This is a genomic window from Tepidimonas sp. (assembly GCF_046292505.1).
In the GTDB taxonomy this organism is placed as follows: Bacteria; Pseudomonadota; Gammaproteobacteria; order Burkholderiales; family Burkholderiaceae_C; genus Tepidimonas.
The window spans coordinates 1-45,709 of the sequence record NZ_JBKBQX010000017.1; the positions used below are offsets into that span (position 1 = coordinate 1).

42 protein-coding genes, 1 tRNA gene and 3 pseudogenes are annotated in these 45,709 nt (G+C 67.8%); 21 read left to right on the forward strand and 25 right to left on the reverse strand.

Features of this window, described 5'->3' with window-relative positions; translation table 11 throughout:
• The 7 genes and pseudogenes from ACK4TH_RS08280 to ACK4TH_RS08310 form a co-directional block, all read right to left on the reverse strand.
• A pseudogene (locus ACK4TH_RS08280) lies at window positions 1-77 on the reverse strand (NADPH-dependent FMN reductase); the annotation flags it as partial.
• Between the two features lie 55 nt (window positions 78-132).
• A pseudogene (locus tag ACK4TH_RS08285) lies at window positions 133-513 on the reverse strand (DUF3306 domain-containing protein); the annotation flags it as partial.
• Entirely contained in the window at window positions 510-1,070 is a 561-nt protein-coding gene (locus tag ACK4TH_RS08290; RefSeq protein WP_409625058.1) for a DUF3305 domain-containing protein, read from the reverse strand. The pseudogene ACK4TH_RS08285 and the gene ACK4TH_RS08290, both read right to left, overlap by 4 nt.
• A gap of 118 nt (window positions 1,071-1,188) precedes the next feature.
• Window positions 1,189-2,490 carry a benzoyl-CoA 2,3-epoxidase subunit BoxA gene (gene boxA / locus ACK4TH_RS08295; protein ID WP_409624947.1) on the reverse strand — a complete coding sequence of 434 codons (1,302 nt, stop codon included), beginning with the start codon at window positions 2,488-2,490 and terminating at the stop codon, window positions 1,189-1,191.
• The gene (boxB, locus tag ACK4TH_RS08300; protein WP_409624950.1) at window positions 2,490-3,917 is read right to left on the reverse strand and encodes a benzoyl-CoA 2,3-epoxidase subunit BoxB; all 1,428 of its coding nucleotides are present in this window, start codon (window positions 3,915-3,917) and stop codon (window positions 2,490-2,492) included. Before boxB ends, boxA begins: the two co-directional genes overlap by 1 nt.
• 107 nt (window positions 3,918-4,024) lie before the next feature.
• Complete coding sequence (gene boxC, locus ACK4TH_RS08305; RefSeq protein ID WP_409624953.1) at window positions 4,025-5,695, reverse strand: 2,3-epoxybenzoyl-CoA dihydrolase; 1,671 nt, start codon at window positions 5,693-5,695, stop codon at window positions 4,025-4,027.
• A 134-nt stretch (window positions 5,696-5,829) separates the two neighbouring features.
• Window positions 5,830-6,822: a helix-turn-helix transcriptional regulator gene (locus ACK4TH_RS08310; protein WP_409624956.1), complete on the reverse strand. Its 993-nt coding sequence runs from the start codon at window positions 6,820-6,822 to the stop codon at window positions 5,830-5,832.
• Between the two features lie 215 nt (window positions 6,823-7,037).
• Here ACK4TH_RS08310 and ACK4TH_RS08315 point away from each other — a divergent pair, with 215 nt between their 5' ends.
• Window positions 7,038-8,657, forward strand: a complete 1,620-nt coding sequence (locus tag ACK4TH_RS08315; protein ID WP_409624959.1) for a benzoate-CoA ligase family protein — start codon at window positions 7,038-7,040, stop codon at window positions 8,655-8,657.
• A gap of 447 nt (window positions 8,658-9,104) precedes the next feature.
• On the forward strand, window positions 9,105-9,551 hold the full coding sequence (locus ACK4TH_RS08320; protein ID WP_409624962.1) for a pilin: 447 nt from the start codon (window positions 9,105-9,107) through the stop codon (window positions 9,549-9,551).
• Window positions 9,552-9,617: 66 nt separating this feature from the next.
• Here ACK4TH_RS08320 and apbC read toward each other — a convergent pair whose 3' ends face one another.
• A complete protein-coding gene (apbC, locus tag ACK4TH_RS08325; protein ID WP_409624965.1) occupies window positions 9,618-10,709 on the reverse strand; it encodes an iron-sulfur cluster carrier protein ApbC in 1,092 nt (363 codons plus the stop codon).
• Window positions 10,710-10,875: 166 nt separating this feature from the next.
• Between apbC and metG the strand changes: the two genes are divergently transcribed.
• Genes metG through ACK4TH_RS08360 form a run of 7 tightly spaced genes read left to right on the forward strand, consistent with a single transcriptional unit; the run spans window position 10,876 to window position 19,112 of the window.
• Window positions 10,876-12,990 carry a methionine--tRNA ligase gene (gene metG, locus ACK4TH_RS08330; RefSeq protein WP_409624968.1) on the forward strand — a complete coding sequence of 705 codons (2,115 nt, stop codon included), beginning with the start codon at window positions 10,876-10,878 and terminating at the stop codon, window positions 12,988-12,990.
• Between the two features lie 16 nt (window positions 12,991-13,006).
• Window positions 13,007-13,753 carry a YoaK family protein gene (locus ACK4TH_RS08335; RefSeq protein WP_409624972.1) on the forward strand — a complete coding sequence of 249 codons (747 nt, stop codon included), beginning with the start codon at window positions 13,007-13,009 and terminating at the stop codon, window positions 13,751-13,753.
• 3 nt (window positions 13,754-13,756) lie between these two features.
• Window positions 13,757-15,415, forward strand: a complete 1,659-nt coding sequence (locus ACK4TH_RS08340) for a SulP family inorganic anion transporter (protein ID WP_409624974.1) — start codon at window positions 13,757-13,759, stop codon at window positions 15,413-15,415.
• A 35-nt stretch (window positions 15,416-15,450) separates the two neighbouring features.
• Entirely contained in the window at window positions 15,451-15,663 is a 213-nt protein-coding gene (locus ACK4TH_RS08345; RefSeq protein WP_068608639.1) for a DUF3460 family protein, read from the forward strand.
• On the forward strand, window positions 15,660-16,508 hold the full coding sequence (locus ACK4TH_RS08350; protein WP_409624979.1) for a segregation and condensation protein A: 849 nt from the start codon (window positions 15,660-15,662) through the stop codon (window positions 16,506-16,508). Before ACK4TH_RS08345 ends, ACK4TH_RS08350 begins: the two co-directional genes overlap by 4 nt.
• 28 nt (window positions 16,509-16,536) lie before the next feature.
• Window positions 16,537-18,159 (forward strand): L-aspartate oxidase, encoded by a 1,623-nt coding sequence (gene nadB / locus ACK4TH_RS08355; RefSeq protein ID WP_409624982.1) that lies wholly within the window; start codon window positions 16,537-16,539, stop codon window positions 18,157-18,159.
• Window positions 18,156-19,112, forward strand: coding sequence for a DMT family transporter (locus ACK4TH_RS08360; RefSeq protein WP_409624985.1), 957 nt, complete (start codon window positions 18,156-18,158; stop codon window positions 19,110-19,112). The genes nadB and ACK4TH_RS08360 overlap by 4 nt, the downstream gene beginning before the upstream one ends.
• Here the strand turns inward: ACK4TH_RS08360 and ACK4TH_RS08365 are convergent.
• Window positions 19,081-19,752, reverse strand: coding sequence for a sulfite exporter TauE/SafE family protein (locus tag ACK4TH_RS08365; RefSeq protein ID WP_068608631.1), 672 nt, complete (start codon window positions 19,750-19,752; stop codon window positions 19,081-19,083). The genes ACK4TH_RS08360 and ACK4TH_RS08365 overlap by 32 nt on opposite strands.
• A 40-nt stretch (window positions 19,753-19,792) precedes the next feature.
• Window positions 19,793-21,187, reverse strand: a complete 1,395-nt coding sequence (gene hemN / locus ACK4TH_RS08370; RefSeq protein ID WP_409624988.1) for an oxygen-independent coproporphyrinogen III oxidase — start codon at window positions 21,185-21,187, stop codon at window positions 19,793-19,795.
• Window positions 21,188-21,381: 194 nt separating this feature from the next.
• Between hemN and fnr the strand changes: the two genes are divergently transcribed.
• Window positions 21,382-22,107 (forward strand): fumarate/nitrate reduction transcriptional regulator Fnr, encoded by a 726-nt coding sequence (fnr, locus tag ACK4TH_RS08375; RefSeq protein ID WP_409624991.1) that lies wholly within the window; start codon window positions 21,382-21,384, stop codon window positions 22,105-22,107.
• A gap of 48 nt (window positions 22,108-22,155) precedes the next feature.
• On the opposite strand, the gene ACK4TH_RS08380 is transcribed toward fnr, so the two are convergent.
• The 9 genes from ACK4TH_RS08380 to ACK4TH_RS08420 all read right to left on the reverse strand — a co-directional run bounded on the left by ACK4TH_RS08380 (window position 22,156) and on the right by ACK4TH_RS08420 (window position 30,198).
• Entirely contained in the window at window positions 22,156-22,497 is a 342-nt protein-coding gene (locus tag ACK4TH_RS08380; protein WP_409625061.1) for a hypothetical protein, read from the reverse strand.
• Between the two features lie 35 nt (window positions 22,498-22,532).
• Complete coding sequence (locus ACK4TH_RS08385; protein ID WP_409624994.1) at window positions 22,533-22,826, reverse strand: nitrogen fixation protein FixH; 294 nt, start codon at window positions 22,824-22,826, stop codon at window positions 22,533-22,535.
• 72 nt (window positions 22,827-22,898) lie between these two features.
• The gene (gene ccoG, locus ACK4TH_RS08390; RefSeq protein WP_409624997.1) at window positions 22,899-24,323 is read right to left on the reverse strand and encodes a cytochrome c oxidase accessory protein CcoG; all 1,425 of its coding nucleotides are present in this window, start codon (window positions 24,321-24,323) and stop codon (window positions 22,899-22,901) included.
• Window positions 24,324-24,390: 67 nt separating this feature from the next.
• The gene (ccoP, locus tag ACK4TH_RS08395; protein WP_409625000.1) at window positions 24,391-25,296 is read right to left on the reverse strand and encodes a cytochrome-c oxidase, cbb3-type subunit III; all 906 of its coding nucleotides are present in this window, start codon (window positions 25,294-25,296) and stop codon (window positions 24,391-24,393) included.
• Window positions 25,297-25,318: 22 nt separating this feature from the next.
• On the reverse strand, window positions 25,319-25,456 hold the full coding sequence (locus tag ACK4TH_RS08400; RefSeq protein WP_409625003.1) for a cbb3-type cytochrome oxidase subunit 3: 138 nt from the start codon (window positions 25,454-25,456) through the stop codon (window positions 25,319-25,321).
• A gap of 13 nt (window positions 25,457-25,469) precedes the next feature.
• Window positions 25,470-26,168 carry a cytochrome-c oxidase, cbb3-type subunit II gene (ccoO, locus tag ACK4TH_RS08405; protein ID WP_409625006.1) on the reverse strand — a complete coding sequence of 233 codons (699 nt, stop codon included), beginning with the start codon at window positions 26,166-26,168 and terminating at the stop codon, window positions 25,470-25,472.
• Between the two features lie 10 nt (window positions 26,169-26,178).
• Window positions 26,179-27,618, reverse strand: a complete 1,440-nt coding sequence (gene ccoN / locus ACK4TH_RS08410) for a cytochrome-c oxidase, cbb3-type subunit I (RefSeq protein WP_409625009.1) — start codon at window positions 27,616-27,618, stop codon at window positions 26,179-26,181.
• A 73-nt stretch (window positions 27,619-27,691) separates the two neighbouring features.
• Window positions 27,692-27,829, reverse strand: a complete 138-nt coding sequence (gene ccoS, locus ACK4TH_RS08415) for a cbb3-type cytochrome oxidase assembly protein CcoS (protein WP_068608615.1) — start codon at window positions 27,827-27,829, stop codon at window positions 27,692-27,694.
• Window positions 27,830-27,861: 32 nt separating this feature from the next.
• Entirely contained in the window at window positions 27,862-30,198 is a 2,337-nt protein-coding gene (locus ACK4TH_RS08420) for a heavy metal translocating P-type ATPase (protein WP_409625012.1), read from the reverse strand.
• Between the two features lie 215 nt (window positions 30,199-30,413).
• On the opposite strand from ACK4TH_RS08420, the gene ACK4TH_RS08425 reads away from it, so the two are divergent.
• The gene (locus ACK4TH_RS08425; RefSeq protein ID WP_068608611.1) at window positions 30,414-30,857 is read left to right on the forward strand and encodes a universal stress protein; all 444 of its coding nucleotides are present in this window, start codon (window positions 30,414-30,416) and stop codon (window positions 30,855-30,857) included.
• 19 nt (window positions 30,858-30,876) lie between these two features.
• Here ACK4TH_RS08425 and ACK4TH_RS08430 read toward each other — a convergent pair whose 3' ends face one another.
• Window positions 30,877-32,430 carry a malonate--CoA ligase gene (locus tag ACK4TH_RS08430; RefSeq protein WP_409625016.1) on the reverse strand — a complete coding sequence of 518 codons (1,554 nt, stop codon included), beginning with the start codon at window positions 32,428-32,430 and terminating at the stop codon, window positions 30,877-30,879.
• Window positions 32,431-32,441: 11 nt separating this feature from the next.
• Window positions 32,442-33,242, reverse strand: a complete 801-nt coding sequence (gene lgt / locus ACK4TH_RS08435; RefSeq protein WP_409625019.1) for a prolipoprotein diacylglyceryl transferase — start codon at window positions 33,240-33,242, stop codon at window positions 32,442-32,444.
• A 92-nt stretch (window positions 33,243-33,334) separates the two neighbouring features.
• Here lgt and ACK4TH_RS08440 point away from each other — a divergent pair, with 92 nt between their 5' ends.
• The gene (locus ACK4TH_RS08440; RefSeq protein ID WP_409625022.1) at window positions 33,335-33,571 is read left to right on the forward strand and encodes a hypothetical protein; all 237 of its coding nucleotides are present in this window, start codon (window positions 33,335-33,337) and stop codon (window positions 33,569-33,571) included.
• An 8-nt stretch (window positions 33,572-33,579) separates the two neighbouring features.
• Here ACK4TH_RS08440 and ilvD read toward each other — a convergent pair whose 3' ends face one another.
• Together ilvD and ACK4TH_RS08450 are read right to left on the reverse strand one after the other, a co-directional pair.
• Entirely contained in the window at window positions 33,580-35,442 is a 1,863-nt protein-coding gene (gene ilvD / locus ACK4TH_RS08445) for a dihydroxy-acid dehydratase (RefSeq protein ID WP_409625025.1), read from the reverse strand.
• A gap of 113 nt (window positions 35,443-35,555) precedes the next feature.
• On the reverse strand, window positions 35,556-35,795 hold the full coding sequence (locus tag ACK4TH_RS08450; protein WP_409625028.1) for a TIGR04438 family Trp-rich protein: 240 nt from the start codon (window positions 35,793-35,795) through the stop codon (window positions 35,556-35,558).
• A gap of 164 nt (window positions 35,796-35,959) precedes the next feature.
• Between ACK4TH_RS08450 and ACK4TH_RS08455 the strand changes: the two genes are divergently transcribed.
• Window positions 35,960-36,265, forward strand: coding sequence for a c-type cytochrome (locus tag ACK4TH_RS08455; protein ID WP_409625031.1), 306 nt, complete (start codon window positions 35,960-35,962; stop codon window positions 36,263-36,265).
• Between the two features lie 105 nt (window positions 36,266-36,370).
• Here the strand turns inward: ACK4TH_RS08455 and acs are convergent, their stop codons facing one another.
• Window positions 36,371-38,365 carry an acetate--CoA ligase gene (gene acs / locus ACK4TH_RS08460; RefSeq protein WP_409625034.1) on the reverse strand — a complete coding sequence of 665 codons (1,995 nt, stop codon included), beginning with the start codon at window positions 38,363-38,365 and terminating at the stop codon, window positions 36,371-36,373.
• 155 nt (window positions 38,366-38,520) lie between these two features.
• Here acs and ACK4TH_RS08465 point away from each other — a divergent pair, with 155 nt between their 5' ends.
• On the forward strand, window positions 38,521-39,111 hold the full coding sequence (locus ACK4TH_RS08465; RefSeq protein WP_409625037.1) for a TIGR00645 family protein: 591 nt from the start codon (window positions 38,521-38,523) through the stop codon (window positions 39,109-39,111).
• Between the two features lie 67 nt (window positions 39,112-39,178).
• A complete protein-coding gene (locus ACK4TH_RS08470; RefSeq protein ID WP_409625040.1) occupies window positions 39,179-40,729 on the forward strand; it encodes a fumarate hydratase in 1,551 nt (516 codons plus the stop codon).
• Window positions 40,730-40,733: 4 nt separating this feature from the next.
• On the opposite strand, the gene ACK4TH_RS08475 is transcribed toward ACK4TH_RS08470, so the two are convergent.
• Entirely contained in the window at window positions 40,734-41,357 is a 624-nt protein-coding gene (locus tag ACK4TH_RS08475; RefSeq protein ID WP_409625043.1) for a DUF6806 family protein, read from the reverse strand.
• 107 nt (window positions 41,358-41,464) lie between these two features.
• Between ACK4TH_RS08475 and ACK4TH_RS08480 the strand changes: the two genes are divergently transcribed.
• The 6 genes and pseudogenes from ACK4TH_RS08480 to ACK4TH_RS08505 form a co-directional block, all read left to right on the forward strand.
• Window positions 41,465-41,551 (forward strand) — tRNA-Leu (locus ACK4TH_RS08480).
• 186 nt (window positions 41,552-41,737) lie between these two features.
• A complete protein-coding gene (locus ACK4TH_RS08485) occupies window positions 41,738-42,745 on the forward strand; it encodes a tyrosine-type recombinase/integrase (RefSeq protein ID WP_409625046.1) in 1,008 nt (335 codons plus the stop codon).
• A gap of 821 nt (window positions 42,746-43,566) precedes the next feature.
• Window positions 43,567-43,899, forward strand: coding sequence for a hypothetical protein (locus ACK4TH_RS08490; RefSeq protein ID WP_409625050.1), 333 nt, complete (start codon window positions 43,567-43,569; stop codon window positions 43,897-43,899).
• A 1-nt stretch (window position 43,900) separates the two neighbouring features.
• Window positions 43,901-44,797, forward strand: coding sequence for a hypothetical protein (locus tag ACK4TH_RS08495; protein ID WP_409625052.1), 897 nt, complete (start codon window positions 43,901-43,903; stop codon window positions 44,795-44,797).
• Between the two features lie 50 nt (window positions 44,798-44,847).
• Entirely contained in the window at window positions 44,848-45,405 is a 558-nt protein-coding gene (locus ACK4TH_RS08500) for a DUF3782 domain-containing protein (protein ID WP_409625055.1), read from the forward strand.
• Between the two features lie 173 nt (window positions 45,406-45,578).
• Window positions 45,579-45,709, forward strand: a pseudogene (locus tag ACK4TH_RS08505) (IS481 family transposase); the annotation flags it as partial.

The following is a 45,709-nucleotide window of genomic DNA, read 5'->3' on the forward strand; positions in this document are numbered from 1 at the left end:
GAGAGCTTGTCGCCGTTCATGGTCGCGCTGTTGGTGAAGCCGGCAAAGACCTTGTCCTTCCACTTCTGCACGAACCACCACGAACTGCGCCGCCACCATGCGCCGCGCCAGCGCCGCCGGCAGCGGATCGGGCTTGGAGTAGTCGTCGATGTAGACGTCCAGCCCGTCCATCTGGTTGAAGTGCGGGTCGGAAAACAGCCGGCGCAGCGCCGCGTTGCGCACCTCGGGCGGCACCTGGGGGCGCACGAACGGGCGGAAATCGGCATCGGGGGTAAGGCGCTGCACATCCTCCAGCGTCGGCAGCGGCTCGGCGGGTGCAGGCGGGTCCGCGGGTGCCTCGGCGGCAGGCCGGGCATCAGACGGGGGGGCGTGTTCGGCGGCCGGTGCCGGCACCGGCTCCGCTGTCCGCGGGTCGAGCGTATCGAGGGGATCGGGCGGGACGACCCCGGCGCGCGCCTGCGCCTTGCGGCGCGACCAGCGCGACAGGAATCCCTCGCCGTCCGTCGTGCTCATGCCGGACCTCCGCGGCGCATGTCGCCGGTGCTGATACGCGCCGGCTGACCGAAGCGGTCGGTCAGCGGCTGAAAGCTCGCCGGCCGGGCGCGGCGCTTCGGCTCCGGCCGATGGTGGCGCTGGGCGTAGTCGGCCAGCCACGCCACCACGTCCGGCGGGGCCGGTACCTGGTCGACGCGCTCCTGCGCGTCCAGCCAGCGGCCGGCGTCGTGGTAGCTCAGCGTGACGATGAGCGGCTGCGGCAGGCCGTCGTCGGCCTCCGGCTCGCGCCACAGCACCCAGAAGCACGGCGCCGGCGCGGTGACGTTGAGCAGGTAGCCCTCGGCGTCCTCCGGGTGCAGCGTCACCGGCAGACCGGCAAAGCCCCAGTGCTGCACCCCGGCTGGAACAGCGTCACCCGCCGCCCGTTCCAGCGGCACCGGGCCGGCCTCGCCAGCCGTCACCGGCCACGTGGCGGTGGACACGCCTGCGGGCGCCTGCAGCACCTGCACATCGGCCAGCACCCAGCGCCACGGCTGCCAGCGCGCCATCGGGCCGCTGACCGGCTCGCGGCGCATCACCACGCCCGTGCGCAGGCTGGGGCGATCGGCCGCGCCGGGGGAATCGCTGACGGAGGTCGATGGGGTCTCCACGCCGCGCAATGTAGCGCAAATCCCGACCCCGCCGCCGTCACGGTCAATAGGTCTCCAGGTGCAGCCGACCGTGCTCACGCATCGAGGCGGCCAGCGTTTCCCAGTCCAGCCCGGCGCCGGTGGCGATGTCGCGCAGCGCCAGCAGCACGCCCTCCTCCATCGCGCGCAGGCCGCAGACGTAGAAATACGCGTCCGGATCCTGCAACAGCGGCGCCAGCTCCGCCGCCGCCTCGCGCATCGCGTCCTGCACGTAACGCCTGGGCTGCCCCGGCACGCGGCTGAAGGCGAAGTGGATGTCGATGAAGTCACGCGGCAGCTTCTGCAGCGGGCCGAAGTACGGCAGCTCCTGCGGCGTGCGCGCGCCGAAGAACAGCAGCAGCCGGCCGCCCTCGAACTTGCCGCTGGCACGCAGGCGGCGGCGCCACTCGGTCATCGCCCGCATCGGCGCGCTGCCGGTGCCGGTGCAGATCATCACGAGATGGCTCTTCGGGTGGTTGGGCATCAGGAAGCTGCTGCCGAACGGGCCGATCACCTCCACCGTGTCGCCCACCCGCAGGTCGCACAGGTGGTTGGACGCCACCCCGCGCACCGGGTTGCCCTGGGGGTCGGCCAGCACGCGCTTGACCGTCAGCGACACGTTGTTGCGCCCGGGACGTTCGCCGTTGCGGGGGCTGGCCACCGAGTACTGGCGCGGGTGGTGCGGCCGGCCCTGCGCGTCGGTGCCGGGCGGGATGATGCCGATCGACTGCCCCTCCAGCACCGGAAATGGCATCTCGCCAAAGTCCAGCACGATGTGGTGCGTGTCGTAGTCGGAGCCCACCTCGGTGACGCGCAAGTTGCCGACGCAGGTGGCGCGCACCGACTTGCGCGCCGCCCGCGGCCCGTACAGATTGGTATAGGGGTGGGCGGCCGACCAAGGCGGCAGCGTCGCGCCGAGCACCGCCCCCGTCAACGCCGCCGCCTGGGGCTCCACCGTGGCCGAAGCCGCGGACGCCTGCGCTGCGCGCTCCACCACCGCCTGTGCCTCGGCCGCGGCGGCTTGGGCGTCACCCCCCAGTGCCGCCAGGGCCTCCTCGCTCAGCGGGGCGGGCAGCTCGTCCCAGCCCAGCTGCTCGGCCAGCGTGTAGGTGCGCGCGCGCGGCACCACGCGCCAGTTGTCGATGGCCCCCGTCGGGCACGGCGGCACACACGCCATGCAGGCGTTGCACTTGTCCGCGTCGACCACGTAGTTGCGGCTGTCGTGCGTGATCGCCCCGATCGGACAGGTCGCTTCGCAGGTGTTGCAGCGGATGCAGATCTCGGGGTCGATCAGGTGCTGCTGCAAAACGGTGGCGGGGGCGTCCATCAGTTGAACCGCACATATTCGAAGTTGACCGGCTGGCGGTTGATGCCCATGACCGGCGGCGCGATCCAGTTGGCGAACTTGCCCGGCTCCACCACGCGGCCCATCAGGCTGGCCACGTACGCACGATCCTCGGCGGTCGGCAACCATTCGGCCACGCGCTCGTTCCACTCGGCGTCGCTGACCACGCGGCCGTCGGGACTGACCTTGACACCGGCCAGCGTGCCAATGTTGCGGTGGAAGGCCTTGTGCGGCACCTTCAGACGGAAGGGGATACCCGCTTTCTCGATGATGCGGTTCCAGCGATCGACGCCACCCATCGAGTCCTTGATGTAGTCGTCGCGCAACACCTCGTTGAGGGCGTTGAGCATCGGCACCTCCTTCTCGACGAGCTGGCCGTCCACCACGTCCAGGATGCGGTAGGTGTCGTGCTTGAGGCGGTGGTCGTCGGTGCGCTTGCCCTCCTCGAACCGGCCCTTGAGGCCCGCGCTGTAGAAGGTCGCCGCGTTGCTCGACTGATCGGCGCCAAACAGGTCGATGGTGACGCTGAAATGGAAGTTGAGGTAGCGCTGGATGGTGGACAGATCGATCACGCCCGCGGCGCGGATACGGCCAACGTCATCGGTCTTGAGCTGGTTCATCACCTCGCAGGTGCGCTGGATGACGCGGCCCACGCCCGACTCCCCCACGAACATGTGGTGGGCTTCCTCGGTCAGCATGAACTTGGTGGTGCGCGCCAGCGGGTCGAAGGCGGACTCGGACAGCGCGCAGAGCTGGAACTTGCCATCGCGGTCGGTGAAGTAGGTGAACATGAAGAAGCTCAGCCAGTCGGGCGTCTTCTCGTTGAAGGCCTGCAGAATGCGCGGGTTGTCCGCCTCGCCCGAGCGGCGCTCCAGCAGCGCCTCGGCCTCCTCGCGGCCGTCGCGGCCGAAGTATTTGTGCAGCAGATACACCATGGCCCACAGGTGGCGCCCTTCTTCCACATTGACCTGGAACAGGTTGCGCAGGTCGTATTGGCTGGGGCAAGTCAGGCCCAGGTGGCGCTGCTGCTCCACCGACGCCGGCTCCGTGTCGCCTTGGGTGACGATGATGCGGCGCAGATTGGCCCGGTGCTCACCGGGCACGTCCTGCCAGGCGTCCTCCCCCAGGTGGTCGCCGAAGTGGATCTTGCGCCCCTGCTCCGCCGGGTTCAGGAAGATGCCCCAGCGGTAGTCCGGCATCTTGACGTAGCCAAACTGTGCCCAGCCCTGCGGGTCCACGCTAACCGCCGTGCGCAGATAGACGTCAAAGTTTTGCGAACCGTCCGGTCCCATCTCCTGCCACCATTGCAGGTAGTTGGGCTGCCAGTGCTCCAGCGCGCGCTGCAAGGTGCGGTCTTCGGCCAGGTTGACGTTGTTGGGGATCTTCTCGCTGTAGTTGATGCTCGACATGGTGTGCTCCTGCTGCGGATTTCTGCGGTGGACTGACGTTCGGTTGCGGCTGGCTCCACCGGGAAACCCACCGCACAACGCGCTCGCGCCTCGTACCGATCAAAAGCTCAGACGCGATTCCAATCGAACTGGGCCTTGTCGCCTTTGCCGTACACCTTCAGCGCGCCCTTGTCGCCGACCGCATTGGGGCGCTGGAAAATCCAGTTTTGCCACGCCGACAGGCGGCCAAAAATGCGGGTGAGCATGGTCTCGCGGCCACCAAAGCGCAGGTTGGCCTCCAGGCCGGTCAGTGCATCGGGCGACATGGCCGAGCGCTCCTCCAGCACCAGGCGGATTTCGTCCGCCCAGTCGATGTCGTCCAGCGCGGCGGTCACCAGCCCCAGCGCTGCGGCCTCATCGCCATCCAGCCCGCGGCCCACTGCCGCCCGGGCCGCGGCCAGTGGCGCGGCCTCGTCGTAAAAGCGGCGCTGCAACCGGCTCTGGTCGTTGACCATGGGGTAGCGGCCAAAATTGGCGTCGTGCAGCGCCAGGCGCGGGGCGCGCTCGGGCGCATCGGGCAGCACCAGCATGTAGCTGCGGTCGGCGGCCAGGGCCAGTTCGGCCAGCGTGCCGGCAAAGCACGACCCGGGCTCCAACAGCGCGATCAGGCTGCGCGACGACACGTCCAACCGCGCCAACGCCCGGCGCAGCAGCCCGGTGGTGGCGCGCACGAACCAATGGCCCGCATGCGCCTGCAGCGCGTCGTCGCAGGCCAGCACCGCCGCCGCGTCACCCTCGGTGCGCAGCACCCAGGTGCCAATCGTCAGCTCGTTGGTGCGCAAGTGCAGGATGGCGTCGTCCAGCTCCCGGCCCATGGCCAGCGGCCACCAGTCGGCGCCGGCGGCCTCGATGCCCGCACTGTCCGTGGGCTGCGGCACGGCCGGCGCGCGCACGGTCAGCGTCGCCACGCGCCGGGCCCGGTCGATCGCCACCTCGACATGCCGGTACGTCACCCCGTCGGGGCCGAACGTGCGCTGCAGCGGCGGCAAGGCCACCCCGCGCGCGTCGGTCGGACGGTCGCTCTGGGCGGCCAGCCGCTCGGCGCGCTCGCGCACCGCCTGGGCAAACACCGCCGGCTTGGCCACCGCATCCACCAGCCGCCAGTCCACGGCACGCTGGCCGCGCACCCCTTCGACGCTGGTGCAAAAAATGTCGGCCAAGTCGTGGCGCACCTTGCGCTTGTCGGTCACGCGCGTCAGCCCGCCCGTGCCGGGCAGCACGCCCAGCAGCGGCACCTCGGGCAGGCTCACGGCGCTGGAGCGGTCGTCCACCAGCAGAATCTCGTCACAGGCCAGCGCCAGCTCGTAGCCGCCCCCCGCGCAGGCGCCGTTGAGCGCGGCCAAAAACTTCAGGCCGTCGTGGCGGCTGGAATCCTCCATACCGTTGCGCGTCTCGTTGGTGAATTTGCAGAAATTCACCTTCCACGCATGGCTGGACAGACCGAGCATGAAGATATTGGCGCCGGAGCAGAACACCCGATCCTTCAGGCTCGTCACGACCACGGTGCGCACCTGCGGGTGCTCGAAGCGGATGCGGTTGAGCGCATCGTGCAGCTCGATGTCCACACCCAGGTCGTAGCTGTTGAGCTTGAGCTTGTAACCCGGCCGCAGCCCGCCGTCTTCGTCGATGTCAAGCGCCAGGGTGGCGATCGCCCCCTCCACGCTCAGGCGCACATGGCGGTACTGGGTCGGGTGCGTCTGGTAATCGACGACCGGGTTGGTGTTGGGATTCTGGGTCATGGCGGGGTCCTGCGTTCGGGGGAATGCATCAACATGCATTTCGCTGCATGCTTGATGTGCATCATAGTGCATATCATCAGCCCGCACAAGCCCCGCCACGGCGTCCGTGGACTAGGACAAACCCGTAGAGCCGGTCAGCTTTCGCGGCGCAGCAGCGCGTACACACCGTCGCGCAGGCGCATGAAGGTCTCTTCCAGCGGCTGCGCGCTGGTGTCCACGGTCAAATCGGCCTTGGAATAGAAGGCCGAGCGCCCGGCCAAGATGCGCTTGAGGTCCTCCATCGCCTCGGCGCTCGCGGCCATGGGACGCAGGTCGCCCTGGGCCGCCACGCGACGCATGTGATCGACCGGGTCGGCCTTCAGCCACACCGTCGTGCAGTGCTGCAGCAGCAGATTGAAATTGGTGGAGTCCGACACCAGGCCGCCCGGCGTGGCGATCACCACCTCGGGATAGATTTGGATCGCCTCCTCCAGCGCCCGGCGTTCGTAGCGCCGGTAGGCGGTCGCGCCGTACAGGTTGTGGATTTCGCTGATGCTGCAACCGGCAAACTGCTCGATCTCGCGGCTCAGTTCGATGAAGGGATAGCCCAGCGCTTCGGCCAGCCGCCGGCCCAGCGTGGACTTGCCCGCGCCGCGCAAACCAATCAGCGCAATGCGCGATTGGCGACCCGTGGCATCGACCCCGGTGGAGCCAAACAGCTCGGCGAGCTTCAGGCGGGCGCGCCGCAGCTCGCCCTCGTCGCGGCCCTGCAACAGCTCGCGGATCAGCAACCACTCCGGCGACGAGGTGCTGACATCGCCCAGCAGCTCCGCCAGCGAGCACTGCAAGGCCCGCGCCACCTGCAACAACACCAGGATGGACGCATTGCCCGCCCCGTACTCCAGATTGGCCAAGTGCCGCTCCGACACGTCGGCCGCCAGGGCGACCGCCTTGCGCGTCATCCCGCGGCGCGAGCGCAGTGTGCGCACACGCTCGCCCAACGCCACCAGAAACGGCACCCGCGGCTCACCCCCGGCGGGGTCCGCCTCGGGCTCCGTGCCCACGGGCAAGGTGAGCTGCAACACCGCATCCGGCCGCGCCTCGGTCAGGGGTTCGGGCGAGCGCAAGGCGTCAGACGTGGGGGACATGTCGTTCTCGTGGGGGGTTGAATTGGCAGCTCGGCCCGTCCATCGACCGCATCGAATCGGGAAAACCCCAAGTCTATCGATCCACCACAACATGCAGTTTAGTGCATACTGCGGCACAGGCACGATCGTGCATTTATACCCGCATTCCCGGGGACTGAACAGCATACCGCTGCATGTACCCCGCACAACCACCCCACGACCGAGGAGACCCCGCCATGTCCGCCACCCTGCCCCCACCAGAACGGTTCAACTTCGCCGCGCACCTGTTGACCCTGAATGCCGGTTGGCCCGAACGCACGGCCCTCATCGACGACCACGAGACCGTCACCTACGGCGAACTCGCCGAGCGCGTGCGCCGTTGTGCGGCGGGCCTGCGCGCCCTGGATCTGCGGCGCGAAGAGCGCGTGCTGCTGCTGATGCACGACAGCGCCGACTGGATCGTGGGCTTTCTGGGTTGTCTGTATGCCGGCGTGGTGCCCGTCGCCGTCAACACGCTGCTGACCGCCGACGACTATGCCTATCAACTGCGGCACGCGCGGGCCCAGTCGGCGCTGGTGTCCGCCCCGCTGCTGCCCACGCTGGCGCAGGCGCTCGACTCCGGCGCGCATGAGGTGCGGCACATCGTCGTCTCGCACCCCGGCGACCACCTGCCCGCCGACGCGGCCGGTGTGCCCTGTCACCCGTGGTCCGTCTGGCTGGCGCTGCAGGCGCCGGACGGCGCCCCCGCCGACACCGCTGCGGACGAGCCGGCCTTCTGGCTGTACTCCTCTGGCTCCACCGGCCGCCCCAAGGGCACGGTGCACACCCACGCCAACCTCTACTGGACGGCCGAGCTGTACGGCCGCCCCGTGCTGGGCCTGACGGCCCGCGACCGGGTGTTTTCGGCGGCCAAACTGTTCTTCGCCTACGGGTTGGGCAACGCGCTGACGTTTCCGCTCAGCGTAGGGGCGTCGGTGGTGTTGATGGCCGAACGCCCCACCCCGCCGGCGGTGTTCGCCCGCCTGACCGGGCGCACGCCCACGCTGGCGGGTCAACGCCCCACCGTGTTCTACGGCGCGCCCACCGGCTACGGCGGCATGCTCGCCCACCCGGACCTGCCGCCGCGCGAGCAGGTGGCCCTGCGCCTGTGCTCCTCCGCCGGCGAGGCGCTGCCGCGCGACATCGGCGAGCGCTGGACCGCGCACTTCGGGGCCGAAATCATCGACGGCATCGGCTCCACCGAGATGCTGCACATCTACTGCTCCAACCGCCCCGGCGACGTCGTCTACGGCACCAGCGGCACCCCGGTGCCCGGCTACGAGCTGGAGATCCGCGGCGAAGACGGCCGCCCGCTGCCCGCCAACCCGGACGGCTCCATCGACATCGGCGACCTCTACGTGCGCGGCCCCAGCGCCGCGCTCATGTACTGGAACAACCGCGACAAATCGCGCGAGACCTTCCAGGGCGCCTGGACGCGCACCGGCGACAAATACACGCGCGACGCCAGCGGCCGCTACATCTACGCGGGGCGCAACGACGACATGCTCAAGGTCAGCGGCATCTACGTCTCGCCGTTCGAAGTGGAGGCGACACTGGTGCGCCACCCCGCGGTGCTGGAAGCCGCCGTGATCGGCAAAACCGACGCCGACGGCCTGACCAAGACCAAGGCCTTCATCGTGCTGCGCCCAGGCGCACAAGCCACCGCCGAAGACATCCAGGCCCACTGCAAAGCCCACCTGGCGCCCTACAAATACCCACGGTACGTGGAATTCGTGCCCGAGCTGCCCAAGACCGCCACCGGCAAGATCCAGCGCTTTCGGTTGCGGGAGAGGGAGGCAGCGCTTCCCGCCAGCTGACTGCCCCCCGATGGGTACCACACAACGGGGCGACCGCCGTTCGCCATCTACCAGGCCACGCAAAAGAAGGTCACACAAGCCATCGACGCCCTTCAGTAAATCCGCTGTTGCACTGGGTGCTTGACACCACCCAAAATGGAACGACCTGTCATCCGCGCCACCTGCGGATGGTCAACGGCGCCGCCGGCTCGCGGCTGCCCACCTGCGACCGCCTGCGTAAGGACGCGCACCGGCACTCGACCGTATCGGCTGCTGTCGGCGCTGAACATCAAGTTTTGACGTCAAATCTTGATGTGCCACCGCCCACGCGGCCCCGCCGCGTCGCGCCCGCGCCACGGCCGCCCGAGGCAACCCCGCCGCGCGGCTGCGGCTGGCACGGATGGTGCTACGATGAGCCTGACCCCGCCGACCGCGGGGCCATCGTGTCCAACACTGGAGGTTGAAACCATGAAACGTGTTCAACAGGGCTTCACGCTCATCGAGCTGATGATCGTCGTGGCGATCATCGGCATTCTGGCAGCGGTGGCGCTGCCAGCATATCAGGACTATGTCGCTCGATCGCAAGTTGCAACCGGTCTTGCAGAGATCTCCGGCGCAAGAACGAATTACGAAGTCGCTGTGAGTGAAGGGAAGCTAGCAGCTTATTATACTGTTTCCAACATGGGACTTGCAAGTACAACTAAGCGCTGCACGATGGCAGTTAATGCACCCGGCAATAACGGAGCTCAACCCGCCGCGCTGCAATGCACTCTACAAAATTCAAACGCTGCGGTCAATGCTGCAGTAATCAAGTTGGGGCGGAACTCCGACGGGACTTGGAGCTGCACTATCTCGAACAGACCCGCCGGCTGGAAGGATTCTTTTTATCCTAGCGGCTGTTCAGATGGCACTTGATTTTTGACATCTACATTCGTTTTCTCAATATAAAAAAGAACCTTCCGAAAAGAAGGTTCTTTTTTCTCACGTCCCCTGACTGATCTTAATCGTCGGGAACTTACTGGAATAATCCTTGGCCTTCGCGGCCACGGCGATGGCCACCTGCCGCGCCACGGCCTTGTATAGCGCCGCGATGTCGCCATCCGGGTCGGCCACCACCGTCGGGCGGCCGGCATCGGCTTGTTCGCGGATGCTGCGGTTCAGCGGTAGCGCGCCCAGGTAGGCCACCTCCAGCTCGGCCGCCATGCGCTTGCCGCCGTCGGCGCCAAAGATGTGTTCCGTATGGCCGCACTTGGGGCAAACGTGCACGGCCATGTTCTCCACGATGCCCAGGATGGGCACCCCCACCTTCTGGAACATGGTGATGCCCTTGCGCGCGTCCAGCAGCGCAATGTCCTGCGGCGTCGTCACGATCACCGCGCCGGTGATGGGCACCCGTTGCGACAGGGTCAATTGAATGTCGCCGGTCCCCGGGGGCATGTCCACCACCAAGTAGTCCAGGTCCTTCCAGTTGGTCTGGCGCAGCAGCTGTTCCAGCGCCTGCGTGGCCATGGGGCCGCGCCAGATCATGGCCTCGTCCTTGTCCACCAAAAAACCAATGGACATGACCTGCAAGCCGTAGTTTTCCAGCGGCTCCATGGTTTTGCCATCCAGGCTTTCGGGCCGGCCTTCGATGCCCATCATCATGGGTTGGCTGGGGCCGTAGATGTCGGCATCCAGCACGCCCACGCGCGCGCCCTCGGCTGCCAGGGCCAGCGCCAGGTTGACGGCGGTGGTGCTTTTGCCCACCCCGCCCTTGCCCGAGGCGACGGCGATGATGTTCTTCACCTGCGGCAGCAGTTGCACCCCGCGCTGCACGGCATGCGCCAGGATACGGGTGTTGATCTGCACGGACACGTTGTCCACCCCGGGCACGCTGCGGGCCGCGGTCACCAGCACACGGCGCAGATCGGCCAGCTGGCTTTTGGCGGGGTAGCCCAGCTCCACCTCAAAGGCCACGTCGCCCCCGGCGATTTGCAGGTTTTTCAGGGCACGGGTGGTGACGAAATCCTTGCCCGTGTTGGGATCGACGACGGCTTGCAGCGCTTGCAGCAGCGCTTGTTGGTTGACGCTCATGGGGGTGCAGTCTCCAAAGGTTGGGCCCCTCTGGGGCCGCGTTGGGGCCATGTCCGATGGCGCGAGTCTAGCGGCTCGCACACGGGGCGCTCGCCCCGGCGCGCGCAGTGTCCTCATTAGAATCCCGGACTTGTCCGCCCATACAGGACCGTTACAGGACCGCTCCATGCCCTCGCGCCGTTTCTTCGTCACCACCGCCCTGCCCTACGCCAACGGCCACTTCCACATCGGCCACATCATGGAGTACATCCAGGCCGACGTGTGGGTGCGCACGCAGCGGCTGCTGGGGCACGAGGTGCACTTCGTCGGCGCCGACGACGCGCACGGCGCGCCGATCATGATCGCGGCCGAGAAGGCCGGCAAGACGCCGCAGCAGTTCGTCGCCGACATCGCCGCCGGCCGCGCCGCCTATCTGGACGGCTTTCACATCCGCTTCGACAACTGGCACAGCACCGACGCGCCGGAAAACCACCAGCTGGCGCAGGCGATCTACCGGGCGCTCAAGGCCGCGGGTCTGATCGAGGTGCGCACGATCGAGCAGTTTTACGACCCGGTCAAGGGCATGTTCCTGCCCGACCGCTACATCAAGGGCCAGTGTCCGCGCTGCGGCGCGGCCGACCAGTACGGCGACGCGTGCGAGGCCTGCGGCGCCGTCTACACGCCCACCGAGCTGAGAAACCCCTGCTCGGCGCTGTCCGGGGCCACGCCCGAGCTGCGCCAGTCGGAGCACTTCTTCTTCAAGTTGTCCGACCCGCGCTGCGTGCAGTTCCTGGAGGAGTGGACCTCCGCGCCCGGCCGGCTGCAGCCGGAGGTGGTCAACAAGATCCGCGAGTGGTTCACCAAGGACGAGGACGGCCGCGGGGGGCTGGGCGACTGGGACATCAGCCGGGATGCGCCCTACTTCGGCATCGAGATCCCGGACGCGCCGGGCAAGTACTTCTACGTCTGGCTGGACGCGCCGATCGGCTATCTGGCCAGCCTCAAGAACCACTTCGACAAGGGCCAGGCGGCCAACCACTGGCACGCGCCGTCGCGCACGACGCAGACGTTCGAGGCGTTCGTCGCCGACCCGGCGGTGGAGCAGATCCACTTCATCGGCAAGGACATCACCTATTTCCACACGCTGTTCTGGCCGGCGATGCTGCATTTTTCCGGCCGCAAGACGCCGACGCATGTGTTCGTGCACGGCTTCATCACCGTCAGCGGCGAGAAGATGAGCAAGAGCCGCGGCACCGGCATCGACCCGCTGCGCTACCTGCGCCTGGGCCTGAACCCGGAGTGGCTGCGCTACTACCTCGCGGCCAAGCTCAACCCGCGCGTGGAGGACGTGGACTTCAACCCGGAGGACTTCGTCGCCCGCGTCAACAGCGACCTGATCGGCAAGTACGTCAACATCGCCTCGCGCGCGGCGGGCTTCATCACCAAGCGCTTCGACGGCCGCCTGGGCGCCGTCTCGCCCGACGGCGATGCGCTGCTGGATGCGCTGCAGACCGCGCTGCCGGCGGTGGCCGAGCTGTGGGCCGAGCGCGAGTACGGCAAGGCGGTGCGCGAGGTGATGGCGCTGGCCGACCGCGTCAACGCCTACGTGGACCAGAACAAGCCGTGGGAGCTGGCCAAGCAGCCGGCACTCGCCGCCCGGCTGCACGACGTCTGCACCACCTGCATCGAGGCGTTCCGGGTGCTGACGGCGATGCTCAAGCCCGTGCTGCCGGCCACTGCCGAGCGGGTGGAGGCCTTCCTGCGCTGCGCGCCGCTGGACTTCGCCAACGCCGCGCGGCCGCTCGGCCCCGGACACGCCATCGCCCCCTACGAGCACCTGATGCAGCGCGTCGATCCCAAGCTGTTGGAGGCGCTGTTCGAGCCGCCGCCGGCGCCGGCCCCCGACGCGCCCGCCCCGGCCGCCGAAGGCGCGCCGCAGCCGGGCGGCGAGGCCATCGCGCCGACGATCTCCATCGACGACTTCGCCAAGGTGGACCTGCGCATCGCACGCATCGTCGCCTGCGAGCGCGTCGAAGGCTCCAGCAAGCTGCTGCGGCTGACGCTGGACGTCGGCGAAGGCCGCACGCGCAACGTCTTCTCCGGCATCGCCTCGGCCTACGCGCCGGAGCAGCTCGTCGGCAAGCTGACGGTGCTGGTGGCCAACCTCGCCCCGCGCAAGATGAAGTTCGGCGTCAGCGAAGGCATGGTGCTGGCCGCCAGCCACGCCGACGGCCAGACGCACCCGGGCCTGTTCATCCTAGAGCCGCACGCCGGCGCCGAGCCGGGCATGCGGGTGCGGTGAAGCGAACTGGCCCGCCATGCACCCCAAACTGCGCGGCTGGGTGGACGTCCATCGGACGCGCAAAGCCAACGTGCGCTTGGGGTTGACCCTGGCTTTTGTGGCCGGCGCGACGAACGCCGGTGGTTTTTTGGCAGTGGGTCAGTACACCTCGCACATGACGGGGGTGGTCTCTGCCGTGGCCGACAACATCGTCTTGGGTGAATGGATTTTGGTGATCGCCGGCATCGGCTCCCTGCTGGCGTTTTTGGCGGGGGCCATGACGACCGCGTGGATCGTGAACTGGGGCCTGCGCCGATCCCTGCGCAGCGCGTTTGGCCTGCCCTTGCTGCTGGAGGCCATGGCGCTGCTGCTGTTTGGCGTCTTCGGAGCGGTACTGGACCTGTTTTACGGTCTGTTTTTGCCGTTGACGGTCATCCTCCTGTGCTTCATCATGGGGCTGCAAAACGCCGTCATCACCAAAATCTCCAAAGCCGAAATCCGGACCACCCACCTGACCGGCTTGATCACAGACTTGGGCATCGAACTGGGTAAGCTGCTCTACGTCAACCGCCACCCGGAGCAGGCGCCCGTGCTGGCCAACCGGGACAAGCTGCGGCTGCAAATCCGCATGATTGCCAGTTTTTTCGGGGGCGCCGTTCTCGGGGCCTTGGGCTTCAAGTACATTGGTTACGCGAGCACCTTGCCTTTGGCCGCCATGCTGTTGTTGCTGATCTGGCGGCCCATCCTCCAAGACTGGGCAGTTCGGCAAAAAACGGTAACATGAGGCATGGCCAACCTGCCCCCGCTCGCCCGGTTTCAGCCCCGCTTGCAACAGGACTTGCGTGAGTACAGCCGGGACCGCCTCCTCAAAGACATCGGCGCCGGGCTGACCGTCGGGATCGTCGCTCTGCCACTGGCGATGGCCTTTGCCATCGCCAGTGGCTTGCCCCCGCAAGCCGGGCTGTGGACGGCGATCATCGCGGGTTTCATCATCGCCGCCTTTGGCGGGACGTCGGTGCAGATCGGCGGGCCGGCGGGGGCCTTCATCGTCATCGTCTACGGCATCGTCGAACGCCACGGCGTTGGGGGACTGCTCGTCTCCACCTTGTGCGCGGGGGTGCTGCTGTTTGTGATGGGGCTGCTGCGCCTGGGGGTGCTGGTGCGCTTCGTGCCGGTCAGCGTCGTCATCGGTTTCACCAACGGCATTGCGGTGCTGATCGGGCTGTCGCAGTTGCGCGACGCGCTGGGGCTGCAGGTAACCAAGATGCCAGCGGACTTTTTCGGCATCCTGCACGCGGTGGGTGGGGCGCTGTCCACCGTCAACCCCTACGCGGTGGCGCTGGCGGGTCTGTGCGTGCTGGGGCTGTTCGTGTGGCCGCGGCTGTGGGCCACGGACTCGGCCTTTCGCCAGCGGCTGGACACGCTGGAGGGCGTCAGTGCGCTGCGCGCCACCTCGCGCCTGCCGGCGCCGGTGGTGGCGCTGGTCACCCTATCGCTGCTGGCCTGGGCGCTGGAGTGGCCGGTGGAGACGATCGGCAGCCGCTTTGGAGGCATTCCGCAGTCTTTGCCCGCGCTGGCGTGGCCCGATGTGTCCTGGCAAACGGTGCGCCAGCTCGTCACGCCGACATTGACCATCGCGCTGCTGGGGGCCATTGAGTCCCTGCTGTGCGCGCGGGTGGCCGATCAGTTGCATGGCGGCCGCAAGCACGACCCCAATCAAGAGCTGATGGCGCAGGGCATCGCCAACGCGGTGGTGCCGTTCATCGGCGGCATGCCGGCCACCGGCACCATCGCGCGCACGGTCACCAACATCCGCAGCGGCGCCACCAGCGGCGTTGCCGGCATGGTACACGCAGCGACGCTCGCGGCCATCGTGCTGCTGGCCGCGCCCCTGGCGCGCCACGTGCCGCTGGCGGTGCTGGCAGGGATCCTGCTGTTCGTGGCGTGGAACATGGGTGAGTGGCACGAGTTTGCTCGCCTCAAACACTTCAGCCACCACTACCGCCTGATGCTGCTGAGCACCTTTGCCGTGACGGTGGTGTTCGACCTGACGGTGGCGGTGGAACTGGGCTTGGTGCTGGCGGTGGTGCTGTTCGTGCGGCGGCAAAGCAGCCTGTTTCGCGTCACGCTGCATCAGACCGGGCCGCAGCGGATCGAGGCGCATCTGTACGGTTCGTTGTTCTTTGGTGCCGTCACCAAATTGGACCCCCTGATCCAGGCCGTGGAAGCGGCCGAGGCCGGCGTGCAGGTGCACCTGGATGCGCGTCACCTGATGCTGCTGGACACCACCGGGCTGGACGCACTGACCGGCTTGCACGACGCCATCGAGCGGCGCGGCGGCCGCTTGGTCATCGAGCATCTGCACGAACAGCCGTTGTCGCTGATGCGGCGCACCGGCTTTCTGTCGCGGCTGGGCGGCTGGTCCCCCCTGCCCCCGGCGGCCTAAAATCGCGGGCTGACGCGACGCCCACGAGAACGCCCATGAACCCGCTTGGTCTGCCCGACTACGTCTCCGACGCCACCCAGTTCATCGAATCGCTCAAGCGCAGCAAGCCCGCGCTGGAGGCCGAGCAGCGCGCCGGCCGCGCCCTGCTGTGGGACCGCCCGCAGGACCGCGACTTTTGGCGCGAGGCGCAGCGCGCGCGCGTCCCGCAAAAACCCTACGTCTACCAGACCGAGCCGTCGCTGAAGTGAGCGGCCCGCCGGCCGAACTGCCCCCGGGGCCCGACGCGGTGACCGCGCAGCCCGAGGTCATCGATCAGGTGGCCATTGCGCGCCTATACGGCGAGCCGCTGTTCGCGCTGCCGCAGGATCTGTACATCCCGCCGGATGCGCTGGAGGTTTTCCTCGAGGCCTTCGAGGGCCCGCTGGACCTGCTGCTGTATCTGATCCGTCGGCAGAACTTCAACATCCTGGACATCCCGATGGCCGAGGTGACGCGCCAGTACCTGGGCTATGTGGAGCAGGTGCGCGCGCGCAATCTGGAGCTGGCGGCCGAGTACCTGCTGATGGCGGCCATGCTGATCGAGATCAAGTCGCGCATGCTGTTGCCGCCCAAGCCCACGGCGGACGGCAGCGAGCCGGAGGACCCGCGCGCCGAGCTGGTGCGCCGGCTGCTGGAGTACGAACAGATCAAGCTCGCCTCGCGCAGCCTGGACGCGCTGCCCCAACTGGGGCGGGACTTCTGGCGCGCGCAGGTGCACATCGAGCAGTCGCTGGCGCCGCGCTGGCCGGAGGTGTCGGTGGACGATTTGCGCGCCGCCTGGCGCGACATCCTGCGCCGCGCCCGACTGGTGCAGCGCCACACCATCACGCGCGAGGCGCTGTCCGTGCGCGAGCACATGAGCCTGGTGCTGCGCGCCTTGCAAGGCCGCCGCTTCGTGGAGTTTGGCGAGCTGTTCGATCCGGCGCGCGGCGTGCCGGTCGCCATCGTCACCTTCATTGCCATGCTCGAACTGGCCAAGGAGCACCTGATCGAGTTGACCCAGGCCGAAGCCTACGCCCCCATCTACGTCCGGCTCGCCTACGTGCCGTCCTGAGCCGCCCCGCACCGGACCCGCCACCGCCATGAACCCTTCCCCACTCACAGCCGCCTCGGCCCACCACGTCTACGACGCGCTGATCATCGGCAGCGGCCTGGCCGGCCTGACGACCGCGCTGCTGCTGCCGCCGAGCTGGCGGGTCGCCATCGTCACCAAGCGCTCGATCACCGACGGCTCCAGCGGCTGGGCGCAAGGGGGCATCGCCGCGGTGCTGGCGGAGGGCGACAGCTTCCAGGACCACATCGACGACACCATGGTCGCCGGAGCCGGCCTGTGCGAGCCGGAGGCGACGCGCTTTACCGTCGAACACGCGCCCGAAGCCATCGCCTGGTTGCGCGAGCTGGGCACCCCCTTCACCGTCGAGGGCGACGGCCTGCACTTGACGCGCGAAGGCGGCCACAGCCACCGCCGCATCGTGCACGCGGCCGACGCCACCGGCGCGGCCGTGCAGCACACGCTGATCGAGCGGGTGCGCGCGGCGTCCAACATCGACGTGTTCGAAACCCACGCGCTGGTGGATCTGATTCTGAGCGACCGCCACGCCGAGCGCCGCGAGCTGCCCCGGCGCGTGCTGGGTGCCTATGTGCTGGACGTGGCCACCGACCGGGTGGAGGTGTTCGCGGCGCCGCACACCGTGCTGTGCACCGGCGGCGCGGGCAAGGTGTACCTCTACACCTCCAACCCCGACACCGCCACCGGCGACGGCATCGCCGCGGCGTGGCGCGCCGGCTGCCGGGTGGCCAACATGGAGTTCATCCAGTTCCACCCGACCTGCCTGTACCACCCCAAGGCCAAGAGCTTTTTGATCAGCGAGGCGGTGCGCGGCGAAGGCGGCCTGTTGAAGCTGCCGCCGCACCTCGGCAGCCGCCGCTTCATGCCGGACCACGACCCGCGCGCGGAACTGGCCCCGCGCGACATCGTGGCGCGCGCGATCGACTTCGAGATGAAAAAGCACGGCATCCCGTGCGTGTATCTAGACATCTCGCACCAGCCGCCGGCCTTTTTGCACGAGCACTTCCCCAACATCCTCAAGCGCTGTGCGGAACTGGGCATCGACATCACGCGCGAGCCGATCCCCGTGGTGCCGGCGGCGCACTACACCTGCGGCGGTGTCGTCACCGACCTGCGCGCCCGCACCGACCTGCCCGGCCTGTATTGCGTCGGCGAGGCCAGCTACACCGGCTTACACGGCGCCAACCGCTTGGCCAGCAACTCGCTGCTCGAGTGCATGGTGTTTGCGCGCGCGGCGGTACGCGACATGGTGGCCCACCCCCACCCCGCCCCCATCGCCGCGCGTCCCTGGGACGACAGCCGGGTGATCGATGCGGATGAGCAGGTCGTCATCAGCCACAACTGGGACGAGCTGCGCCGCTTCATGTGGGACTATGTCGGCATCGTGCGCACGGACAAGCGGCTGGAGCGCGCGGCCCACCGCATCGCGCTGCTGCAGGCCGAAATCCAGGAGTTCTACGCCCGCTTCCACGTCAGCAGCGACCTGCTGGAGCTGCGCAATCTGGTGCAGGTGGCGGACCTGATCGTGCGCTCGGCCCAGCAGCGCAAGGAGAGCCGCGGCCTGCACTACAGCCGCGACTACCCCTACACCCTGCCCGAAGCCCGTCCCACCATCCTGGTACCCGACCCCCGATGACGCCCTCGCGCACCCCCTGGACGGCCTACGGCGCGCTGGCCGCCAGCATGGCGCTGGTGGGCAGCTACGTGGCGCTGTCCAAGCCGCTGGTCGCGGCCATGCCGGTGTTTTTGCTGGCGTGGCTGCGTTACTTGATCGGTGCCGCGGCCATGGCGCACTGGGTGCGCCGCCCCGCGCACGAGGCGCCCCCCGGCCGCCGCACGCACGCGCTGCTGTTTCTGCAGGGGCTGCTTGGCAATTTTTTGTTTTCCATTTGCATGCTGTATGGCGTGAGCCTGACCACCGCCAGCGCGGCCGGGGTGATCATGGCGGCCATCCCGGCGGTGGTGGCGCTGCAGTCCGCGCTGTTTCTGCGCGAGCGGCTGGACGGGCGGGCGCTGGCCGCCATTGGGCTGGCGGCGGTGGGGATCGGGCTGTTCTCGCTGGACAAGGGGGCCGCCGCGCAGACGGCCACAGCTGCCGGCGCCACCTGGTTGGGACTGCCGCTCGCGGTGTGGGGCAACCTGCTGGTGCTGGCCGCCGTCTGCTGCGAAGCCGCTTATGTCGTCATCGGCAAGCGGCTGAGCGCCCAGGTGGGTCCCAAACGCATCGCGGCGCTCATCAATCTGTGGGGGCTGGCGTTGATGACACCACTGGGCCTGTGGGCCGCCCTGGACTACGACTGGGGGCGCATGGATGCGCCGCTGTGGGCGCTGCTGGTGTTTTACGGCCTCGCGGCCAGCGTGTGGACCGTGTGGCTGTGGATGACGGGGCTGCGCCACGTCTCCGCCGCGCGGGCCGGCGGGTTCACGGTGATGCTGCCCATCAGCGCCGCGACCATCGGCGTGCTGTTCATGGGCGAGCGGCTGACGCCGCTGCAGTGGCTGGCTTTTGGCCTCGCGCTGCTCGGCCTGATCGTGGCGACCTGGCCCACCCGGTCCATCACGCGCACCACAGACCCGTCGGCTGGGTGATACCCATCCACAGCGCCCAGCCGGATGTGGCTGCCAGCGCCAGCCCGGCCAAGCGTATGCCCCAACCGCCGGAGCGGGCATCGCCCAGCCGCAGCAGCAGCCACGGCCCGGCAACCAGCGACACCATGGTCCCGACGGCAAAGGCCGCCATGATCGCCGCGCCCTCCAACGCCGAGGCGGACAGCGACGCCACCAACAGCGCCGAGTACAGCAGCCCGCACGGCATCAGCGCCCAGCCCACGCCCAGCACCGCCGGGGCGCGGGCGCCCAGCCGGCTCATCACGGGTCGGGCACGGCGCCAGACGGCCTGCGCCCAGCCGTCCAGAAAGGCCGGCTGACGCGCCTGCACCACCAGCAGCAACCCCAGCAGCAGCGCGGCGACGTGCATCATGGTCCACACCGGGCGCAACACCACCGTCTGCTGGCCCAGCCAACCCATACCCTGTACCGTGCCGCCGGCCAGCGCGCCGAGCACCGAGTAGCCCACCAGGCGCCCCAGTTGCCACGTCCACAGCGCCTGGCGCGACCGGGGCGCGGCAGCCCGTGCGATCCCGGCACACGCCGCCCCGCACATGGCCACGCAGTGCGGCCCCCCCACAAGGCCCATCACCAGGGCCGACAGCGTCATGGAAGCGAGCATGGGCGCATGCTATCAGCCCCGCACGGGGCAGCAGGGGGGATCAGATGATCTTGGAAAAGCGCGCACGGTCCTGATCGACCTGCAAATAGCGGTCGAACACCATCGCAATCGCCCGCACCAGATACCACCCCGTCGCGGTGACCTCGAAGTGGGCATCATCCACCCGCACCAGTCCGTCGCGCTCCAGAGCGCGCAGTTGCTCCAGTTCGCGCGCGAAGTACGAACGAAAATCCACCAAATGGGCCAGGTTGATGGACTCGAAGTCCACCAAGCCCTGGCACATGATGGCCATGATCACACTGCGGCGCAGCAGATCGTCCCGCGTCAGCGCCAGTCCGCGCACGATGGGCAGCCGCCCCTGGTCGAGGGCGTCGTAGTACTCGTCCAGCGTCTTGGCGTTCTGGCTGTAGGTGGCGCCGATGCGGCCGATGGCCGACACCCCCAGCGCGATCAGATCGCAGTCGGGCTGGGTGCTGTAGCCCTGAAAGTTGCGGTGCAGCCGCCCCTGCCGCTTGGCCACCGCCAGCGCGTCGTTGGGCAGGGCAAAGTGGTCCATACCCACATACACATAGCCCGCCGCGCTCAGGTGGTCCAGCGACAGCGACAGCATCGCCAGCTTGTCGGCCGGGCTCGGCAACTCGGCCACGACGATGCGCCGCTGCGGCTTGAAGCGTGCCGGCAGGTGCGCGTAGGCGTACAGCGCGATGCGGTCCGGCCGCAGGCGCTCGACTTGCTCCAGGGTGTGGCGAAAGGACTCCGGCGTCTGCTGGGGCAGGCCGTAGATCAGGTCGACATTGATCGACTCGAACCCCAGCGCTCGCGCCGCTGCGACCAGGGCAAACACCTGCTCCGCCGGCTGGACGCGGTGCACGGCCTTTTGCACGGTGGGGTCGAAATCCTGCACGCCAAAACTCAACCGGTTGAAGCCCAGTTGGTGCAGATTCGCCAGGCGCTCAGCTGTCACCGTGCGGGGATCGACCTCGATCGAATACTCGCCCCCCGGCACCAGCTCGAAGTGGCGGCGGATCATGGCCATCAGGTCGGCCAATTCGGCATCGCTCAGGAAGGTGGGTGTGCCGCCCCCCAGGTGCAACTGGCTGACCCGGTGGCCGCGGCCGAAGTGGTCGGTCTGCAGTTCCAGCTCGCGCGAGAGGTAGCGCAAATACTCCGCCGCCTTGCCGTGGTGCTTGGTGATCACCTTGTTGCAAGCGCAGTAGTAGCACAGCGACTCGCAAAACGGGATGTGCACATACACCGACAGCGGCAGCGCCATCGAACCGGCGCGGCGCTGCTCGAGCGCCTGGACGTAGTCGCGCTCGGTGAACGCCTCGACGAAGCGGTCCGCCGTCGGGTAGGACGTGTAGCGCGGGCCGGGAATGTCGAACCGGCGCAGCAGGGCTTCATCGATGACGTGCTTCACAGGGGTGAACTCCATTGGGTAAGTAATGTGCCCCAGCACGCCCCCCGGGCTCTTGACGTGAGTCAAACCCCCTGCACACCGATGCCCGCAATGCCTGCCGGGACAAAGATCAGCGGGCACGCCGACCGGTTGTTATCATCGCTCGCACATGGCAGTCCCCCATTGGACAGTCCCCTTTCGGCCCCCAGGCCGGCAACGCCACAGCGCCCATGGATCTGCACAGCATCAAAGTCGCCTGCTCCAGTTGCAACCTGCGCGAGCTCTGCATTCCCGTCGGTCTCAACCCCGGGGAGATGGAGCAGCTCGACAACCTGATCACCCACAGGCGGCGCGTGCGGCGCGGCGCGGCGCTGTTCGCTGCCGGCGATGCGTTCACCTCGCTCTACGCGGTGCGCTCGGGCTTTTTCAAGACCAGCGTGACGACGGCGGACGGGCGGGATCAGGTCACGGGTTTTCAGATGGCGGGGGAAATCCTGGGCCTGGACGGCATCGTGCAGGACAAGCACTCCTGCTCCGCGATCGCGCTGGAAGATGCCGAGGTGTGCGTACTGCCGTTCGACAAGCTGGAGCAGCTCTCGCGCGAATTCAGCACCCTGCAGCACCACGTGCACCGCATCATGAGCCGCGAGATCGTGCGCGACCAGGGGGTCATGCTGCTGCTGGGCAGCATGCGCGCCGAGGAACGCCTGGCGGCCTTCCTGCTCAACCTCGTGCAGCGCCTGCACGCGCGGGGGTTTTCCAAATCCGAGATGGTGCTGCGCATGACCCGCGAGGAGATCGGCAGCTACCTCGGCATGAAGCTGGAGACGGTCAGTCGCACCTTTTCGCGCTTTCAGGACGACGGGATCATCGAAGTCAAACAGCGCTATGTGCGCATCCTGGATCCCGACGCGCTGGGTGCCATCGTCAACCACGCCAGCCCGGGCGGGGACTGACGGCGCCGGCCAGCCCCGTCGAGCACAGTCCTTTCGAACGCAGCCCGCTCAGGCGCAGCCGCCGCAGCGCCCGTCATCGCACGCGGGGCGGGAATTGGTCGCCGAACCATCGCCCCGTACACAGTCCGCCGGGCGTTGATCGGGCGGGACGGGACAGCGGTTGATCTCCCACGGCGACAGGGACAGCAACGTCGTGAGCGCCCCGGACGCCATGGTCAAGCCCCAGAAGACAAAGAACGCCAGGGTGTAGATGGCCTGCCGCGACCACCCGAGGGACTCCCCCGCCCAATGCAGCTCGCTGGGATCGACGAAGGCGAACACCACCACTTCCATCACCGCCGCCATCAGGAAGGCGGGCCAGGCAATCCACATCAGGCGTTGGGCCAACATCATGCGCTCCTCTCGGGTGTGGCCCCGGCGGGGCCTCAATCGTTTTTGGGTAATGCCGACGACACGGCGTGGTTGCGCCCCTGATTCGCCGGCAGCAGCGCCTTTTCGACCTGCAGCCGCTCCTCCGGGGTCAGGCGATCGGGCGCCACGACGGTGGGCGCCGGGGCGGCCTCGCGCGGCAGCACCGTGTCCGCATTGCGCACTGCGATCGTGACCGTCACGAGGGACGCCACCACCACGACCAGCGGCCCCCCGATCACCATCCAGACATACGGTTCACGGTACCAGGGGCGCGCGGGGGACGGCTGGGCAGGCGAAGGGGCAGTCATCGTCGACATAGTGTAGGCCTTGATACAGCGCTCTTGAGTTCGAAGCCCCCGGGGGTTTTCCCGGGGGTGGCGTCAACGGGGCACCACGAAGGTGGTCTTCTCCCGCACATCGATCGCGCCATCCGGTGTGCGGAAGCCGAATGTGATGGGATGCGAGCCGGCCTGCAAGCCCGGGGGCACCTGCACCCGCACGGCGACCGAGCGCACCTCGGTGGGCAGCAGATGCACGCTGCGTTCGGAGGTGATCTCGATACCCGGCAGGCCCTCCACTGTCACGGCCAGTTCGCGCTCGTGCTCCGAAGCGTTCATGAACTGGATGCGGTAGACGTTTTCGATACGCCCCATCTCGACCATGCGCGCCAGCGCCCCGCGGTCGCGAATCACATCCACCTTGAGCGGCACGCGCAGCCAGAGGCTCACACCCAGCGCGACGATGATGGTCAGCAGGATGGCGCTGTAGACCAGCACGCGCGGGCGGAACGCCCGGCGGATCATCTGCGCGCGCGTCCAGCCATTGGCCATGCCGTTTTGCGTCGAGTACTTGATCAGCCCCTTCGGGTAGCCCATCTTCCCCATCACCTCGTCGCAGACGTCGACGCAGGCGCCGCAGCCGATACACTCGTATTGCAGGCCGTTGCGGATGTCGATGCCGGTGGGGCAGACCTGCACGCACAGGGTGCAGTCGACGCAGTCGCCCAAGCCCAGCGCCCTGGGGTCGGCGGACTTCTTGCGCGCGCCGCGCGGCTCGCCGCGCTTGGCGTCGTAGGTCACGATCATCGTGTCCTTATCGAACATCGCGCTCTGGAAACGCGCATAGGGACACATGTACTTGCAAACCTGCTCGCGCATGTAACCGGCATTGCCGTAGGTCGCAAAACCGTAGAAGAAAATCCAGAAGGTTTGCCACGGCCCCAGGTTCCAGGCCAAAAAGGCCGCCCCCAGGTCACGTATCGGCGTGAAATAGCCGGCAAACGTGAAGCCCGTCCACAAACCGAACACGATCCACGCCAGCTGCTTGCCACCTTTGCGAGCCACCTTGTTCAGGCTCCAGGGCTGCTGATCCAGGCGCATGCGCGCCGAGCGGTCGCCCTCGAAGAGCTTTTCCAGCCACAGGTAAATCTCGGTGTAAACGGTTTGCGGGCAGGCATAGCCACACCACAGGCGCCCGGCGATCGCCGTGAACAAAAACAGCGACAGCGCCGAGACCACGAGAATCCCCGTCAGGTAGATGAAATCCTGCGGGTACAGCACCAGACCAAAAATGTAAAACCGCCGCGCCTCCAGATCGAACAGCACGGCCTGGCGGTCATTCCAGGCCAGCCAGGGCAATCCGTAAAAAACGATCTGGGTCAACCACACGAAGACCCAGCGCCACTTGGCAAACAACCCCGTCACCGCGCGCGGATAGATCTTCTTGCGGGCCGCGTACAGGGAAACCTCGACCTCTTCGTCCGACGGGGTGGAACCTTGGGGTGTGTTGGCAGCGCTGGTACTCATGGCAGTATTCGGCACGAATCAAAAAAACCGGGAGGCGGGCCACAGGCGCCACCCCCCGGCGACGGGATCAGTTCGGATTCGACAGCTTCCAGACGTAGCCCGTCAGCACATGGATTTGCGCATCGGTCAGCAGGGCATTTTGCGCCGGCATGGCGTTGGTCTTGCCCTCGTTGATCATCTTGATGATCGCCTCTTCACCCCAGCCATGCAGCCAGATTTGATCGGTCAGGTTGGGTGCGCCGGTGGCGTGCATGCCCTTGCCGTCCGCACCGTGGCAGGCCGCGCAGGCCCCCCACTTGGCGGCCCCTTGCGTGGCGCGCACGCTGTCGTGCGGGCTGCCGGACAGGCTCAGCACATAGTGCGCCAGATTGCGAACATCCTCGGGCGTGCCGACCGCCGCCGCCATCGGGGGCATCATGCCCTGACGGCCTTCGGCAATGGTTTTGTGAATGTAGTCCGGTTGCCCGTCGCCGCCCAGCCAGTCGGCATCGGTCAGGTTGGGGAAACCCTTGCTGCCACGCGCGTCCGAGCCGTGGCACTGGGCGCAGTAGTTCATGTACAGCCGCTCACCCACCGCCATGGCCTGTTGGTCCTTCGCCAAATCCTTGGGGTCCATGCCCTTGAACTTGGCATACAGGGGCTCGACCGCCGCGAGGGCCTTGGCACGCTCGGCCTCCCACTGGCCCTGGGAGCTCCAGCCCAGTTGGCCCTGAACCTTGCCGAACATCGGGTACATCAGGCCGTAGGCCAGGGCAAACACCACGGTGATGATGAACAGATACACCCACCAGCGCGGCAGGGGGTTGTTCATCTCGCGCAGGTCGCCGTCCCAAACGTGGCCGGTGGTGTTGTCCGCTGCGGGCATGACCTTGGTCTTCCCGCTGGCCCACAGGAAAAAGGCGCAGGCCAGGATACTGATCAGGGTCACGCCGGCAACGAACAGGTGCCAGAAGTCACTGGTGAAATCGCTCATGATGGTTCTCTCCTGACGGGCCTCACTCGTCGCGGAAGGGCAATTGGGCCGCTTCCTCGAAACGTTCCCGGTTCTTGCGGGACCAAGCCCAGACCCAGATGCCGATGAAGGTCACGAAGCTCAGCACCGTGACGATGACGCGCAGATCGTTGACATCCATGATCTGTCCCCCCTCACTGCGCGGCGCCGGCTGCGGGCTCACCCACGGCAGACTGGGCGGTTTTGGTGGCCGGCTGCGCCAGCTTGTCCCACGAACGGGCGGTCCCCAGACCCTGCAGGTAGGCGATGAGCGCCTCCAGCTCCGTCTTGCCCTTGACTTCCTCGGCGGCCTTCGCGATTTCTTCGTCGGAATACGGCACACCCAGTTGACGCAGCGCGCGCATCTTGGCGGGCAGTGCGTCGGCGTCCACGGAGCGGCGCTCCAGCCACGGGTAGGCCGGCATGTTGGACTCCGGCACCAGATCGCGCGGGTTGATCAGGTGGATGCGGTGCCACTCGTCGGAGTAGCGGCCACCGACGCGCGCCAGATCCGGGCCGGTGCGCTTGGAACCCCACTGGAACGGATGGTCGTAAACGAACTCGCCGGCCACGGAGTACGGACCGTAGCGCAGCGTCTCGGCATGGAAGGGGCGCACCATCTGCGAGTGGCAAACGTAGCAACCCTCGCGGACGTAGATGTCGCGCCCGGCCAGCCGCAGCGCAGAGTACGGCTGCACCCCCTCGATCGGCTTGGTGGTGGAGTGCTGGAAGAACAGCGGCACGATCTCGACCAGACCGCCCACCGCCACCACCAGGGTGATGAGGACGATCATCAGGAAGTTGTTGGTCTCGATGCGCTCGTGACCGCTCGGCTTGTGTTGTGCGTTGGCCATGGTGTCCTCCTCAGGCGTGCGCGGGGGCAGGGATGGCCACCGGGGTCGCCTTGCCCTGGGCCGCGGTCTTCCAGACGTTCCACGCCATCACGCACATACCGGCCAGGTACAGCACGCCGCCCAGCAGACGGATCACGTAGAACGGATAGGTGGCCTTGACCGACTCGACGAAGGTGTAGGTGAGCGAGCCGTCCGGGTTGACGGCGCGCCACATCAGGCCCTGCATCACGCCGGCGATCCACATCGCGGCGATGTAGAGCACGATGCCGATGGTCGAGATCCAGAAGTGCAGCTCGATGGCCTTGACGCTGTACATCTTCTTCTGACCAAACAGGCGCGGGATCAGGTAGTACAGCGAACCCATGGTCACCAGACCGACCCAGCCCAGCGCGCCGGAGTGCACATGGCCGATGGTCCAGTCGGTGTAGTGGCTCAGCGCGTTGACGGTCTTGATCGACATCATCGGCCCTTCGAAGGTCGACATGCCGTAGAACGACAGCGACACGATCAGGAAGCGCAGGATCGGGTCGTCACGCAGCTTGTGCCAGGCGCCCGACAGCGTCATGATGCCGTTGATCATGCCGCCCCAGCTCGGCGCGAGCAGAATGAGCGAGAACACCATACCGAGCGACTGCGCCCAGTCCGGCAGCGCGGTGTAGTGCAGGTGGTGCGGACCCGCCCACATGTAGGTGAAGATCAGCGCCCAGAAGTGCACGATCGACAGCCGGTACGAGTACACCGGACGCTCGGCCTGCTTCGGGATGAAGTAGTACATCATGCCCAGGAAGCCCGCGGTCAGGAAGAAGCCCACCGCGTTGTGGCCGTACCACCACTGCACCATGGCGTCCTGCACACCGGCGTACACCGAGTACGAGTGCGTCAGGCTGGTCGGGATCTGGATGTTGTTGACGATGTGCAGCATCGCCACGGCGATGATGAAGGCACCGTAGAACCAGTTGGCCACATAGATGTGCCGCACTTTGCGGGTGCCCACCGTGCCGAAGAACACGATCGCGAAGGCCACCCACACCACGGCCACCAGAATGTCGATCGGCCAGATCAGCTCGGCGTATTCACGGCCCTGGGTGTAGCCCAGCGGGTAGGTGATGGCCGCCAGCACGATGATGGCCTGCCAGCCCCAGAACGTGAACGACGCCAGTGCCGGTGCGAACAACTGTGTCTGACAGGTGCGCTGCACCACGTAGTAGGCGGTGGCGAACAGGCCCGAGCCGCCGAAGGCAAAGATCACCGCGCTGGTGTGCAGCGGGCGCAGCCGGCTGTACGTCAGGTACTCGATGCCGAAGTTGAGCTCCGGCCACGCCAGTTGTGCGGCAATGATGACGCCGACCAGAAAGCCGACGATGCCCCACACCACGGTCATGATGGCGAACTGCCTCACGACCTTGTCGTTGTAGACCCCCGTCGCGGGGGCCGCCGTGGTTGCAGACATAGGTAACACTCCTGTTGTGAAAATCACCCAGGCGCAGTATCCGGGAGCCCTCCCCCTGCGCCCTTGACATAGGTCAATCGTGGCGCAGGATGCGCTCGCCCTCGCGCTCGACGTTATCGAATTGGCCCGAGTGCAGCGCCCACCAGAACAGGCCGATGATCAGCAGCACCAGCACCACCGACAGCGGCACCAGCAGGTAGAGGATTTCCATCGTTCGTCTCTCCAGGGGCAGGGGCGGCCGTCTCAGGCCGGGGCGGGGGCGGAGGCGGCGGCCGACGCCGGGGTGGTGGCGCCGGAGGCGGCGCGGCCCAGCCGCATCGCGTTGCCAATGACCAACAAGGAACTGGCGGCCATGCCCAGCCCCGCCGCCCACGGCGGCATGTAGCCGGCCACCGCCAGCGGCACCGCCAGCGCGTTGTAGCCGGCGGCCCAGGCCAGGTTCTGGCGCACGACGCGCAGCGTCGCGCGCGCCATTTCGACCGTGCGCACGATGTCGGTGAGGCGGCCGCTCTGCACCACGAGGTCGGCGCGCGTCTGCGTCAGCGGCGCGCCATGGCCGAGCGCGAACGACACGTCGGCCGCGGCCAGCACGGGGCCGTCGTTGAGGCCGTCGCCGACCATCGCCACGCGCCGCCCCTCGGCCTGCCAGCGGTGCAGCGTGGCGAGCTTGTCCTCGGGGCTGGCGCCGGCGACGACATGCTCGATCCCGAGCGGCCGCGCCACGCGCTGCGCGGCGCCGAGCCGGTCCCCGGACAGCAGCCGCACCTGCAGCCCGAGCGCGCGCAGCCGCTCGATCGCCTCGCGCGCCTCGGGGCGCACGCCTTCGTCGAGCACGAAGGTGGCCAGCCACCCCTGCCCGTCGCACAGGTGCGCGCACGGCACGTCGGCTGGCGCGCGGCCGGCGGCGATGAGCGCCGCCTCGTCCAGACCGCAATGCGCCGCCGACCCCAGCCGCCACGTCTGGCCGTCCGGCCCCTGCGCGGTCAGACCCCGGCCGGGCGTCTCGCGCACCTCCCACGCCGGGGCGTCGGACTGTTCGCCGGCGGCGGCCACCAGCGCGCGCGACACCGGATGCAGCGAGGCGCGCGCCAGCGGCAACGCCGCCGCCAGCGCCTGCGCGCGCGTCACGCCAGGGCGCGTGACGACGTCGCGCACCACCACGCGGTCCTGCGTCAGCGTACCGGTCTTGTCGAACACGACGGTGTCCACCGCCGCCAGCGACTCGAACGCCTGCAGCCGCCGCGTCAGGATGCCGCGGCGCGCCAGACCGCCGGCAGCAGCCAGCATCGCCGCTGGCGTGGCCAGCGACAGCGCGCACGGGCAGGTGACGATCAGCACCGCCACCGCCACGGCCAGCGCCCGGCTGGGGTCGAACTGCCACCAGTACAGTCCGGCCAGCCCCGCCGCCAGCAGCACCGCCACCAGGAACGGCGCGGCGATGCGGTCCGCCAGCCGCGCCAGGCGCGGCTTGTCGGTGCTGGCCTGCTCCATCAGCGCCACGATCTGCGCAAAGCGCGTCTCGCGCCCGACGCGCTGCAGGCGCACGCGCACCGTGCCGCCGAGGTTGTGGCTGCCGGCCACCACCGCCTCGCCGCGGCGGCGCGTCACCGGGTGCGACTCACCGGTCAGCAGGGCCTCGTCCACCGTGGCGGCTTCCGAGAGCACCTCGCCGTCACCCGGGAAGGCCTGCCCGGCCTGCACGTGCACCACGTCGCCGGCCTGCAGGCGCTTGAGCGAGACCGCCTCCAGCGTGCCGTCGGCGCGCTCGCGCTGCACCACCTCCGGCAGGCGGTTCATCAGCGCATCCAGCGCGCCGGCGGTGCGGTCGCGCAGCTTGTGCTCCAGATAGCGCCCGCCGAGCAGGAAGAACACGAACATCGTCAGCGAGTCGTACCAGATGTCGTGCCCCCACGGACCGCTGGGGTCGAAGGTCGCCAGCGTGCTGACGACGAAGGTGATCAGGATGCCCAGCGACACGGGCACATCCATGCCGATGCGGCCCTGGCGCAGGTCGCGCCAGGCGCTGCCGAAGAACGGCCCGCTGGCGAACAGCAGCACCGGCAGGCTCAGCACCCACGAGGCCCAGCGCAGCAGCTGCAGCAGGTCAGGCGGAATCTGGCCCGGCTCGGTGACGTATTCGGGCCACGTGTACATCATGACCTGCATCATGCAGAAGCCCGCGACGAACAGCCGCCACAGCGCGCGGCGCGTCTCGCGCGTGCGCTCGCTGACCGCCAAGGCTTGCTGCATCGGCAGCAGCCGGTAGCCGACGCGGCCGACCGCCTCGGCCAGCTCCGACAGGCGCGTGCGCGCCGGATCCCAGCGCAGCGTCAGGCGCCGGGTGGCGGCATGCACCTGCGCCTCCAGCACGCCGCCGCGGCCGGCCAGCGCGGCCTCCACGGTGTCGGCGCAGGCGGCGCAGTACATGCCCTGCACCACCAGCGTCGATTCGCAGACAGAGCGGCCGCCCTCCTCGCGCACCTCGGTGAAGTCGCGCTGCTCCAGCGGGTCGTCCAGCACGCGAAAGTCGTCGTGCACCTCCAGCGGGCCGCGGTGGCCGCCCCATACTCCGGCCAACAACGCGCTGTTGCCCGCTGCAGGGATGGCGTTCCCTGCAGCCGCTCGCGGTGGCGGGGCTGTTTCGTTCATTGCCGAACGGTACCCGATCCCCCGGCGTGCGGGCTTGACCTAGGTCAAACCCCGACTCGGGGCCCGTGTTACCGTGCCAAGATGGTAGGCAGAAGCGGGCCGGATCCGCAGGCCGGCCGCACTGCCGTTTTGAGAGGAGACCCTGCATGTACCAGCGCATCCTGGTGACCACCGACGGCTCCAAGCTGTCCGATCGTGCCGTGGAGCACGCCATCGCCCTGGCCGATCTGACGGGAGCGGAGCTCGTCGCGTTGCGCGTCGTGCCGCGCTATCCGCAGACGTATTTCGAAGGGGGAGTGGCACTCGGCACGCCCGAGGTGCGGCAGATCGAAAAGCAGTGGGAGGACGAAGCGCGCCAGACGGTGGCCGCCGTCAAGACGCTGGCCCAGGCGCGGCAGGTGAAGGTCAAGCCGATCACGGTCAAATCCGACTTGATTGCCGAAGCCATCATCGCCGCGGCCAAGCGCCACAAATGCGACCTGATCGTGATGGCCTCGCATGGGCGGCGGGGGATCAAGCGGCTGCTGCTGGGCAGCGAGACGCAGCAGGTACTGACGCACTCGCACATCCCCGTGCTGGTGCTGCGCTGAAGCGAGCACCGCCCGTTGTTCAGACGGCGAAGCTGTCGCGGTAGCGCTCGCGCAGGATGTTTTTCTGCACCTTGCCCATGGCATTGCGCGGCAGTTCGTCCACCATCACGCAGCGCTTGGGGATTTTGTAGTTGGCCAGGCGCGTGCGCAGGGCGACCAGCACGGCATCCGGATCGACGCGGTGGCCGGGTTGCACGATCACCAGGGCCACGCCGACCTCACCAAAATCGGGGTGCGGCACGCCGACGACGGCGCTTTCGGCCACGCCGGGCAACTCGTTGATCGCACCCTCCACCTCCGCCGGATAAACGTTGTAGCCCCCGCTGATGATGAGGTCCTTGCTGCGGCCGACCAGCGTCAGGTAGCCGCGCTCGTCGATGAAACCGACGTCGCCGGTGCGAAACCACCCGTCGGCAGTGAACTCGGCGCGGGTCTTGTCGGGCATGCGCCAGTAGCCCTGGAAAACGCTGGGGCCGCGCACCTGCACGCCCCCCACCTCGCCAGTCGGTCGCGGGCGGTCGCCGTCGCCGGCAATGCGCAGCTCCACCCCCGGCAGCGGAAAACCCACGGTGCCGCCGCGCCGCTCGGCCTGTCCCCCGTAGCGGGGGTCGGGCGTGCAAGGATTGGAGGTGAGCATGATCGTCTCGCTCATGCCGTAGCGCTCCAGAATGGTGTGGCCGGTGCGCTGCTGCCAGGCGCGAAAGGTCTCGATCAGCAGCGGCGCCGAGCCGCTGATGAACAGCCGCATGTGCGCGCAACGCTCGGCGGTGAGGTCTGCCTCGGCCAGCAGCCGGGTGTAGAGCGTCGGCACCCCCATGAACACCGTGGCGCGCGGCAGCCAGGTCAGCACGGTGCGCGGGTCGAACTTGGCCGCCCACAGCATGGGGCTGCCGTTGAGCAAGGCGCCGTGCACCGCGACGAACAGCCCGTGGACATGGAAGATGGGCAGCACATGGATGAGCACGTCGTCCCGGCGCCAGTCCCAGTAGCGGCGCAGCACCTCGGCGTTGGCGAGCAGGTTGCCGTGGGTGAGCATCGCCCCCTTGCTGCGCCCGGTGGTGCCGCTGGTGTAGATGATGGAAGCCAGCGCCTGCGCCCCGACCGCGGCGGGCACCTGCTGGTCCGGCTGGTGCGCCGCGCGATCCAACAACGTGCCGCTGCGATCGGCCCCGAGCGTGAATACCGCGCGCGCGCCGCGCCGAAACGCCAGGGCGCTGATCCAGCCGAAGCGCTGCGGCGCACAGACGACGACCGCGGGCTCGGCATCGTCGATGAAATACTCGACCTCGGCCGCTGGATAGGCGGTGTTGAGCGGCACATAGACATGGCCCGCGCGCAGGGTGCCCAGGTAGAGCATCAGCGCCTCCACCGACTTGTCCACCTGCGCCACCACGCGCGAGGCGGCCGGCAAATTCAGCCCCGCGAGCAGGTTGGCGATCATCGCGCTGCCGCGCTCCAGGTCGCGCCAAGTGTAGACAAGGCCCTCGTCGGTTTCGATGGCAGGGCCATCCAGATCGGCGGGAAAGCCGGCGCGCAGCGCAGCGTACAGATTGGTCTCGGGTGCGGTGTTCATCGTCTGCGTCATCAGGAGGCGGCAGGCGTGCGGCGCGCCCACAGCCATAGGGCCAACCCCGACACGACCATCGGAAGGCTGAGCCACTGGCCCATGCTCAGGCCCAGCGACAACAGGCCCAAGTGGGCATCCGGCTCGCGGAAGTATTCGGCGGCAAAGCGCATCACGCCATAGCCGGTGAGGAACGCCGCCGACACCTCACCCACACGGCGGGGCCGGCGCGCAAACGCCCACAAAAGCACGAACAGCAGCACCCCTTCCAGCGCAAACTGGTAGAGCTGTGAAGGATGGCGCGGCAGCGGACCGGCAGCGGGAAACACCATGGCCCACGGCAGATCCAGCGGCGCCGGCCGGCCCCAAAGCTCGCCGTTGATGAAGTTGCCGATGCGGCCCAACGCCAGCCCCACGGGAACACACGGCGCGACGAAATCCATCACCTGCAGCCACGGCCGCTGCTGGCGGCGGGCCCACCACGCCATCGCCAGCAGCACGCCCAGCAGACCGCCGTGGAAGCTCATGCCCCCTTCCCAGACGGCAAACACCCGCAACGGCTCGGCCAGGTAGGTGAGCGGCTTGTAAAACAACACATACCCCAGGCGGCCACCCAGGATCACACCCAGCACACCCCAAAACAGGATGTCCTCCACATCGCGTGGCTGCCAACCGAGCGTTCGGTAGGGCTCGTGCCGCAGGCGCCGTCGCCCCAGCCAGACGAACATGGCAAAGCCAGCCAAATACATCAGGCCGTACCAGTGCACGGCCAGCGGCCCGATGCGAATGGCCACCGGGTCGAATTGGGGATGCATCAACATGCGCCGATGGTACGCGATGGCCGCCGACGACAGGCCGTTACCATGGTGACAACTGAATGACAAAACCCATGTCCGCACAGAGGAGGGACACCATGGAAGTCCGCACCGACGATCAGCGCCGCTACCACCGGGTGCGGGCGGTCTTCGAAGAAGCGTTCGAACTCTGCCGGCCGCTGCTCGACCCGTACCAGGGGATCGCCGGACACGCCCTCACCCACCACGTTCCGCTGCGGGTGCGTGAGCATTTTCCGGATTTGGCGCAGGAAGAAGTCCTGGTGCTATCCATCGCGCTGCGTGCCGCGTGGACACGCAGACGCGTGCGCGGCTGACCCGGCGTTCAGTCGTCCAGGCGGGACACGTCCCGCACGGCGCCCCGGTCGGCTGACGTGGCCAGCAGCGCGTAGGCCTTGAGCGCCGCGGAGACCTTGCGCGGGCGCGGGCGCGCCGGCTTCCAGCCCAGGCGATCCTGCTCGGCGCGGCGGCGCGCCAGCTCGGCCTCGTCCACCAGCACGTCGATGCGGCGGTTGGGGATGTCGATGCGGATGCGGTCGCCGTCGCGCACCAGGCCGATCGACCCGCCAGCGGCCGCCTCGGGCGATACATGCCCGATCGACAGCCCCGAGGTGCCACCGGAGAAGCGCCCGTCGGTCAGCAGCGCGCAGACCTTGCCCAGCCCCTTGGACTTGAGGTACGAGGTCGGGTAGAGCATTTCCTGCATGCCGGGGCCGCCGCGCGGACCCTCGTAGCGCACCACCACCACCTCGCCGGGGCGCACGCGGTCGCCGAGGATGTGCTCGACCGCCTCCTCCTGCGACTCGACCACGTGCGCCGCGCCCTCGAAGACGAGAATGCTCTCGTCCACCCCGGCGGTCTTGACGACGCAGCCATCCGGCGCCAGGTTGCCACGCAGCACCGCCAGCCCGCCATCGCGCGAGTAGGCGTGCTCGACCGAGCGGATGCAGCCCTCGCGGCGGTCCTGGTCCAGCGTGGGCCAGCGCGTGGCCTGGCTGAACGGCTGCTGCGTCGGGATGCCGGCCGGGCCGGCGCGGTAGAAGGTGCGCACCTCCTCGGAGGCGGTGACCATGACGTCCCAGTGCGCCAGCGCCTCGGCCAGCGTGGCGCTGTGCACGGTGCGCGCGCCGGTGTGCAGCAGGCCGGCGCGCGCCAGCTCGCCGAGGATGGCCATGATGCCGCCGGCGCGGTGCACGTCCTCGATGTGGTACTTGTTGGTGTTGGGCGCCACCTTGCACAGCGTCGGCACGCGGCGCGAGAGGCGGTCGATGTCGGCCATCGTGAACGGCACGCCGGCCTCCTGCGCCACCGCCAGCAGGTGCAGGATGGTGTTGGTCGAGCCGCCCATCGCGATGTCGAGCGACATGGCGTTCTCGAACGCTTCGAAGGTGGCGATCGCACGCGGCAGCACGCCGTCGTCGCCCTGCTCGTAGTGGCGGCGCGCCAGCTCGACGATCAGCCGGCCGGCGCGGCGGAACAGCTGCTCGCGGTCGGCGTGCGTGGCCAGCACCGTGCCGTTGCCCGGCAGCGACAGACCCAGCGCCTCGGTCAGGCAGTTCATCGAGTTGGCGGTGAACATGCCCGAGCACGAGCCGCAGGTCGGACAGGCCGAGCGCTCCACTTCCGCCACGGTGGCCTCGTCGACCGAGGCGTCGGCGGCCATCACCATCGCGTCGACCAGGTCGAGCTTCTTGATCTGCACGGCCTGCTCGCCCGGCACCGCCAGGCGAACCTTGCCGGCCTCCATCGGGCCGCCGGAGACGAACACGGTCGGGATGTTGAGGCGCATCGCCGCCATCAGCATGCCCGGCGTGATCTTGTCGCAGTTGGAGATGCACACCAGCGCATCGGCGCAATGCGCGTTGACCATGTACTCGACGCTGTCGGCGATCAGCTCGCGGCTCGGCAGCGAGTACAGCATGCCGTCGTGGCCCATCGCGATGCCGTCGTCCACGGCGATGGTGTTGAACTCCTTGGCCACGCCACCGGCGGCCTCGATCTCGCGCGCCACGAGTTGCCCCAGATCCTTCAGGTGCACGTGGCCGGGCACGAACTGCGTGAACGAGTTGGCGATGGCGATGATGGGCTTGTCGAAGTCGCCGTCCTTCATGCCGGTGGCGCGCCAGAGGGCGCGCGCACCCGCCATGTTGCGGCCGTGCGTGGTGGTGCGGGAGCGGTAGGTGGGCATGGATCGATGCGGGATGGGGACGGGGGATGGCGGCTGCACGGGCAACCGCCGCTCGGGTCTGCCACGCCATTGTGCCAGCGCAGCCGCCCGCCCGCGACACGCGGGGTGGTCCCTCAGGGCCGGGATTTTGGGGGCCGCAGACTGGCGCGGGCTTTCTCGAGGCGGGCCGCCTTGCGCGCCTCGTCGCGGCGCATCGCGCGGCGCTTGGTGTAGCCCGACCAGTCCGCCCACCACCACCACAGCGCGGCCAGGGCAAACGGCGCGAGCACCCAGGTCCACGACCACTGCGCCACCGGGCCGATAGCCGCCCACTTGAGCATCAGCAAGACCACGCCCAGCACGAGAAAACCCATGACCGCACTCCTGGAACCGAGCGGCAAACCCCTGTGAAACCCCAGGAGTCGCCCGCGGACGTATCGTTTGCAACAAGCTGTAAAGACGGATTGTGCCCGACAGGCGTCCCGCTAGAATGCCAACCGTCTGCCGCTCCTTCCTCAACCTTCACGGGAAAGACACCATGAAACGCGCTCTGCTCATCCTGGCTGCAACCGCTGTCGTCTCCGCGCCGGCCCTGGCCGACGAAGCCCTGGCCAAGGCCAAAAACTGCATGGCCTGCCACGCCGTCGACAAAAAGCTCGTCGGACCTTCGTACAAAGATGTCGCCAAAAAGTACGCCGGCGATGCCAAGGCCGCCGACATGCTGGCGACCAAGATCCAAAAGGGTGGCTCGGGCGTGTGGGGCGCCATCCCGATGCCAGCCAACCCGCAGGTCAACGAAGCCGAAGCCAAAAAGCTCGCCGCCTGGGTGTTGAGCCTGAAGTGACGCGTCGGCCCGTGCGGCCATGCCGGGCGGTTGATGGCTGCTCGGCCGCCAAAAAAAAGCCTCGCGAATCGCGAGGCTTTTTGTTTTTCCGACGCGTCGCCGGTGTCAGTTGGTCTTGGCCAGCTGCTCCAGGATGTGCGGGTTTTCCAGCGTGGAGACGTCCTGCGTGATCGCCTCACCTTTGGCGATGGCGCGCAGCAGGCGGCGCATGATCTTGCCGGAGCGGGTCTTGGGCAGGTTTTCGCCGAAGCGGATGTCTTTCGGCTTGGCGATCGGACCGATCTCCTTGGCCACCCAGTTGCGCAGTTCGTTGGCGATCTGCTTGGCCTCCTCGCCCTGCGGCAGCGGGCGCTTGAGCACGACGAAGGCGACGATGGCCTCGCCGGTGAGGTCGTCCGGGCGGCCGACCACCGCAGCCTCGGCCACGAGGTCGGTCTTGGCAACCAGCGCCGACTCGATCTCCATCGTGCCCATGCGGTGGCCGCTGACGTTGAGCACGTCGTCGATGCGGCCGGTGATGCGGAAGTAGCCACGATCCTCGGAGCGCACCGCGCCGTCGCCGGCCAGGTAGTAGCCCTTGAGCTCCTCGGGGAAGTAGCTCTTCTTGAAGCGCTCCGGATCACCCCAGATGGTGCGGATCATCGACGGCCACGGCTTCTTGATGACCAGGATGCCACCTTGGCCGTGGGGCATTTCGTTGCCCTGCTCGTCGACGATGGCGGCGAAGATGCCCGGCAGCGGCAGCGTGCACGAGCCCGGCACCAGCGGCGTGGCACCCGGCAGCGGCGTGATCATGTGACCGCCGGTCTCGGTCTGCCAGAAGGTGTCCACGATCGGGCAGCGCTCGCCGCCGACGTGCTTGTAGTACCACATCCACGCCTCGGGGTTGATCGGCTCGCCGACCGACCCCAGGATGCGCAGCGTCGACAGGTCCCAGTTGCGCGGGTGCACCTTTTCGTCGGTGTCGCTGGCCTTGATGAGCGAGCGGATCGCGGTGGGCGCGGTGTAGAAGATCGTGGCCTTGTGGCGCTCGATCATCTGCCAGAAGCGGCCGGCGTTGGGGTAGGTCGGCACACCCTCGAAGACGATCTGCGTGGCCCCGGCAGCCAGCGGCCCGTAGGCGACGTAGGTATGGCCAGTGATCCAGCCGATGTCGGCGGTGCACCAGAAGACGTCGCTGTCCTTCAGGTCGAAGGTCCACAGCATGGTCTGCTTGGCCCACAGCAGGTAGCCGCCGGTGGAGTGCTGCACGCCCTTGGGCTTGCCGGTGGAGCCGGAGGTGTAGAGCACGAACAGCGGGTGCTCCGCCCCGACCCACTCAGGGGCGCATTCGGTGGGCTGACCCGCCAGCGCTTCGTGCATCCACACATCGCGGCCGGGGACCATGGCGCAGGCCGTGGTCGTGCGCTGGAAGACCACGACGTGGCGCACCGACTCGCAACCGCCCATGGCGATGCCCTCGTCCACGATGGCCTTCAGGGGCAGCTCCTTGCCGCCACGCATCTGGTAGTTGGCGGTGATGACGGCCACCGCGCCAGCGTCCTGGATGCGCTCCTGCAGCGCCTTGGCCGAGAAGCCCCCGAACACCACGCTGTGCGTGGCGCCGATGCGCGCACACGCCTGCATCGCCACCACACCCTCGATGGTCATGGGCATGTAGATGACGACGCGGTCACCTTTCTTGACGCCCAGGCTCTTGAGGGCGTTGGCAAACTGGCTGACGCGCGCCAGCAGTTCCTTGTAGGTGACGCGGGTGACCGCCCCGTCGTCGGCCTCGAAGACGATGGCCGTCTTATTCTCGACAGGGGTGCCCATGTGGCGGTCCAGGCAGTTGTACGACGCGTTCAATTCGCCATCGGCAAACCACCGATAGAACGGCTTGTTGGACTCGTCCAGCACCTGGGTAAAGGGCTTGTGCCAGACCAGCAGCTCGCGCGCGCGGCGGGCCCAGAAGCCTTCGAAATCGGCCTCCGCCTCGGCACACAGGGCGCGGTAGGCGTCCATGCCGGACACGCGCGCCTGGGCCGCCAGCGACGGATGAGGATCGAAAACGCGGTTTTCCACCAGCATCGAAGTGATGGCAGAGGTCGATTCAGCCATGTCTGGGGTCTCCTCAGGACGTTTGGAATGGGGACAACGACAGCCGGCAACTGTGCAGCGGGTCTCTGACGAGGCCCTTACGCAAAGGCGCGGACCGCCAGCACGGCAGACCCCGCCACTACAATTGGCGCGCCTGATCCGTTACCGAGCGCTTCATGACCCAGCTAAACAAGCCGATCTCGCCGCTGCCGAAACTGATCTTTGCGAGCCGCTGGCTGCAACTGCCACTGTACATCGGCCTGATCGTGGCGCAAGCGGTGTATGTGTACCACTTCTGGGTGGAATTGGTGCACCTGATCGAGGCGGCGTTTGGCAACGAGGCCGCGTTGGACAAGCTGGTCACGAGCATCGGCTACGTCACCTCGGCCAAGCTGGACGGCCTCAACGAAACCATCATCATGCTGGTGGTGCTGGCGCTGATCGACGTGGTCATGATCAGCAACCTGCTGATCATGGTCATCGTCGGCGGTTACGAAACCTTCGTCAGCCGCCTGCGGCTGGAGGGCCACCCGGACCAACCGGAGTGGCTCAACCACGTCAACGCCGGCGTGCTCAAGGTCAAGCTGGCCACGGCCATCATTGGCATCAGCTCGATCCATCTGCTCAAAACCTTCATCAACGCCGGCAATTACACCGAAAAAGTGTTGCTGTGGCAGACCGTGATCCATGCGGTGTTCCTGCTGAGCGCGCTGGCCATCGCGCTGACCGAAAAGCTGATCCACCACCCGGGCGACGACGACCACTGACGCCCGCCCCCGTCGCGCCGTGCCGGGGATGGCGCGGCGCGCTGCCGTTACGTCAAGGGAACCCACCATGACCGCCATCCGCCAGGAAGACCTGATCCAGTCCATCGCCGACGCCTTCCAGTACATCAGCTTCTACCACCCGCTGGACTACATTCAGGCGTTGGGAAAAGCCTACGAGCGCGAGCAAAGCCCGGCCGCCAAGGACGCCATCGCCCAGATCCTGACCAACAGCCGCCTCAGCGCCGAAGGCCACCGCCCGATCTGCCAGGACACCGGCATCGCCGTCGTCTTCCTGAAGGTGGGCATGAACGTGACCTGGCCCGACGCCACCATGAGCGTGCAGGACATGATCAACGAGGGCGTGCGCCGCGCCTACCTCAACCCCGACAACCCGCTGCGCGCCTCGGTGCTGGCCGACCCGGCCGGCGCGCGCAAGAACACCAAGGACAACACCCCCGCCGTGGTGCACTACGAGATCGTGCCCGGCGACCAGGTGGAGGTGATCTGCGCGGCCAAGGGCGGCGGCTCGGAGAACAAGACCAAGATGGTCATGCTCAATCCGTCGGACTCCATCGTGGACTGGGTGCTCAAGACCGTGCCCACCATGGGCGCGGGCTGGTGCCCGCCGGGCATTCTGGGCATTGGCATCGGCGGCACGCCCGAAAAGGCCATGCTGCTGGCCAAGGAATCGCTGATGGCGCCAGTGGACATCCACGAGCTGATCGACAAGAAACGGTCCGGCGCCACACTCACCCGCGTGGAAGCGCTGCGGCTGGAACTGTACGAGAAGGTCAACGCGCTGGGCATCGGCGCGCAGGGGCTGGGGGGCCTGACGACCGTGGTGGACGTCAAGATCCTGGACTACCCCACGCACGCGGCCAGCCTGCCGGTGGCGATGATCCCCAACTGCGCGGCGACGCGCCATGTGCACTTCCACCTCGACGGCAGCGGCCCGGCCAAGCTGGAAGCGCCGAAGCTGGAGGACTGGCCCGCCGTGACCTGGACGCCCGACACCCAGAGCGCCACCCGCGTCAACCTGGACACCCTGACCAAAGAGGAAGTGGCGTCCTGGAAGGCGGGGCAAAAGCTGCTGCTCAACGGCAAGATGCTCACCGGCCGCGACGCCGCGCACAAGCGCATTGCCGACATGCTGGCCAAGGGCGAGAAGCTGCCGGTGGACTTCACCAACCGTGTGATCTACTACGTGGGTCCGGTGGATCCGGTGCGCGACGAGGTGGTCGGCCCCGCCGGCCCCACCACCGCCACGCGCATGGACAAGTTCACCCGCATGATGCTGGAGAAGACCGGGCTGATCGCCATGATCGGCAAGAGCGAGCGCGGCCCGGTGGCCATCGAGGCGATCCGCGACAACCGCAGCGCCTACCTCATGGCCGTGGGCGGGGCGGCTTATCTGGTGGCCAAGGCCATCAAGGCGGCCCGCGTGGTGGGCTTCGAGGACCTGGGCATGGAGGCCATCTACGAGTTCGAGGTGCAGGACATGCCCGTGACCGTGGCCGTGGACGCCACCGGCGACAACGTGCACCAGAGCGGCCCGGCCGAGTGGAGCCAGCGCATCGCCAGCGGCGAATTCAAAGGCATCGCCGTGACGGCGGGCTGATCGATCAGTGCAGATGCCGCGGCTTGCGCGGGCCGCCGTGCCCGCCGCCGGGGCCTGCACCGCGCGGAGGGCGGCCCAGCTGCAGCGAGTTCACCATGGCGTCGAAGCGGCTGGAGAACAGGCGGTCGATGGCTTCGACCACGCCACCGAGTTCGGAGGCGTCGAAATGCCGCTCCATGAGCTGCACGACATCCTGCACCAGCAGGTCGCGCTGCACCTGCATGATGGCCGCCGGCGTCGGACCGACAAAGCACATCAGAAAATCGTCGCGCGCCTCGGCGTCGGACGGGGCCTCTTCCTCGTCGAAATCCAGGTCATAGAACGACACCTCGATCGCGGCGCCGGTGGCCGCGATTTCGTTGAGGCCCATGCAGGCCTCCTCGATGGCCAGCCGAAAATCGTCGTCGCCCTCGATGGTCCAGCACATCTGCAAGACGTGCTCCTGCGGGTCGAAGCGGATGCCCGGCTCTTCTTCGTAGGAACTGGCGGCGGCATCGATCAGCGAGCGTGCGCCGACGTACTTCCACAACGGCCGCAGCGCCTCCTGGATATGGGTGTAGTCCACGTCGTCACGCAGGCGGATGTCGCCATGCACGTGGATCTCGAACGGAGGGTTGTCTTGGCTCATGGTCGCGACGGTCGCAAAAGTCGGATTGTACGGCGCGGGACCGACATCCAGTCCCCCAAGCGCCCAGCGGTGCCCCATACCCGCCCGGTAGAATGGGCGCCGCTCAAGCGGGTGTGATGGAATCGGTAGACATACAGGACTTAAAATCCTGAGGCCGCAAGGCCGTGCGGGTTCGAGTCCCGCCACCCGCACCAACGATCTTGCATAACCTTCCAACACACTCGACATCTCAAGCCCCTCATCAGGGGCTTTTTTGTTGTCTTTCATGGACTTAGACCGCGTTCGCACCCTTCCCGACGGTCGTCCATGGACGCACAGACTGGCCTTTGGTACCCTTCAGTCACCTCGTCACTACGCACGTTTTACGCAGGATTTTACGCATGGCGTCGTTCCGCAAGGTGGGCAAGGGCTGGCGAGCCGAGGTGGCGCGCCGGGGCGTGAGGCAGTCGAAGGTCTTCCCGACCAAGGCGCAGGCTGCAGCGTGGGCTGCGCAGGTCGAGGCCAGCATCCTGGCCGGCAACCTGAAGCCCGGCTCCACGGTAACGGTGGCGCAGGCGGTGGAGCGCTACCTGCGCGAGATCGTGCCTCGCCGCCGCGGGGGAAACTACGAAAAGCGTCGCCTGCTGGCGCTGCTGCGGCTGTGCCCGTGGCTGGCGGACATGCCGGTGGCTGAGATCCGGCGCGAGCACATGGCGCGCTGGCGTGACGAGCGACGCGCCGCTGTCAGCGACGCATCCGTCGTCAGAGAGTCCAGCGACTTGCGCACGCTATGGAAGCACTGTCGCGCCTGGGGGCTGATGGACACCGACCCCTTCAAGGAGCTGCCCATGCCGAACGAGGGGCACGCCCGCGCACGGCGGACTGACTGGCGTGAACTGCGCCTCATGCTGCGCGGGCTGGGGTACGTGACCGGCAGAAAGCCAAGCCAGCTTCAACATGAAGTAGCCTGGATGTACCTGGTCGCCCACCACACCGCCGTGCGGGCGGGAGAAATCCACAGTTTGTCGACGCGCAATGTCGACCTCGAGCGCCGGGTCATCCGCCTGGATGTGCACAAAACCATGGAGCACTCCGGCATAAGGCACGTCCCGTTTACCCGCAAGGCGGCACGTCTGCTTGCCCTGCTGGACAAGTGGGCGAAAGAGGACGGGCGCGAGCCTTATTTTACGATCAACCCGCAGTCACGTGATGCGCTCTTTCGCAAAATACGTGACCGTCTCTTGATCGATGACCTGCACTTTCATGATGCGCGCGCCGATGCGCTGACGCGGCTGTCCAGGCGCGTGGACGTCATGACACTGGCGCGCATCTCCGGGCACCGCGACCTGCGTCAGCTGCTCAACACCTATTACCGGGAAACAGCCGAGCAAATCGCGGCGCGCCTCTAGCCCTGGCGGGCTCTTTTCGCAGCCCCAGATGTCCTTCTCGCTCCATCACATACTGGCGGCTTCGTGATTGAGTGGTCTGGCAATCGCGGCCAGGACGTCCTCCAAGGGGGTGCCCCTTGGCGTCAATCCAGACCGACACATCTCTGGAGCGCACCGGGCCGGTCTGAAGGAATTGGAGGCCCACGACCTGCGCAACCGACTGCAACAGGGGATCGATACGTCCGCGGCAGATGTCGAGCAGCGGGGTGTTGGGGCGCGCTGCCGCGCGCAGCCTTCAAGACCTGGGCCAGTGAGGAGGGACGCTACCCGGCGCGCGCCGCCGAAAACGCCCTGGCCCACGTCAACCCGGACAAGACCGAGGCGGCCTACGAGCGCACCGACCAGCTGGCGCTGCGCCGCGGGCTGATGCAGGACTGGGCGCGGCACTGCACTGCCGCGACCTCGCAGAGCCCGTCGCAGGCGTAGCTGGCTTGCCCGGGCGTTACGCGGTGCCCAAGATCCAGCACGTGAATCGCCCCCGGCTGGGCTGCATCCCGGATACAACCGATCCAGCCGTTCTGCCGTGGCCGCCAACCCGTCCGAAGGGGGTGGATTCGTGCATCTACCCACTCGAGCGTGCCGGCAATACAATGAGACCGGTCTTGCGTCGTCGTGGAGGTCAAGCCTCGGGGCCGCGAATGCGGGTGCATGGGACCGAAAGGCCGCCGGTTCGGTCGGGCGCGCTGCCACCCAGAAGAAGACCGCACCCTGCGGCCGAGGCAAGCGCATGACCCGAGCAGAGGTGGCCCTGGGAGGAGCTGGAGCCGGAGCTGGAGCTGGCCATGACCTTCGATCTGCACGTCGGCGCCACGCCGTCGGCTTCGCTGGCGGTGGCCTGGGGCCTGCTGCCCGTTGCCGTCCGTCTGGAGCAGGACACGCGCCCCCTCTGGCTGCGGGCGCAGTCCGAGCCCGGTGGCGGCCTGTGCCTCGGCCTGACGCGCACCGCCGCCGACGGGCCGCTACCGCGCAACGATGCGCGATCCGCGCTACCGTGCCCTCGTGCGGGACTCCATGGCCGAATGGCACGCCTGGCTGAAGCGGCCCGATCCCACGCGCCCGCCCCTTGCGATGGGCGGCGCTGGAGCCGGTTGCGCGGCTACCCGACAGGAGGCTGACATGCGCGAGCACGCCATCTCGTTCGCTGCCTTTCTGCGCCACCGCTACCGCGCGCACGTGCAGGGCTGGCTTGCCATCCTCGTCGGCGTGCTGTGGGGCTACTACATCGACCTCTATTGGCACGAGCCGCTGTGGGCGGTCGTGCCAGCGGCGTTCATCGCTGCGTTCTTCGTCGTCGCCGTCGGGGTGCTGGTGGCGGTGGTCTTGCGCGTGCCGTGGTGGTTGTTCGCGCCGCTGGCCTTGGTCTCCATGAGCCTCGAATGGAGGGTACGCAAGGTGGCGCACCGCCCTTGGCAGCGCCGCCAGCAGCCACGTGAACCTTGGCTGAGCAACCCTTTTGCACGGTGGCAAGGCTGGCGGCTGCAGCGCCTGCGGCGCCAGCGTGCCCGCGCGCGGACGGGGGCACGGATCCTCGTGCTGCTCACGGCGCGCGCAACCCGGCTTGCGCCGCACCCGGCAGCGCACCGGCCGGGGCGTCCAGCCTGGTCGCCGCTGGGGCTGGGCCGCTACGTCGGCGAGGTCTTCGCACTGCACTGGGCGTTCTGGATGTTGACCGCGCCGGTGGGTATCACGCTGTGGTTCTGGCTGGTGGACGATCAGGAATTGCTGGTGGCGCTGATCCTGGGCGTGCTGCTGTGGCTGTTGGGCTCGGTGGTGCTCGTCATACCCCTGGCCACGGCCGTGCTGGCTTTGGCCTCGGCGCTGGTGGTCGGGGCGGGACTGACGCCGCTGCAGCGTCAAGCTGCCGTGCAGCAGGCGCAGGCCGAACGCGCCGTGCGGGCTCAGGCTGCCCCCGCCGATGCGCCAGCCGCCACGAGCGCGCCGCAGCGCGTGCACTGGGTCTGGCCGCTGCTGCTGGGGCTGTGGATCGGCAGTGCCTGGGGCGGGGATGAGTAAGCCTGCCCCTGTTAGACTGAGTCAGCCTGTGTGAACCCGATTCGACCCCGATGACCACCGCCGCCGACCTCTCGTGGGACGACCTCAAGGCCATGATCGCCGCGCTGGCTGAGCAGAGCCGCGAGACCGACCGCCAGTTGCGCGAACTCAAACGCCAGATCGCCGAGCAGGGCCGCCAGATTGGCGGGTTGGGCGACAAGTTCGGCTACTTCGCCGAGGGCATGGCGCTGCGGACGATGGAAAAGCTGCTGCGGCGGCGCTTTCACATGGACAACGTGGCCCCGCGCCTGCGCGTGCGGCGCGACGATCACGAGCGCGAATACGACGTGCTGGCCTGGGCCAACGGCAAGGTCAACACGGTGGTGGTGGTGGAGGTCAAAAGCCGCGTCAAGCGCGAGGCGATCGACCAGCTGATCGAGCAGCTGCAGACGCTGTTTGACTTCCTGCCGGAACTCAAGGGCAAGGCGCGCATCGGGATCCTTGCGGGCATCGACTGGGACGCGGGGGTGGAGGAGGAAGCGCAGGCTGCGGGCCTCTACACCGCGCGTATCCGCGACGACATGTTCGAGCTCACGACGCCAAAGGGCTTCAAGCCGCGCAAGTGGTGAAGTGAGGTTTCACGTCGTCTTCGGCTGGTTGGCGGCTTGCTGATTAACTGTCGCATCCCGGATGATCACATAATACCCAGCCGCCGTGGATACCTGCTGGCACGCGGCATCCTGCAAGAGCTGCTGCGAGGCGCGGGAGTCGGCGGCAATGTCTCATCCGAAGGAGTGCGATCATGATCGTGCGACTGCACAAGTTGGCGCGCACCACCCCGGCGATCCGCGCCGAGATTGCCGCCAGCGACGAGTCGATCCAGACGCTGGCCCAGCGCTACGGTGTGTCGCCCATGACCGTCTTCAAGTGGAA

Excerpts from the sequence above, each read along its gene's own strand:
- ACK4TH_RS08290 (WP_409625058.1), bottom strand. The coding sequence starts at position 1,070 with ATGCGCCGCGAGCCGGTCAGCGGCCCGATGGCGCGCTGGCAGCCGTGG.
- boxA (WP_409624947.1), bottom strand. The coding sequence starts at position 2,490 with ATGGACGCCCCCGCCACCGTTTTGCAGCAGCACCTGATCGACCCCGAG.
- boxB (WP_409624950.1), bottom strand. The coding sequence starts at position 3,917 with ATGTCGAGCATCAACTACAGCGAGAAGATCCCCAACAACGTCAACCTG.
- boxC (WP_409624953.1), bottom strand. The coding sequence starts at position 5,695 with ATGACCCAGAATCCCAACACCAACCCGGTCGTCGATTACCAGACGCAC.
- ACK4TH_RS08310 (WP_409624956.1), bottom strand. The coding sequence starts at position 6,822 with ATGTCCCCCACGTCTGACGCCTTGCGCTCGCCCGAACCCCTGACCGAG.
- ACK4TH_RS08315 (WP_409624959.1), top strand. The coding sequence starts at position 7,038 with ATGTCCGCCACCCTGCCCCCACCAGAACGGTTCAACTTCGCCGCGCAC.
- ACK4TH_RS08320 (WP_409624962.1), top strand. The coding sequence starts at position 9,105 with ATGAAACGTGTTCAACAGGGCTTCACGCTCATCGAGCTGATGATCGTC.
- apbC (WP_409624965.1), bottom strand. The coding sequence starts at position 10,709 with ATGAGCGTCAACCAACAAGCGCTGCTGCAAGCGCTGCAAGCCGTCGTC.
- metG (WP_409624968.1), top strand. The coding sequence starts at position 10,876 with ATGCCCTCGCGCCGTTTCTTCGTCACCACCGCCCTGCCCTACGCCAAC.
- ACK4TH_RS08335 (WP_409624972.1), top strand. The coding sequence starts at position 13,007 with ATGCACCCCAAACTGCGCGGCTGGGTGGACGTCCATCGGACGCGCAAA.
- ACK4TH_RS08340 (WP_409624974.1), top strand. The coding sequence starts at position 13,757 with ATGGCCAACCTGCCCCCGCTCGCCCGGTTTCAGCCCCGCTTGCAACAG.
- ACK4TH_RS08345 (WP_068608639.1), top strand. The coding sequence starts at position 15,451 with ATGAACCCGCTTGGTCTGCCCGACTACGTCTCCGACGCCACCCAGTTC.
- nadB (WP_409624982.1), top strand. The coding sequence starts at position 16,537 with ATGAACCCTTCCCCACTCACAGCCGCCTCGGCCCACCACGTCTACGAC.
- ACK4TH_RS08360 (WP_409624985.1), top strand. The coding sequence starts at position 18,156 with ATGACGCCCTCGCGCACCCCCTGGACGGCCTACGGCGCGCTGGCCGCC.
- ACK4TH_RS08365 (WP_068608631.1), bottom strand. The coding sequence starts at position 19,752 with ATGCTCGCTTCCATGACGCTGTCGGCCCTGGTGATGGGCCTTGTGGGG.
- hemN (WP_409624988.1), bottom strand. The coding sequence starts at position 21,187 with ATGGAGTTCACCCCTGTGAAGCACGTCATCGATGAAGCCCTGCTGCGC.
- fnr (WP_409624991.1), top strand. The coding sequence starts at position 21,382 with ATGGATCTGCACAGCATCAAAGTCGCCTGCTCCAGTTGCAACCTGCGC.
- ACK4TH_RS08380 (WP_409625061.1), bottom strand. The coding sequence starts at position 22,497 with ATGTTGGCCCAACGCCTGATGTGGATTGCCTGGCCCGCCTTCCTGATG.
- ACK4TH_RS08385 (WP_409624994.1), bottom strand. The coding sequence starts at position 22,826 with ATGACTGCCCCTTCGCCTGCCCAGCCGTCCCCCGCGCGCCCCTGGTAC.
- ccoG (WP_409624997.1), bottom strand. The coding sequence starts at position 24,323 with ATGAGTACCAGCGCTGCCAACACACCCCAAGGTTCCACCCCGTCGGAC.
- ccoP (WP_409625000.1), bottom strand. The coding sequence starts at position 25,296 with ATGAGCGATTTCACCAGTGACTTCTGGCACCTGTTCGTTGCCGGCGTG.
- ACK4TH_RS08400 (WP_409625003.1), bottom strand. The coding sequence starts at position 25,456 with ATGGATGTCAACGATCTGCGCGTCATCGTCACGGTGCTGAGCTTCGTG.
- ccoO (WP_409625006.1), bottom strand. The coding sequence starts at position 26,168 with ATGGCCAACGCACAACACAAGCCGAGCGGTCACGAGCGCATCGAGACC.
- ccoN (WP_409625009.1), bottom strand. The coding sequence starts at position 27,618 with ATGTCTGCAACCACGGCGGCCCCCGCGACGGGGGTCTACAACGACAAG.
- ccoS (WP_068608615.1), bottom strand. The coding sequence starts at position 27,829 with ATGGAAATCCTCTACCTGCTGGTGCCGCTGTCGGTGGTGCTGGTGCTG.
- ACK4TH_RS08425 (WP_068608611.1), top strand. The coding sequence starts at position 30,414 with ATGTACCAGCGCATCCTGGTGACCACCGACGGCTCCAAGCTGTCCGAT.
- ACK4TH_RS08430 (WP_409625016.1), bottom strand. The coding sequence starts at position 32,430 with ATGAACACCGCACCCGAGACCAATCTGTACGCTGCGCTGCGCGCCGGC.
- lgt (WP_409625019.1), bottom strand. The coding sequence starts at position 33,242 with ATGTTGATGCATCCCCAATTCGACCCGGTGGCCATTCGCATCGGGCCG.
- ACK4TH_RS08440 (WP_409625022.1), top strand. The coding sequence starts at position 33,335 with ATGGAAGTCCGCACCGACGATCAGCGCCGCTACCACCGGGTGCGGGCG.
- ilvD (WP_409625025.1), bottom strand. The coding sequence starts at position 35,442 with ATGCCCACCTACCGCTCCCGCACCACCACGCACGGCCGCAACATGGCG.
- ACK4TH_RS08450 (WP_409625028.1), bottom strand. The coding sequence starts at position 35,795 with ATGGGTTTTCTCGTGCTGGGCGTGGTCTTGCTGATGCTCAAGTGGGCG.
- ACK4TH_RS08455 (WP_409625031.1), top strand. The coding sequence starts at position 35,960 with ATGAAACGCGCTCTGCTCATCCTGGCTGCAACCGCTGTCGTCTCCGCG.
- acs (WP_409625034.1), bottom strand. The coding sequence starts at position 38,365 with ATGGCTGAATCGACCTCTGCCATCACTTCGATGCTGGTGGAAAACCGC.
- ACK4TH_RS08465 (WP_409625037.1), top strand. The coding sequence starts at position 38,521 with ATGACCCAGCTAAACAAGCCGATCTCGCCGCTGCCGAAACTGATCTTT.
- ACK4TH_RS08470 (WP_409625040.1), top strand. The coding sequence starts at position 39,179 with ATGACCGCCATCCGCCAGGAAGACCTGATCCAGTCCATCGCCGACGCC.
- ACK4TH_RS08475 (WP_409625043.1), bottom strand. The coding sequence starts at position 41,357 with ATGAGCCAAGACAACCCTCCGTTCGAGATCCACGTGCATGGCGACATC.
- ACK4TH_RS08485 (WP_409625046.1), top strand. The coding sequence starts at position 41,738 with ATGGCGTCGTTCCGCAAGGTGGGCAAGGGCTGGCGAGCCGAGGTGGCG.
- ACK4TH_RS08490 (WP_409625050.1), top strand. The coding sequence starts at position 43,567 with ATGACCTTCGATCTGCACGTCGGCGCCACGCCGTCGGCTTCGCTGGCG.
- ACK4TH_RS08495 (WP_409625052.1), top strand. The coding sequence starts at position 43,901 with ATGCGCGAGCACGCCATCTCGTTCGCTGCCTTTCTGCGCCACCGCTAC.
- ACK4TH_RS08500 (WP_409625055.1), top strand. The coding sequence starts at position 44,848 with ATGACCACCGCCGCCGACCTCTCGTGGGACGACCTCAAGGCCATGATC.